The sequence below is a fragment of the Fibrobacter sp. UWCM genome (assembly GCF_900129735.1).
Classification (GTDB): Bacteria; Fibrobacterota; Fibrobacteria; order Fibrobacterales; family Fibrobacteraceae; genus Fibrobacter.
Genome location: NZ_FQWR01000001.1, coordinates 57672 through 115342, shown reverse-complemented (window position 1 = coordinate 115342; position 57671 = coordinate 57672). Strand labels below are relative to the sequence as shown.

Below are 57671 nucleotides of genomic sequence, written 5' to 3'. Positions count from 1 at the left end.
TTTGAAGGGGCATGATAAAGGAAATACCTGGAAAGTTATCCAAGATAAATTGGATAATCTTGGATACAATGTGACTGCAGAAATATTATCACCTCATCAGTTTGGCATACCACAGCATAGGAAACGTATATACATCGTTGGACAACGAAAAGATTTTGGTGATTTTGGTGAATTTTCTTTTCCCAAGCCAACAAATTTGGAATGCAACATTAAAAGTGTGATAGATGAAAGTGATTCTGATGTAACCCTATTGCGATACGACACAAAGAATCAATTAAATGTGTGGCAAGAGTTTCTTGATAAAGCTTCAAGTCGCGGTGGTAAAATACCTGGCTTTCCTATTTGGGCAATGGAGTTTGGAGCGGATTACGATTTTGAAGATATCGCCCCCGCTTATCAAGAATTAAAAAAACTTGTTGGGAAAAGAGGACGATTGGGGTGTCGGGTTTTTGGAAAAACTGTTGCGGACTGCTTGAAACTATTGCCGAATTATGCTCAAACAGCTAAGAATAAAACATTCCCATCATGGAAAATACGATACATAAACCAGAATCGCGAGTTTTACGAAAATAATAAGGAATGGTTAAGAGAGTGGATGGAAAAGATCCGATACTTTGATAATAGCCACTTGAAATTAGAGTGGAACTGTGGTAATGTTGCGCCGATAATTTCGGATAAGATTGTTCAATTTAGAGCGTCTGGCATCCGCATTAAAAATCCCACTTTTTCTCCGGCGTTAAATCTTGTTGGTACGCAAATACCGATTTTCCCTTGGGTTACAATTCCGGGTAAAGATGATTATGGTCGGTATATGTCTGTACAAGAAGCGGCCAAATTGCAAGGGATGCAAAAACTGAAATTTGGCAACAAAGAATTCGAATTGTCTAAAACTCGAATATACGAAGCTTTGGGCAATGCAGTCAATGTTCAGTTGGTAAAAAAGATTGCAAAGAGGTTGATAAGACTATGATAAAAGAAAAAGTATCCATCGCAACAAAGCCTCTTGTTTATCAAGTTTTCAGGCATATATCAAATAAAGCTCACAATGCTCTTGCGGAGTATGTTGATAATTCAATATCAAGTTTCGAAAGGCATGCTGATATTTTAAAGCCTTTAAATCCTAATGGAAAACTAAAAGTAGAAATTACAATAACGGATGATTATATACGCATAGAAGATAATGCTTTCGGAATAGAAGAAGAAAACTATCAAAGAGCTTTTGAACTTGCAAGAATTCCTTTGGATGCGACAGGGTTAAACGAATTCGGAATGGGAATGAAAGTATCTTCAATATGGTTGTCAAATCATTGGACTGTAGAATCAAAAGCGTGGGGTGAAGATTTAAAGAAGACTTTCGTGTTTGATTTAAAAGAGGTGTTGGATGAAGAAAAAACGGCAGTTGATGTAGAGGAAGTGCCTGCAAATGCTGATGAGCACTATACAATAATCACGCTGACAGATTTATCCCAATTTAAACCGACATCTAGACAAATTTCTGGTATAAAGAAGCATCTAAGCAGCATATATTCACATTTTATTAGGAGTAATGTTGTAGATATTTACGTCAATGGTGAATTGCTCGCTTATCATGAGCCTAAAATTCTTAATGCTCCTCATTATAAAAATGGGGGAGAAGCAATTGAATGGCGATTAGATATAGATTATTCATTTCAAGGCGGAAAACAGAAAGTAAAGGGTTTTATTGCGGTCTTGGATCAGATGAGTACATCTGAAAATAACGGATTTCTCCTATTCCGTCGTGGAAGAACCATTGGAACGAGTTCCGACGAAAAATATCGGCCCAAGGCTCTTTGCGGGGATATTGGCTCGCCGCAATATAAAAGAATTTTCGGCGAACTTGAAGTTGAAGGCTTTGATGTAAGTTTTACAAAAAATGCTTTTAATGAAGATGATCAGTTCCAGGCATTTATTGATGAGTTACGTAATGAAATAAAATCTGATAAAACTCTTGATATTTTTGGTCAGGCGCAAAATTATAGAAAAGTTGAAGATCCTAAAAAAGCCGAGAAAAAAGCAGTTTCTGCGATGGCTCAGGCTTTATCTAAGCCAGTTGTGGTTTCTGCCACGGTGCCGCCGACTCCATCGGAAGGGCTGATTGTTGACGAAACTAAAGAAGATGTGCCAAATGAAAACGTGGAATTGCTGATAGCACCTGTAAATAAGGTGATGAATATCGGAGAATCTACGTATAGTATTGAAATTCGATTCGAAAAAATTCCAGGGATATCCAAGTTTTTACTCAGTAGAAAAGTCCGCGGAGAATGATGAAAACTACGTCGTTCGTTTGTTTATGGATAATCCTTTTTTTGAAAGGTATAATGAAATATTAAAGGACGAAGAATGTACTGGTCCAATGCTTCATTTGGTTCAATCAATTGTTGGAGCAGAATTATTGATGAATGACAGCGGATACGCTACGTATGCAAAGGCTTTCAGGAATAAATTGAATAGCCTGATTGGGAGATTCTAAAAATGAGTGAAGAATACATTAAGGTCCTATTAGATGATGAAAAGATTTTTTTGACTAAACCCAAGGTTGGACCGAAAACTATAAGTTTAGTAAACTCTTTCGAGAATATTGACGATGATGGTAAGGCAATCCTTATTTCTGAGGCTCAGGACATTCTTAGCCACTGCATTTTTTCTGGGAAGAATGATTGCATTACAAATATCGCTGTTGGTTACGTTCAAAGCGGAAAAACAATGTCGTTTACGGTTTTGACCGCCCTTGCTGCCGATAACGGGTTTAAAATGGTTATTTATCTTACGGGAACTAAAACAAACCTGCAAGATCAGACCTACAAAAGATTGTGCTCTGATATCAGAATGATCGAAGATAGTAGTGACTATTTTAAAATTATTCCTGATGGTAAGTGTTCTGTTTCTGTAATCAAAGACTATGTCCAAGAAGAAGATTATACTCTTTTGTTGCCTATTTTAAAACATTACAAGCATATAAATGCGTTGTCTGATGTTTTAAGAAATGTAGAGGTTGAACATCTCTTGGATAAAAAAGCTGTGTTGATTATTGATGACGAGGCAGACCAATCAAGTTTTAATACATATGCAAGGCAGAATTCGACAAAAGAAGATTGGGAAGACGATGAATACAGTAAAACCTACACTAGTATAAACAATTTAAAAAATGCCCTACCTTGCCACTCTTATGTTCAGTATACAGCCACCCCTCAAGCAGCGTTTTTGATTGATAATAATGACATCCTTTCTCCACAATACCATACAGTTTTAACGGAAGGGAAAGGATATACTGGAGGAAAATATTTCTTTAAAAGTAATAATCGGCAGTATGTGATAGAAATCCCTGATGACGAAATCTATCATAGCAGAAGAAATCCATTGCCTGATAAGCCAGAATCATTTGATAAAGCGTTAATGCAATTTTTTGTGAGTGTTGCAATTGTTGTGAGAATTCAGAAAAGATTGGATTACTTGTCGATGATGGTTCACATAGATGGTAATACCAAATCAAATGAAAAATTTAAACAATGGACGGACGATACCATTAGTGAATGGATTCAAATGTTTCGCGATGGACCTTCTGATATTGCGTGGCCGGCATTTCAGTTGAAAATCCGTGCTGCATATGAAGAAATGTCAAAGTATGTCGAAAATAAGCCTTCTTTTGAAGATGTCTTAGATAAAATGCCCAAAGTATTGAAAAATAGGCAGACCTATTTGATACAGGGAAATTCTAACGAAGAAATTGATTGGAAATCTTCTTGCGCACATATTCTTGTCGGTGCAGATATGTTGAATCGTGGTTTTACGGTTGAGCATTTGTCAATGACTTATATGCCTAGATCTCCGGTTGGAAGGGCCACTGCCGACACTATTGAACAGCGTTGTCGATTCTTTGGGTATAAAGAGAAATATTCTGATATTATTCGCATATATCTTTCCCGAAAGAGCATTGGAGAGTTTAATGCATATGTTGACCATGAAGAGATGCTGAGAACAAATTTAAAGCAATGTAAGACGTTAAAAGAATTTGCAAAACAATACAAAACAATGGTCATGAGCCCCTTGTTGAAACCCACGAGAGCAAATATCCTGTCTTCTAGGTTGATACGAAGCAAGATGAATGGGTGGCGGCAACTTCGCTCTTTGTATAAATGTAATGAAAATAAGGAAAGGTTTGAAACCTTTAGAAATCGCATAGATAATTGGGTATTGGATTTTGACTATAAAAATCCTATGAGAAACCATAATGTTGCGAAAGTCCCTATTGAAAATTTTATTTCCTTCTTCAAAGGAATTGTTTATTCTGATTTGCCGAATATAGCTCGTAAAATAGCAACAATCCAATACTTAAACTATTTGGCGGAAAACGGAAAAATCTCATATGTGAATGTATATGACATTGCTTGCGGCAATACGCGCGAGCGTAAATTAGATGGTGACATCCCGAATAACTTGCAAGAAGGTCGTGCGGCAAATGGTAGCTACCCTGGCGACAAGGCTGTAAAAACCGATGATACGATTTGTGTTCAATTACATCATATTTTAATTAAGAATAAAGATATATCATCTGTAAAATACAGAGATGTGACTGACTTGTATAACATTGCAATATATTATCCAGAGAAAATTGGAGAAGATTATATATCGCTCGACGAAGAAGATGAGGATGCGTAATTTATGAAATTGGCTAACCTATTCCAAAAATTTGATGAACTAAGAAACTCTATAGTAGAAGTTGCAGATGCTTATAAGGTAGCGCCAGTTTCAAAAAATAATGGACATAAATTAGGGTGTTCTGAAAATGGCTCTCCCGTTTTTTTCATTGAATGCTCGGATGCTCCAAATGTAGCAAACATACATCTTCGAATTATTGACGTACTTTTTAACCAAAAATGCAATCTTTCTGTAAATAACAAGCTGATTGCAGATAAAAAATATTGTATGGTTATAATGAAGGATTCAGAAGATGATTTAATAAAATATTTTCTTGATGTGATTGCCCTCATTCTAGAACAACTTCCGAAACAACCGACAACGAGGCAGTTGGCAATAGAGCTCGCTAAAATAACACGTTTGTTTACAAATATCCCGACAATATCTGCCGAAACAATTCAAGGACTGTGGGCAGAAATGCTTCTAATTGAACAATCAAGTAATCCTGATTATTTGATAAAGTCTTGGCATATTAGCCCAATGGATAAATACGATTTTAATGATGGTTCCGATAAAATAGAGGTTAAGTCAACAACCAAACAGATTCGTTCGCATCTGTTCGCTATAGAGCAGTTGAATCCAAATACAAGGTCTCAGTTAATTATAGCCTCGATTCAGATGACAAAAACTGGAGCCGGATGTTCTTTGTTTGATTTAGAAGAAAAAATCATAAATAAAATAAAAGATAGAGATTCTGCAATCAGATTAAAAGAGGTAATCGTTTCTACGATTGGAACGCATTTAAGCGAAATTAGTTCCATATGCTATGATTATATGCAATCTGTAGATTCACTTAAATTTTATGATTACAAAGATATTCCTTCGATTTCGCTGGATTGCATTCCACAAGGTGTGTCAAATGTGCATTTTTCAGTAGATTTTTCAAATGTTATAGATGTTGAACGAAGTTCGATGAATGGCTTGCTACATGGGAGTTTGTGATTATGACTAAATATCCTAAAAGCAAAGAATTGATTGACATTTTTATATCTGCATTGAACGAAAGTTTTTCGTCTATAGAAAAATCAGAAGTTCTTCGTTTTGAGTTTAATGGTTTAAAATATGTAGCTTATTTCAAATGTGTGAGCTATGCTGGAGCGCCCTATCCTTTGAATACTACGCGAGCTCAACTTCCTCAGCGAGAAGAATTTGAAAAAATAGAAACCGATGAAAGATTTCTGTTTATAGGATATGATGTTGGCAACGATGTTTTTGTTTGTTGGGATCCAATAAAAGCGAAGTCAAGACTGAATAAAAAAACGTATGTATCGTTTTTCTGTCGACAAAATATTCAAGATTCTGTTACTGCAGGAAATGTCGTTGAGGCTCGCTTGACAAATGGTGATGTGTATGTACTTTTCAAAAGGTGCGATATTCCGCGATTCTTTGAAATGATTGAAATTCATTTCCCCAATTTACTCGAAGTTGAAAAAAATAAGGATGAAAGTGACGAAGATGTTTCCAATTCTGAAATTGAAGGCAGGTTAGGAAATGTTAATGATGATGAAATGGTAAAAGCTCTTGTTGATGAAATGCTAGTTGCACAAAAAAGTCATTTGACAATTGTGTCGGAATGTTCCAATGCTTTTGGATCAGCCTATCCTGGAATGTTGTTTAAGGAATGGAACGATATTGTTAAAAAATATTGTTTGTCAAAATAGCATTTTGAAACAAAAGCACACAAAATCCACTGCATTCTCCTCGACATGAAATCCGTCATGCGGAACTACGCAAACAACCCCACTGCGCAAAGTGAACTCGCAGGGGTAATCGGCGATTAAATTCCTCATCAGTGTGTTGAGATTTTCTCTAGGTCCTTGATGTTGTGGCTGTGGCTGTGCTTTGCATCGGAGAAGACATGGTTGTGCAAATGGGAATGCGTAACAACGTGTGTATGGGTTATGCCGCCATGCGTGTGCGTGAAAATATGTTGATGCATGTGCGAATGTGAGCGGACAAGCGTATCGCAGACCACAAAAATGGTACCGGCAATCATGACCAGAAACGCCACAATGTATTGTAGCGTGATTTTTTCGTTCAGGAGCACGACAGAAAACAGGACGCCGATAAAGGGCGCGAATGCGTAAAAGGCGCTGGTCTTTGCGGCTCCCAGGTATTTTTGCGCGCGGATGTAGGTGAAAATGCTCAGGCCGTAAGCCACAAAGCCGATCAGCAGGGCGAGCGGGATGTATTTTGTGGCGAAGTTCATTTCGCCTGTGGTAAGCGAAACAACGATGGAACCGATTCCAGAACAGAGGCCTTTTATGGTTACAATCTGGTATGTGCTTTTGTCCGAAATTTTGCGGGTGCAGTTGTTTTCTAGCCCCCAGCAGATGGTCGCACCGAGAACGAAGATGGAACCGATCGAGAAATTGAATCCATCGGCATTTTCGAACGAGAGAATGAAACTGGATAACGTTATAAATAAAATGGCAATCCACAAACGCTTAGACACCTTTTCTCTAAAAATGAATAGCGCAACCAGCGTTGTCGCGACGATTTCGAAGTTCCCGAGCAGCGATGCGTTGCTCGAGGTTCCGTACTTGACGCCGAACATGAGCAATATGGGCGCTGCGATGTCGAGCAGGACCATGCCCAGCGTGTAGGGGAAATCTTTTTTGCAGAGCCGTTCCGATTGGGGTTCGTGCTTGATATGGAACAGGTAGAGAATGCCGATACCGAGCCCTGCGCCAATATAGAGCAGTCCCGCCATGAATACAGGCGAAATGTGGGCCAGCAGCATTTTGGAGCAGGGAACATTCAGTGCATAAAATGCGGCCGCCGCTATCGCGTAAACAATCGCAATGACATTCTTGTCCATGATTTAAATGCAGAATTTTATGATGGGAGCGCGTCCAAACGAATAGCCTGCGAAAGGAACTCGCCGTCGGCCCCCATCATCACGCCGGGAGCGGCAATATTCATTACAGTTTCCAGCTGACGGCTTCGCGGCGGGAATCGATGAACCGGGCATAGATTCCGCCGTTCTTCACGAGTTCTTCGTGCTTGCCCTGTTCCACGATGCGGCCCTTGTCCAAGACGACAATCTGGTCGGCGTGGCGCACGGTCTTTAAGCGGTGCGCGATCATGATGACCGTCTTTTCGCGGGTCAGTTCCTGAATGGCAAGCATCAAGTCGCGTTCATTTTCCGGGTCCACGTTCGCGGTCGCTTCGTCCAAAATGATGACCGGAGAATCCTTCATGATGGCGCGTGCAATCGAGATGCGCTGGCGTTCACCGCCGCTGAGGCTTGCGCCGCCTTCGCCGATGACCGTATTGTAACCGTCGGGGAGTTTTTCGATGAAGTCGTGGCAGCAGGCTTTCTTGGCGGCTTCTACGACTTGCTCGTGCGTGGCGCTCGGATTCCCGAACTTGATGTTGTTTTCTATCGTATCGCGGAACAGATACACATTTTGGAACACGAAACTGAAATTCTTCATGAGGCTATCCATGCTGTAATCTTGCACGCGGCGGCCGCCCAATGTCACCGAGCCTGCGTTTACGTCCCAGAAGCGAGAAAGCAAATGGCAAAGCGTCGTCTTGCCCGAACCGCTCGGGCCCACGATGGCCGTAGTCGTCTTTTCGGGAATGGAAAGCGTCACGTTGTCAATGATTTTGCGTTTGTCGTAGGCGAAATCGATTGTGTCGGCCTTGATGTCGTGATTGGCGGGGGCAATATCTTCGCCATCGATGTCCATGGTGGGTTTGTTCAAGATATCGTTTGCGCGGTTGACCGAAATGTCGACGGCACGGAGGAGTGCCGCGTAGCTACCGCCCAGTTCCAGGGCCGCAAAGAGCATAAAGGAGCACACTAGCATGACGGCGCAGTTGGCAAGTTCCATGCTGCCGTTCAAGTAGAAATGAATCGAGAACATCATGATGGCAACGCCCGTGAGCTTGGCGACAAAAGTCTGCAAGTTTGAAAGCGGGACGCACTTGAGTTCCATGCCGATATTGGCGCTGGTGTTCCTGTCAATGATTTCGTTCAATTCCTTGGAGCGCTTGCCGGTCATGTTGTAGGCCTTGACTTCGGCGATTCCCTGGATGTATTCGAGAACCTTTTCGACCACCTTGCTGTCGGATTCCACTTTTTCGTGCGACACGGCGCGGACGTTCATGCGCATGAGCGTGTTGATGAACTGGAAAATCGCAAAGCCGATGGTTGCGACAATCGCAATTCGCCAATCGAAGAAGGCGATCATCACGATGATGAGGACGGTGTCGAGAATGCCCTGCGTGACCATCATGACAACGCGTGTTGCCACATCGCCAAGCTGTTCCATGGTGTTGGTGGTGACGGAGGTGATGTAACCGAGGCTGTTCTTGTTAAAGTAGCCCATGGGCAGGTAACGCAGGTGTTCGGCGATTTCGATGCGCTTGGAGGCGCAAGTGCGGTAGCCGCCTTCGGTTTGCCACATGCTCATGACGCGCTTGGTGACGGTTGCGCCGATAAGGCTTGCCACCATGATTCCAAGCGAAAGCCAGACTGTATCCATGGTAAACGGCGCTTCGCCTTGTACATGGCGAATGACGCCCTGCAACATGACGGCCATGGCACCGATGCGGAGTGCCATGAAGAAGGAATTGAAGATTCCCACGATGATAGAGCCGTAGAACTTGTGGCGATTTTCGGCATTGCAGAAATTGAAAAACTTGATGAGAGTATCGAACATTTATGCATCCTCCTCGGAATCCTTGGCACTGATGTGGGCTTGCCACATGGACTTGTAGAGACCGCCCTTTTCAAGCAGTTCCTGGTGCGTGCCGCTGCTGTCGATGTTGCCGTCCTTGATGACGTAGAGCTTGTCGGCGTCCTTGACGGTCGAAAGGCGGTGTGCGATGACGATGAGAGTCTTGCCTTGCACGAGCTTTGCCACGGATTTCTGGATGATGGCTTCGTTTTCGGGGTCGGTGTAGGCGGTTGCCTCGTCCAAAATGACGATGGGGGCGTTTTTCATCATCGCGCGGGCGATGGCGATGCGCTGGCGCTCGCCACCGGAGAGGTGGGCGCCCGAGCCTCCGACAATCGTTTCGAAGCCGTTTTCAAGACTCATGATAAATTTGTAGCAGCCGCTTTGGCGCGCCACCTCTTCGACTTCGGCATCCGATGCCGAAGGCCGCCCGAGCCGAATGTTTTCGCGAACAGACATATCAAAGAGGAAATTATCCTGCGAAACGTAGGCGACGCGGCGGTTGTATTCTTCGAGCGAAAGATCCCTGATGTTCACGCCGCCGATTTCGATATCGCCGCTGTCAACGTCCCAAAGCGAGGCGATAAGGCGAGCAATCGTCGATTTACCCGAACCGCTCGGGCCCACGAAAGCGGTAAAACTCCCTTCGGGGAGAGCCATATCGATGCCGTGAAGAATTTCCTTCTTTTCTTCGCCTTCGATACCCTTGTGGTAGCTGAACCGGACATTTTTCAACGTGATTGAATTGTCGTCCGGCTTGTGCAAGTCGACAATGGGGCGTTGCAGTTCGTTCATTTCGAGCACCGAGCCGACTTCGCCGAAAATGACGCCCGCCTTGCTGATGTCGTCGCTGTAACTCATGATGGTAAGGAGCGGCATCATGATACTTACCGAGATGATGATGACGGTGATAAAATCGACGGCCGTAATGGAGCCGTTGTAATAGAAGTAACCGCCAAACGGCAACACCGTCAATAGCGTGGCAGGAGCGACCGTAATGGCAAGGGAATGCGGCCAAATGCAACGGCGCATCCATTCGACAAAACAGTCGCTCCCTTCTTTTGCGGCTACTACAAACTTGTCGTAAGAAGACTTTGACTTGCCAAACGCCTTGATGACTTCGATGCCGTTGATGTATTCAACCGCGGTGTCGTTCAACGCCTTCGTTTTCTGGATAGAATTGTCGAACCACTTTTGTGCTCCGGCAAACATGACGGCCATGGCGACCATACCGATCGGGAGCGTTCCAAGCGAGGCTGGTCCCATGCGCCAATCGATATGGAAAAGGTAGACGAACATGAGCACAGGGAGAATCAGGTTCGAGGTGAATTCAGGAACCACGTGCGCAAGCGTCGTTTCCATGCTGTCGATGCGTTCTACCAGGATGTTCTTGAGCGCGCCCGAGGGCATGTCGAGAACAGAACCGAGCGGCACGCGCGAAAGCTTGTCGCAAAGGTCCTTGCGGATGTTGCCGAGAACGTTAAACGTCGCTACGTGCGAAAGCGTCGTCGAAATGCTGTGGAACAGGACATTCCCGAACCAGAATGCCGCAATAATCAGGCATTCTTTAAGGTAAACATCCCAGTCGCGCACGCCCGAAAGCAGTTCGCGCACGATGTTTGCGATAATGATGTAAGGAGCGATTCCGCAAGCGACGCGCAAGAGCGCAAAGAAAATGCTTGCGATGTAATATTTTTTCTTGTTTTTGGCAAACAGAAAAATCCAAGAGAGCAGAGATTTCTTTTTCATAGAGTTTCCTCCCAAAAGGGCTGAATCAAATTTTGGAAAAAAACGTTTTCTGTTCTACTCCAAACGGATTTTCGCCAAACCTTTTGGAGTAGAATTTTCTTGCGCTTGTTTCTCAATTTGGACGCGATGAAACACCTTTTTGCATACAAATTGACAACTCTCGTGTTGGTGATTCTTGCGATTGCCTCTGTGGCAGCGCGTGCGCAGGAAACGTTGAACGACGCAAACGCCGAATCTGCCGAAGAAATTACGAATTTTGACGATATTTTTGCCGAGGAAACATCTGAACAATCGATAAATGATGCTGCGAATGCGCCTGTAAATAAAAATGCGAATGATTCGCAAATTGGAGTGACAGTTCTCGACGAGATGGGCGTTGATGGTGAAGGAATCAACGAAGCCGCTCCTGTCGACAAGAAGACAAAGGCGGAATCGGTCAAGGTGATGGATGCTACGGAACTTCAGGGCTCCAGCGCCACCATCGCCGACGCCACGAACCGCTCTTCGGGCGTAAAAATTCGCCAGTCGGGCGGCATGGGCAGCGAAAGCAAAATCAACATCCGCGGCATGGAAGGCAAGAACGTGAAGGTGCTTGTCGATGGCGTTCCTGTCGATAACGGCAACGGGAATTTCTCGGTCAACGACATTCCCATCGATAAGATTGACCGTATCGAAGTCTACAAAAGTTACGTGCCCGAACGCTTCGCGACCGACGGCATGGGCGGTGTTATCAACATCGTGACGCATGACTTGCCCAAGAGTTCCATTACGGGTTCTTACAGCTTCGGGAGTTTCAACACGCATAAGGCCTCGCTCGACGCAAAATACGTGTGGGTAACTGATTCGGCCAAGAGCCGCGCTATCGCCACCGGAATTTCGGCCTATTACAACTACTCCGACAACGATTACGAATTCACCACGCCCTACATGGACACGGTTGTAACGCGAGATCACGACCGTTATTACAGTTACAACGTGTTGCCTTTTGTCTCCTTCGAGAAATACTTCTTTGACAAGGCGACTTTGGGCGTGATTTACAACGCGATGGATAAAGAAATCCAGTCGAATTCCCACCGCATCGAAGAGGCGAACGCCAATGCGCAATCGTACGGCGTGAACCTTTCCCTTGAAAAAGCAAATTTGTTTGTGAAGGGACTTTCAATGGGGCTTTCATTCAGCTACGCCTTCGGCAGAGAGGCTGTCATTGATACGAGCCATACTTATTACTACGGCTGGGACAAAGAGATTGTTCGCGAAGCGAATACCGCCTTTGGCGAAATTTCTATGGGTGGGGCATCGCACATTGAACGCGAAAACCAAACGATTGTAGCTCCCTAGAATTTTGACTACGCGTTCACGCAAAACCACATTCTCACCTGGAGCGGCCTTTACCGCTACGAATCGCAAGATCCGGAAGACAAGCGCGCCGCTAAAGGCCAGACGCTTAACAGTGCCGGATTCCCCGGGTACAGCCATTCCGTTGTAACGGGGCTTTCTCTCGAAAACAACTTCTGGAATGAACGTATTCAGAATGTAGCGGGTGTCAAGGGATATTACTACTCCATCAAGGCAGACGACGACGGTGAAAAGCGTATACAGCAGTTGACAGACGACTATGCCGAAAACAAGGATTTCGGTTACAGCGAAAATCTCCGCGTCAAATTGATTGACAATTTGTCTGCAGTCGAACAGTTTGCCGTCAAGGGAGGCTACCAGCATAGTTTGCGGTTTCCGACCCGCGAAGAAATTTTTGGCGACGGAATGTATGTGCAGTGCTCCCCGAACCTGAAGCCCGAAAAGTCTGACAACTTTACCGCAGGCGCAGAACTGGATGTGCGACAGATTCCGCTGCTACTCAAGTTGCATTTGGAATTCAACTGGTTCTACCTGCTCATGGAAGACCGCATTTATTGGAATAACTACGCTTCGGTCCCGCGCCCGTATTACAACAGTGTCGGCACCAAGGCGACCGGCTTTGAAATCGATGCAAGCATTGATGTGAACGAATACATTTCACTTTCGTACAACCTTACTAAGCAAAGCGTTGAAAGTCGCGAAGCGGATTTGGCCTACGGAATCGCCAAGGGTCTGACCGTACCGAACATTCCCACGCTCTACATGAATTTTGGTGCGGAATTCCATGTGGGCGACCTGATTTACCGAGATGTTTTTTTCAAGCTCTACTGGCTTGCCAACTACACCGATGAATATTACTACTCCTGGAAGGTCTCCAAAAGGCAAGACCGCACCATTCCCAGCTCGTTCACCCAAGATTTAGGCGTGGAATACTCCATTCTCGCCAACATGCTCTCCTGGAATTTCGAAGTCCGCAACTTCATGGATGTCCGGGTGTATGACAAGTATGGTGAATCCAAGCCCGGCCGCGCCTTTGCAACCAAAGTCAAGTTTACACTATAACAAAAAGGAAACCAAATGAACCTCTTTAAAAACAAAATAACGATTGCTGCAATCGCGTCCACAATGATGCTCGCGGCCTGCGGTGACGACTCCAGCTCCAGTTCCGCTGGCGACAACGGCTCTTCTTCGGGGGACAAGTACCTGCTCTCCTTTATGATGGACGCCTCTCAATTTGTCGGAACAGCCTCTCTTTCCGATAATCAGGCCAAGGTTGTCGAAGACTTTATCGAAGCCCCGAACGCAGGTGGCGTCGCTTACTTCAACGGCTCCGTTTACGTGCTCGCTACCGACGACGCCATGAACAGCACCCTTTCGCGCTACGAATTGGACAAAGACGGCAACATGCCCGAGAAGGCCTCTGCCACGGCCAAGTTCCAGGGCACCCGCGCCATCATGATGAAGTTCGTTGACGAAAACAAAATGTACGTGGAACAGTCCATGGGCGATGCCATTACCGCCCTTGACCCCACGACGCTCAAGACCACGGCAACCATCGATCTTTCCGAGTACATTGATGAAGAAAGCGGTGCTTTGACGTCAGTTCCGGGCTCCGCCGTAATTCGTGACGGCAAGATGTTCCTGACCTTGAGCCAGTTTGTCGACTTCAACAATTTCATCGCGGGCCCGCGCGCCTCCGTGGTGATTATCGACGTGAAAACGGACAAAGTCGAAAAGGCCATTTTTAGCGACAAGGTCGCGGCTGTTGGCGGCATGGACGACATGAACAACACCATGTCCTTTGTCGATGAAAAGGGCGATATCTACTTCTATTCCAATGCCTCTTACTGCTACGTTGAAGGTTACAAGGAAGGCTGGATCCGCATCAAGAAGGGCGAAACCGACTTTGACAAGGACTGGGTTTTCCGTATGCACGATGCTGAATACGATGGCAAGAAAACGAACGAAAACAACCTGATGGTGGGCGGCACCTACATGGGTAACGGCAAGTTCATGGGATTCTTCGGCAGCTTTGCCGACCCGAGCAACTTCAACAATTACGAATGGCAGTTTGTGGTTGTCGATGTTTACAAGAAGACTGTCGAAAAAGTGGACCTTTCTCCGACCATCCCGTGGTTTGCCCCGTCTATTCACCTGGATGCCGACGGCAAGAGCGTGCTCCTGGGCCATGCCGACAAGAAGGGCGGCGCTATCTACCGTTACGACATCGCTAGCGGCAAGGTCTCCAAGGAAATGGACGTGACCACCGGAACCGCCTACTACATCGTACCGATGGAAGACTAAGATTTAGTCCAATCACCATACAATAAGGCCACCCTGCTTAACCGCGGGGTGGCTTTTTGGCGTTCTTTTCGTAGATTAGCCTTTACTAATTAGCCGAGGCTTTCTAAATTTAGCGTTGACTAATATATAAGGTGTGTTTTTGTCTAATCGGAGCCGTCCTATGGAACAAGTAAAGTTAAGCCAGAGCCTTGAAGACTACTTGGAAATGGTGCACATGCTGCGCCTTGCAAACGGGATTGCACGTGTCCGCGACATTGCGGCGGCGCTCAAGGTCAAGATGCCGTCGGTGGCCAAGGCGGTAATCGAACTCAAGAAGCTGGGCCTTGTGACGCAGGAGCCTTACAGCGGCATCGAACTCACTTCGGAAGGTGCGCTTGTGGCGTCCCAGATTCTGAACCGTCACATTCTGCTGAAGCGTTTTTTGATCAAGCTCGGTATCTCCGAGGCGATTGCCGACAAGGACGCCTGCTGCATGGAGCACATTCTTTCGGCGGAGACTCTCGAGAAAATCGAGGAGTTCGTGAACTCCCCCAATACGGGTATGACGGCGAAAAAGTCGAACGCCGCTAAATCTAAGAAAAAGTAAATCGTTGGTGTATGAATAACGAACCGAAGTTTTCGGAACTTAAAAAAGGCGACAAGGCCGAAATTATTGGATACAACACGGGTGATTCTCAGTACAAGTCCAAACTTTTGTCAATGGGGCTTGTGCGCGGCGTGGTGCTGCAGGTTTTGCAGGTGGCCCCGCTCGGCGACCCGGTCGAGGTGAGCGTGCTTTCGTACAGGCTTTCGCTCCGCAAACAAGAAGCCAACGTGCTCAAGTTGAGGAGAGTCTGATGCCTATCGAAAAAGAGGTTTTCACGATTGCGATTGCGGGTAACCCGAACTGCGGAAAGACGGCGCTGTTCAACTCGCTCACCGGCTCGAACCAGATTGTGGGCAACTGGCCGGGCGTGACTGTCGAAAAGAAGGAAGGCCAGTTCAAGCTCGACAACCACACGATTCGCGTGGTGGACTTGCCAGGTATTTACGCGCTGTTTGCAAACTCCGAAGACGAACGCGCCGCTCTCGATTACTTGCTCAAGGGCGAGGCGGACCTGGTCGTGAACATCCTGGATGCGACGAACCTGGAACGCAACCTGTTCCTCACGAGCCAGCTGATGGAAAAGGGCGTGCCGATGGTCTTGGCGGTGAACATGATGGATATCGCGGCGAGTCGCGGCATCCATGTGGACCTGCACAAGCTCGAAGAAATTCTCGGCGTGACGGCGATTGGCCTCACGGCGGTTTCGCCCAAGAGCTGCGAAGGTTTTGTGAACGACTTGCACAAACTGCTGCACAATAGCCGCGAGCTTCCGCTCCCGAAGGCGGTCAAGCATTCCGAAGTCCTGGAAAAGCTGATTGAAGAAATTGCGGTGCCGCTCAAGCCCGTAGCCGACAAGCTTGGCGCAAGCCCGCGCTGGACGGCGGTGCAGTACCTGGAACATAGCGGGCGAGTGCTGGAACTTGCCGACGAGCTCGGTGTCGAAATCCCGCACGACAAGATTGAAGAAGACTTGGGCGAAGAGGTGGAATTTGCGCTGGCTGATTCCCGTTACTCCTATGCCCGCGACATCGCGAAGGCGGTCATCCGCGACAATACCAATACGAGCACGCGAACCGACAAACTCGATAAACTTTTCCTGAATCGCATTTTGGGAATTCCGCTTTTCCTTATTGCCATGTATCTGGTGTTCTGGTTTGCGGTGAAAGTCGGCAGCGCGTTTATTGATTTCTTCGACATTTTGTTCGGTGGCATTTTCGTGGAAGGCATGACGGAACTTTTGACGAAGATTGGCGCGCCGGGCGTTGTCGTGGCGCTCTTGGCGAACGGTATCGGAACTGGCGTCCAGACGGTGTCGACGTTCATTCCGGTCATCTTCTTCATGTTCCTTTGCCTTTCGTTCCTCGAGGATTCTGGCTACATGTCGCGTGCGGCGTTCGTGGCGGATCGCTTTATGCGGTTCCTCGGGCTTCCGGGCAAGGCATTCGTGCCGATGATTGTGGGCTTCGGCTGCTCGGTGCCGGCGCTCATGGGCACGCGTACGCTCGAAAACAAGCGCGAAAGGTTCCTTACTTTGTTCTTGGTGCCGTTCATGAGTTGTGGTGCGCGCCTCCCGGTGTATGCGCTGTTTGGCGCGGCATTCTTCGGCGAAAGCGCAGGGACGCTCGTGTTCGGAATTTACTTGACGGGCATCGTGATTGCGTTGATTTATGGCCTGCTCTTGCGCCATACGGTTTTCATGGGCAAGGAATCGACGTTCATCATGGAGCTGCCGCCTTACCATTTGCCCAAGGTGCGCAACCTTTTCCGCCACGCATGGCTCCGCCTCAAGGAATTCGTTTTCCGTGCGGGCAAGGTCGTGCTCATTATGGTGACGGTGCTCGGCTTTATGGGCTCTGTCGGCACAGATGGAAGTTTCGGTAACGACAATAACGAAAAGTCGGTGCTGAGTGCCGTGGGTACGGTGATTACGCCCGTGTTCGAGCCCTTCGGCGTTGAACGCGATAACTGGCCCGCTTCGGTGGCGCTTTTTACGGGGCTTTTTGCGAAGGAAGCGATTGTCGGGACGCTCAATTCGCTGTATGCCATCGAGGGCACGGACGGCGCAGCCGAAAATTCTGCGGCTGCCGGGGATGCCGACGCTGTTCCTGAAGAAATCGCGGATGAAGGCTTTAGCCTGAAATCGACGGTGAAAGAGGCTCTCGTGAGTGTCCCGGCGAACCTGGTAGAAGTGTTTACCTCGATTGCGAACCCGCTGGGCGTCAAAGACGCTATCGAAGAAAGCGAAGGTGCTGGAAATGAAGGTGCGTACAAGACGATGCAGGCGCATTTCAACCTCGGGCGTTTCCAAGTGCTGGCCTACCTGCTGTTCATCTTGCTCTATGTGCCGTGCCTTGCCGCCATGGGAACCGCCTTCCGCGAACTCGGACGTTTTTACGGAACGCTCATGATGGTATTCCAGACGGTTATTGGCTGGAGTCTCTCGGTGCTATTCTTCCAGGTGACCTGCGGACATTCTACTGCATGGATTTTCACCTCGGTGGCACTGCTTGCCTGCGTGGTCGTGAGCCTCGTGCTGATTGGTCGCGACCAGCGAAAGAAAAAAGTGTTCGACTAACGCTGTTCTCTAGAAGTTTATTGTAAAAGGAAAGACCGTGTGCCTTGTGGACGCACGGCCTTGTTTCTATTGAGCAATAAGGAGGAGTTTGCTTATGAAGGTCTAGTATATGAAAAGCATCTCTCTGTACTTCGGCAGGGGCCACTTCTCGTCGGGGATAACCTTTTCGAGCTTGTCCACCTGCACGCGGAGATCCGCCATCGCTTCGAGGATGTTCTCGTGCTTTTCGCCGAGAGCCTTTTCCATGCGCTCAATTGCAGAGGCGAGAGCCTTGTAGCCTTCACCGAGTTCCTGGGCGTAAGAATCCACCGCGGCAAAGCCCTGTTCCTTGGCCATGGCGTTGGCCTTGAGGGCCGCACTGTAGGCGCAAAGCACCTGCGGCAAGATAACGTTCTTCGCGATGTCGTCGGAAATCTTGCCTTCGATGTGGATCTTCTTATGGTATTCTTCCAGGTTCACTTCGTAGCGGGATTCCAGTTCGCGCTTGTTGAACACGCCGTACTTTTCGAAGAGGGCGACGTTTTCGGCCTTGTTGAGGGCCTGGAGCGCTTCCATGGTGGTGCGGGTGTTGGGGAGGCCGCGCTTGGCTGCTTCTTCCACCCATTCGTCGGTGTAGCCGTTGCCGTTGAAGATAACGCGCTTGTGTTCCTTCACGATCTTCTGCAGCAAGGACTGCAATTCTTCGTGGAACTTGTCGGCCGAAACCTTTTCGAGCTTGTCGGCGATGATGTCGAAAGCTTCGGCAACAACCGTGTTCAAGATGACGTTCGGTTCGGAGCAGCTCTGGCTGGAGCCCGGAGCGCGGAATTCGAACTTGTTGCCGGTGAAGGCGAACGGCGAAGTACGGTTACGGTCGGTGGCGTCGCGCGGGAGAGGCGGCAGCGTGTCGGAACCGAGCTTCATGACGCCAGCCTGCTTGCTGGACTTCGGGTCACCCTTTTCGAGCTGGTCGATGACGTCGGCAAGCTGGTCGCCGAGGTACATGGAGATGATTGCCGGAGGCGCTTCGTTGGCACCGAGACGGTGGTCGTTGCCTGCGCCCGAAACAGCCATGCGGAGCAGGTCGGCGTGAGTATCCACGGCGTAAATCACGGCGCAGAGCGTAGTGAGGAAGATGGCGTTCTGGTGCGGGTCCTTGCCCGGGTTCAACAGGTTCGTCTTGCCGTAGTTCACGGACCAGTTGTTATGCTTGCCGGAACCGTTGATGCCGGCAAACGGCTTTTCGTGCAGCAGGCACACGAGGCCATGACGGTCGGCGACCTGGCGGAGCACTTCCATAATCTGCATGTTGTGGTCGCAGGCGAGGTTCACTTCCTCGAACATCGGGGCAAGTTCGAACTGTGCCGGAGCGACTTCGTTGTGGCGGGTCTTGGCCGGAATGCCGAGCTTCCAGAGTTCCTTTTCCACATCGTTCATAAAGTTGAGGATGCGGGCCGGAATGCTACCGAAGTAGTGGTCTTCCATCTGCTGGTGCTTGGCAGGGGCTGCACCAAACAGAGTGCGACCGGCCTGGTACAGGTCGGGGCGCTGCAGGTAGAAACGCTTGTCGATGAGGAAGTATTCCTGTTCGGCACCGAGAGTGACGGTGACCTTCTGCGGAGCAACGCCGAAGAGGCCCATGAGGCGGTCGGCGGACTTCTGCAGGGCCTGAATGGAACGGAGCAACGGAGTCTTCTTGTCCAAGGCTTCGCCAGTGTAGCTACAGAAAGCAGTCGGGATGCAGAGCGTGGCACCGTTGCCGTGACGCTTGATGAATGCGGGGCTGGTCGGGTCCCAGGCAGTGTAGCCGCGGGCTTCGAATGTGGAACGCAGACCGCCGCTCGGGAAACTGGACGCGTCCGGTTCGCCGACGATCAGGTTCTTGCCGCTGAAGGCCATGATGGCCTTGCCGTTTTCGGGTTCCAGGAAGGAGTCGTGCTTTTCGGCGGTGGAGCCGGTGAGGGGCTGGAACCAGTGCGTAAAGTGGGTGGCGCCCCGGTCGATTGCCCACTTCTTCATGGCGTGTGCGACTTCGTTCGCGATGCTCGCGTCAAGCGGTGCGCCCTCGTCGATGGTGGCGAACAGCTTCTTACAAATGTCCTTGGGCAGGTAGGCGCGCATGGCCTCCGCGTTAAAGACGTCCTCGCCGTAAAAGTCGATGCTTGCGGGTGCGGCGGGCATGTTTGTGCCCGCGGCTTCGCTCGCGATTTCCTTGATGGCCTTCAGCCTGTATTCGTTGCTCATGGCAATCTCCTAGTGTTAGTTTTGTTTTCGGTGCCATGAGTGCAAAAAGTATGCCAAAAAACTTTTTTCTTATAAAATCGCAAAATTTGCTCGAAAAACGAAAAAAAAGATGTGCTCTGGTATGTGCGTTTCTTTAGTGTAAAGATTACGTTTTTTGAAAAGATGTCAAGTGATTTACAAATTATGTAAACAGATTGCTTGGGAAGATTTTGTCTTTTTGAGCGCTGAAATCTTTAGAACTTGTGTTCCTTGCAGTGCTGCATGGCTTCTTTGAGATTCTTGAACATCGGTTTTTCAAATTTTTCGTAGCCGACTTTCGTGAGGCCGTCGTAGAAGAACATACCGGGCGTTTTGCGGGCCGCTTCGTCGCCCATTCTGCCGATGTCTTTATTAGAAATCCCTTCGGGCAAAATTTCGCGATATTCTTGGCTAGGCGGGTCGAAATAGAATAGCTGGCTGATAAATTCGTCGATTCCTTCATTTTTCTGCCTAAAGAAGTAGTGCATGCCTTTGCGGTTCCAGCCTTCGAATTGCAGACTTTCCCCGATGATAAAATCAATGCCGTGCTCCATAGGCTCGCAGCCGCCTTCTTTCAGGTTGAATTTTTTGCATAAATAGAATGGTGTTGTGAGTTGCGGTGCGGTGGTATCGCTGTAATTGCAGTTGGTGCTATCTGTATAGCATTTTGCGAACGTTTTGTCGGGAAACTGTCTATAATATGTTTCGGCGGGTAAATCGGTGCCGAAATTAATGTAGGATTTCCCGTCAACGTGGTGGCATTCCAAGCTTTCGTCGATTCCAGAAGTTTTTCCGTGAACTGGCAGCGGTTTCATGCTGGCGTAGTTTTCGATTCTACAGCCGCCGTTGACGTAGTCTTTGGTGTAACACGGAATCCAGTCCGGGTTAGCGATAGACTCAGGTTTGCGGAATCTTTCAGGAACGGCGGTGTCTTTAGGAATTTCTTTGGGAGTGACTCTCAAATCCTTTTTGAAATCCGGTTTGCATTCCCCAACGATTTTGGCCTTGATTGTGGATGCGTGGTGGGCTATTTCAAAATGGGGACAGATGCAGGCGAGGTCAGCCATCCAGTATCCCGTGAATGTTTTTTTGTAAAATTTTTGGATAAACTTGCGTGCGTTTTTCTTGTGGTATATGCTGCCGTCAATGGTGCCGGTATTCCATTCGAGAGAAGGTACTGCTTTTGGTGTGCTTGCTGAAAGGCGTTTCTCGTCGCATTGCTTGTCTAGATTGTCGAGTTCTCCGCGGTCGTAATCACTGCGCCGGAAATTGCTCCGTTTATCGCCTTCGAAACTGGGCCAGAAGGTGTATGCCCAAAAGGGCGTGTCGCAAAATATGGAATCGGGTGCACTTTCAATTTTTTTTGAAGGCGTAAAATCCGTCGGGATTTCATCGAGAAGTAGCAACCTGTAGTGTTCTTCGTCTTCGAACGAGACGCAGAATTGGACGGGTGTTTTGGCGAATGCTTGGATGACCAAAAAACAGCAAAGGAGTAGGGCGAATTTTCTCATTCGAGGCCTCCCTTTATAGCGCAGTTTTTAGTCTCGTATTCTCCGTGAACTTGAACCATGTTCAAAGCCCAGAAATCATCGGATTTTAACTTGGTCTTCGGTGGTTTTATGAATCTCGGACATTTTCCTGTCAGTATAATCTCGTATTCAAAGGCTTGCTTTACTTTATCGAATCCGCATTCCATGGAGATGTTCCAAACGGCAGAAATGCTTTTGCCGTAGAAACCTTTTAGCTGTTTTGAGGTGGCCTTGAAATTGGTGTCTATGGACAAGTTGATGTATTCGGGGATTAGAGCGGACGATTTCCGTTCCCAGGAACTTTTCCCGTGGCAGGTGTCTTCTTCCGTATAGGGGCCCAGCCTAAATTTTCCAATTTCTGCAAAATCCCATTCGGTTGATGTTTCTTTTTGCGCCGTGCCGCTGCAAGTCAAGCTGTTTAGATCCGTTCCTGTTCCATCGAACAGGCTGATTTCCGGAACGTTCTCGAAAAGTTCGGTGCGGTAAAGTGCGGGATGTTTCCCTTCTATAAGGCAGTAATGGGCTACGGGCATGGATTTTACGCATGGGCCAACAAGTAATACGTTGTATTCCCGTTCTTTGCGTGTGATGTCGGAGAGACATTCCGATTTGCTTTCGCTTGCACGGAAGAGCTGTCCGTAGTAATGCGGAAGATTTTTTGGGGCATTTGTCAGATGGAATACGTTTTTTGGAGAATAACTGCTTATTAGGTTTCGTGGAAGATTGAGGAAGTAATCGTCGCTTTTAAAAGGTTTCTTTTTGGCGGGCAAAATTTCTTTGCGGAAAAGCCGAGCCGTGTAGGTGCTGTCGTTTTCGAACGTGACGCAGTAGGCGGCGACGCTGTCTTTTGCTGATGCGGAGCGGTCTTGGGCGAAAGCCGTTAAGCAGACTCCAGCAAAAAATACAGCAATAGCGATGATGCGGAGTGCAGAAAAAGAATTCATTTTCCACCTCCGTTCTGATTCGTTTTAAGGGGGATCCATTCTTTGCAAGTCTTGATGGCCTCTTGCATCGTGTTGAAATGCAGGTCCTTCCGTTCAGACTTTTTTATTCCTGAGAAGAACTGCATCCCACTCGCCTTGTGGATGGACTTTTCGATAATGTTTGTTGCGTCGTTATCGTAAAAATGCCATGGCGATATAAGCTTATAGCTTTGATAACGCTTGCCTTCTTGCTCTACGCGGTTCATGAATTTTGTAACGTTGTTTTCAGCCTTCATTTCGAGATAGAGCAATAGACCGTCCCGTTTCCAGTGCTTGAGCTTGCCCGTCTCGTCAAAGACAAGGGAAAGTCCCTTTTCTGCAATCGGGCAGCCTTCTGTTGTTGCGACCGCATTCTTGCAGGAGTAAAAATATTTATGAGAATACGGCTTTGGAAGCCCTTCGTGGGGTAATGTGTCACTTTTGACATTGCCGCAGTTCAGGCTGTCGCTATAGCATTTGGCTTGAACGGGAAAATGAAAAATCGAATCTTGAACCTGTTCTGGGATTGATGTAGGAATGACGATATAGGATTCGTTCTTGTAGCGGAAACATTCAATGTCTTGATTGAAAACTTCGGGTGAGCCGACCATCGGGAGTCTTGTTCTGCTTGCGTACCGTGCGATACGGCAGCCTCCGTTGGTGTCTGGCTCGTAACAGGGGAAAATGTCTTTTGGGCCTTCTTCGAGCAAAAGAGGGCAGCGTATTTTAGTGGCAATTCCGCCTCCTCCTCCGCCAAGTAGGCCCGCGAGATCGTAGCATCCAACCTCTTCAGGTTCTAGCCAATAGTCGTGTGCGAAAAGCGGTGTTGTAAGCATCGCGAGCGAGAGAATGACGTGCAAGGTTAGACAGCACGAACGCTTGCGTTCGTATTGGATAACCGCAGCGGTCAAGCCTCGAAGAGGAATAACGTTGTAAAAAATCCTCCTGAAATTTCGCATGATTAAAATATAAAAAAGGGATGTGGGTGGTGATTCTTAATAATACCCTTTTAGGGGTTGAGAGAGTCTTTTTGGGATTACAAATATTGTAATCCCTGCTAGTTATTTTACAAAATTTGAAATTAAAGATTTGGACTAATATTGTGATTCTGCTATTGTTTTACATATTCTTTCCGCTTTTTCAATAATTGGCGGGTTGTACCGAGATTTGGCACGGTTTTTGCAAAGTCCTTTCGCAAAAAAAGGATTAATGTGCGAATTTGAGAATGATTCGCAAATTTAGAAAAGGACGAGTATGAACGCTCAAGCTCTTTACGACCCGACGAACGAACACGACGCCTGCGGTGTCGGCCTGGTCGCCAATATTAATAATGTTGCCTCGCACCAGATTGTGCTGCAGGGCATTACTGTTTTGAAGAGGCTCATGCACCGCGGTGCAGCAGGAGGAGACCCGGAAACCGGCGACGGTGCGGGTCTTTTGCTTTCTATGCCCCACAAGTTTTTCCGCAAGGTGAACCCGGAATTGCCTGCACGATATGGTGTGGCGATGTTCTTTGTGGAGAATACGCTTGCGGCGGATGCCTTTGACGCGAAGATCAAGGAGATTGCCGCTGCCGAGAGCATGCCGGTGCTGAACTTCCGCGAGGTGCCGGTGAATCCCGAAAAGATTGGCCGCACTGCCCGCGAGACTTTGCCGCATATCCGCCAGGTGTTCTTCGACGGTTCCGCTTTCGAATCCGACAGCGCGTTCGATATTAAGTTGTATGTTGCCCGCCGCCTGATGGAAAAGGCATGCAAGGGCTTGTATGTTTGTAGCTGCAGCCGCCGTAGCATCGTGTACAAGGGCCTGCTTCTGGCCAGCCAGATTGAGGGCTTCTACAAGGACCTGAACGATCTCGATTTCGAGAGCCCGATTGCGCTTGTTCACCAGCGCTACTCCACGAACACGTTCCCCACATGGCCGCTGGCACACCCGTTCCGCTACCTCGCTCACAACGGCGAAATCAACACCCTGCGCGGAAACCTGAACAGTCTGCGTGCCCGCGAACCGCATCTGAAGAGCGAAATTATCGGCGATGACCTGCAGAAGCTCTTGCCGCTCGTTCCGGCGGGGCAGAGTGACTCGGCCAGCCTTGACAACATGTTTGAGCTTCTCGTCGCTGCGGGTCGTAGCCTTCCGCATGCGATGATGATGCTCATGCCTCAGGCCTGGGGCAAAAAACATTACCTCGGCCGCGATGTGCGTGGGTTCTTCGAATATGAATCCATGCTCATGGAGCCGTGGGATGGCCCTGCTGCCGTGGCGTTCAGCGATGGCGTGAATGCGGGTGCGATTCTTGACCGCAACGGCCTTCGTCCGGCACGTTACACTCTGTGTAAAGACGGTCTTTTTGTGATGGCGTCCGAGACGGGCGTGCTGGATTTGCGTGACGACGAGGTGGAAGAAAAGGGACGCCTCAAGCCCGGCGAAATCATTTATCTGGATTTGGAAAATCACCGTATTCTGAAGAATGCGGAGATGAAGGCGCAGGTGGCCCGTGCCAAGCCTTACCGTCGCTGGGTTGCCGAGAACAAGATGAGCGTCCGTGGGCTCTTCAGCGAAATCAACCCGTCCGACGTGCCCGACGACATTCTGGTGCAGCAGAAGCGCTTCGGCTATTCTGCCGAAGACCTCTCCATCATTTTGCAGCCCATGGCAAAGAATGGCGCAGAGCCGATTGGCTCCATGGGTAACGATGCCGCGCTGGCCGTGCTTTCGGACAAGCCGCAGCCGCTGTTCAACTACTTCAAGCAGCTGTTTGCGCAGGTGACGAACCCGCCTATTGACCCGATTCGCGAAGAGCTGGTGATGAGCCTTACGACATACATCGGGAACCATGGCAACATTCTGGAAGAGACTCCGGAACAGGCGCATCTTATCAAGATTCCGCGCCCGATTGTGACGGAAGACGAAATTCGCCGCTTTGAAAACATCGGCGACAAGGCGTTCAAGGCGAAGGTGCTCAAGATGCAGTTCCCGTTGGGCGGTGACGGCTCCGTGCTGGAGGCTGCCTTGCAGAATTTGGCCGGCGATGCCGTGCGCGCTGTGCAGGACAACTACGACATCATCGTACTTTCGGACAAGAACATTGACTGGGGTTACGTGCCTATGCCTTCGCTCCTGGCGACGGCTTGCGTGAACCGTGCCCTGGTGGAAGCGGGCGTTCGCCCCGAAATCGGCTTGATCGTGCAGAGCGGCGAAGTCCGCGAAGTGATGCACTTTGCCCTGCTCCTCGGTTACGGTGCCACGGTCATCAACCCGTATCTTGCGTTTGAAAGCATTACCAACATGTGCCACAACGGCGACCTGGATGTGGACCCGGTGACGGCTGCTGCAAATTATGTAAAGGCTGTCGATAAGGGCCTGCTCAAGATTATGAGCAAGATGGGTATTTCTACCCTCCGCAGCTATCGCAGCGCTCAGATTTTCGAAGCCGTGGGCCTGAACCACGAACTCATCGAGAAGTTCTTGCCGGGTACCGCAAGCCGTATCGAAGGTATCGGCCTCGAAGAAATTGCCCGCGAAGTGGGCGAGCGTCAGAAGATTGCCTTTGCCGATGCAAGTAAGGTTTTGCAGTCGGGCGGCCAGTATGCATTCCGCAAGGAAGGCGAGAAGCACCTGTGGACTCCGCAGTCTCTTGCCGCGTTCCGCCAGGCGGTGCAGGGTGGCGATTACGAGAAGTTCAAGGTCTACAGCAAGCTGATTAACGACCAGTCCGAACGTCAGGCGACTTTGCGCGGTCTCTTCAAGTTCAAGAAGGCGACCCCGATTGACATTAGCGAAGTCGAATCTCGCGAATCTATCGTGAAGCATTTTGTGGCGGGTGCCATGAGCCTTGGCTCCTTGAGCCCGGATGCCCACGAGACGATTGCCATCGCGATGAACCGCATCGGTGCCATGAGCAACTGCGGTGAAGGTGGCGAGGACCCCGACCGCGATACTCCGGCGGCTAACGGCGATGTCCGCAGTTCTGCGATTCGCCAGGTTGCCTCGGGCCGCTTTGGCGTGACCATTGACTACCTGCGCCATGCGAAGGATTTGCAAATCAAGATGGCCCAGGGCGCAAAGCCCGGTGAAGGTGGCCAGTTGCCGGCTCACAAGGTGAACGAGTTCGTGGCGCGTATCCGTCACAGCATCCCGAACGTGTCGCTGATTTCTCCGCCGCCGCATCACGACATTTACTCCATCGAAGACTTGGCGCAGTTGATTTACGACCTGCGCAATGCCAACCCGAAGGCCCGTGTCTCTGTGAAGCTCGTGTCTGAAGTGGGCGTGGGTACGATTGCCGCGGGTGTCGCGAAGGCTCACGCTGACGTGGTGCTGATTTCTGGTCACGATGGTGGTACGGGCGCATCTCCGCTTACCTCCATCAAGCATGCTGGTCTTCCGTGGGAACTCGGTATTGCCGAAGCGGAACAGACTCTCGTGCTGAACGATTTGCGCGGACGCATCAAGCTCCAGGTCGATGGCCAGCTCAAGACGGGCCGCGACGTTGTTGTTGCCGCCCTCCTCGGTGCTGAAGAATTCGGATTTGCAACAAACCTGCTGGTAAGTCTCGGTTGCGTGATGGACCGCAAGTGCCATACGAACCAGTGCCCCATGGGTATCGCTACGCAGGATGCGGATTACCGCAAGCGTTTTGCGGGTAAGCCCGAATACGTGGAAAACTTCCTCTTCTTCATTGCCGACGAAATCCGCGAGATTCTTGCTAGCCTTGGCCTGCGCTCGTTGGCGGAAGCCTGCGGCCGTAGCGACTTGCTGGAACGGGACGAAGCTATTGCCTTCTACAAGGCGCACAACCTCGACTTCAGCAAGATTTTCGAAACTGTGGGTAGTGGCGTCAAGTCCTTCGACAAGAACTTTGTGAAGGAACCGCTTGAAAACTTCGACCGCCGTGAACTCCTGCCGTTCGTAGCCGACACTCTCAAGAGTGGCGCTTCGGTGGAACTTTGCACGGTGGTGCACAACGTTGACCGTACGGTGGGTACGGAACTTTCCGGCGAGGTGGATGAACACTTCGGTGTGAAGGGCCTCCCCGAAGATACCATCAAGATTCACCTGCAGGGTGTCGCGGGCCAGAGCTTCGGTGCATTCCTCGCTCCGGGTATCACTCTCGATTTGCAGGGTGAAGCCAACGACTTTATGGGCAAGGGTCTTTCGGGCGGTAAGATTATCGTGCGCCCGCCGAGCAATGCAAGTTTCAAGGCCGAAGACAACGTGATTGCGGGTAACGTCATCGGTTACGGTGGAACTTCGGGCAAGATTTTTATCAACGGTCTCGCCGGTGAACGCTTCGGCATCCGCAACTCGGGCATGCTATTGGTCAGCGAAGGCGTGGGCGACCATGGTTGCGAATACATGACAGGCGGTCGCGTGGTTGTGCTTGGTCGCGTGGGCGTGAACTTCGCCGCAGGTATGACGGGTGGCTTTGCCTACGTGTACGACGAAACGGGCCACTTTGACCTGAGCTGCAACGTGGATTCCGCTGACCTGGAAAGCGTGCTTCCGGGTACCGAGAGCGAAAGCGAACTGCTCGACATCATCAAGCAGCACGTTGAAGCGACGGGCAGCGAGAAGGGCAAGCGCATTCTGGAAAACTGGAACAGCGAACGCCCGAAATTCGTGAAGATTTTCCCGGTGGATTACAGGAACGCATTGGCGAAGAAGGGGAGGGCATAATGCAGCAAGCTAACCGAATCGCAGATATTTACCGCCCTGTCGAAGAGCGTGTCAAGGACAACAACGAAGTCGAGCGTAAGCTCACCTCGATAGAAATCATCGGCCAGGCGGAACGCTGCCACACCTGTGGAATTCCGTTCTGCCATGGTGCGGGTTGCCCGCTCGGTAATCTCGTCCCCGAATTCAATGCGGCTGTTGCCGTGGGGAATGCGGAACGGGCCTACGATATCATCAGCAAGACGGCGTTCTTCCCGGAGTTTACGGGCCGCGTTTGTCCCGCGCTTTGCGAATCCGCTTGTACCGGCAACGTACATAACGATCCGGTGATGGTGCGCCAGATCGAGAAGTTCATCGTCGAGACTGCCTTCGAGGAAGGTCGCGTGGTGCTCCCGACTGCTGAACCCAACGGAAAGTCTGCCGCCGTCATCGGCTCCGGTCCTTCGGGCCTGTTTGCTGCTGAGGCGTTGCGCCGCAAGGGCTATGCCGTCACGGTTTTCGAGAAGCATGCGAAGGCGGGTGGCCTGCTGCGCTATGGCATCCCGAACTGGAAACTGGACAAGTCCATTATCGACCGCCGCATCGCCCTGCTGGAAGCCGCCGGAATCAAGTTTGTCTACAATACCGAAATCAGTAAGGACATCGCCGCAGAATATATTCACAAGAATTTTGACGAAGTATTCCTTGCGATTGGAACGCCGAATGCACGCGATTTGAAAATTCCGGGCCGCGAAGCCGAAGGTATTTTCCTCGCTCTCGATTTTTTGCACGGCGCCGAAATGCCGGGTGAAACCAATCCCGAAAAGTTCAGTGCCAAGGGCCACAAGGTGTTGGTGATTGGCGGTGGCGATACGGGTAACGACTGCGTGGGCAAGGCCATCCGTGAAGGCTGCGAAAGCGTGCTTCAGGTGGAATTCATGCCCAAACCGCCCGAGGAACGTTCCCCGTCTACGCCGTGGCCCGACTGGCCGTACATGCTGCGCACCAGCTACGCCCAGCACGAAGGCGGCGAGCGTCGCTGGAATGTTTCTTCCAAGCAGTTCATCGTGAAGGACGGTCGCGTGGCAGGCGTAGAAGCGGTTCGCGTAGAATGGGAAATGTCCCCGCAGGGTCGCCCCCTCAAGCCTGCTGAAGTCCCGAATTCTACCGAGGTCATCGGTACCGACCTGGTGGTGCTCGCGATGGGATTCACCGGAGTGCCTGCCGAGGGAATCGTGAATGACCTGGGCCTGCAACTTACCCCGCGAACAGCGATTATCCCGGATCCGGCCCGACACATCTATGCGGTGGGCGACTGCGCGAACGGCGCCTCTCTCGTGGTGCGTGCTATGGCTGACGCGAAGGTGAAAGTCGCGGCGCTCAAGTAAGATATAAACTGCGCGCGGAATTATGTTCGGATTTTACCGGTTCGCATGTGTTTCTCCGGTGTTGAAGGTGGCCGATACCGCCTACAATACCGAAGAAATTATCAGGAGCGCGAAAATTGCTGCCTCTAACGGGGCGGCTTTTGTCGTTTTCCCGGAACTTTGCATTACGGGCTATACTTGCAGCGACTTGTTCCACCAGGAACTGCTTTTGCAGAACAGCACCCGCGCGTTGGTGCGGATTGCGGACGCCTTAAAAGAAAGCGACACCGTGATAGCGGTGGGTCTGCCTTTGCGCATACTCGGCAGGCTATATAACTGCGCTGCCTTTGTGCAACACGGGCGCGTTGTGGCGATTACGCCCAAGATTCACATGCCGAACCAGCGTGAATTCTACGAGAAACGCCATTTTTCCAGCGGGCGGGATTTACTGTGTGGTGATGCGGGTAATGGCTGCGCGCCTCTCCGCTGTTTTATTGACAGTGCGGGCGAGGTGCCTATCACGAATTTTATTACTGTGAAGGGCGGCGCGTCTTGTAATTCGGGTTCCGAGGTCCGCATAGGCGTGGAACTTTGCGAAGACCTGTGGACGCCTGCGCCACCCAGCGGGGAACTTGCACTTGCGGGTGCGAACGTCATAGTGAATCTCTCGGCAAGCGATGCGCTGGTAGGCAAGCGCGATTACCGCAGGAACCTGGTGATGAACCAGTCGGCGCGTTGCATGGCGGCTTACGTGTATGCCTCTGCCGGAGTGCACGAATCTACGACGGACATGGTCTTCAGTGGCCATTTGATGATAGCAGAAAACGGGAGCATGCTCGCCGAAAGCAGGCCGTTCTCGCGGGAAACCGAAATCGTGTATGCCGATGTGGACGTGGAGCGCTTGAATATGCTGCGCCTGAGTGAAGGAAGCTTGCAGGATTTTGACAGCCGTGCCATTATTGCGCGTGCGGCGACTCTTGACTGCCTGCGTGCTTGCGATACGCTCCAGTACCGCTATGTTTCACCCACGCCCTTTGTGCCGGGAAACACGGAAACCCGCGATACATCTTGCACCGAAATTTTCAACATACAGTGCGCGGGGCTTGCCAAGCGCCTAGAGGCGACCCGAAGCAAGCGTGCTGTAATTGGCCTGAGCGGCGGGCTTGATTCTACGCTTGCGCTTCTTGTGGTTGCGGAAACGTTCAAGCTGCTGAACCGCCCTGCCTGCGAGATTCTTGCGCTCACGATGCCCGGATTCGGGACAACACATCGCACCAGAAACAATGCGGTTGAACTCGCAAAACTCCTGGGCGTGGAACTGCGCACCATTGATATCCAGAAGGCATGCCTCCAGCATTTTGCCGACATCGGGCACGACCCGCAAAAGCTCGATGTGACTTACGAGAACGTGCAGGCCCGCGAACGCACGCAGATTCTGATGGATATCGCGAACAGCGAAGGCGGAATCGTCATCGGCACGGGCGACCTCTCCGAAATTGCGCTCGGGTGGAGCACTTACAATGCCGATCACATGTCTATGTATGCGGTGAACTGCGATATTCCCAAGACGCTCGTGCGCCATATCGTAAGCTGGTATGCCGACCGCGCAGTTCACAATCCGAGCGAATTCGGTGCAGAACTTTCCCCCAGCGAAACCGGCGCACATCTTGAAACCCGCGAAAAAGGCACGGAACTTGCCGCAGTCCTCCGCGACATCCTCGATACGCCCGTTTCTCCGGAACTCTTGCCCGCCGATTCAAGCGGCCAGATTGCGCAAAAGACGGAGAGCATTCTCGGTGCGTACGAACTGCACGACTTTTTCCTTTACCACTTTGCGAAATACGGCGCTTCTCCCGAAAAACTCCGCTACCTTGCGAAATACGCGTTCGCAAACAGACATACTGACGAAGGAATTGACAAGGCGCTTGCCGTCTTTATCAGGCGCTTCTTTACGCAGCAGTTCAAGCGCAGTTGCATCCCGGATGGCCCGAAGGTCGGAACCATCTCGCTGTCGCCCCGCGCCGACTGGCGCATGCCCAGCGACGCAAGTTTCGGGGATTGGCTCAAGGAAATCTAATCAAAAAAAATGTATGTATTTATGCCTCCGTGCCGAGGCTTTATTATTTTATTCTAAACCTAGAAAACCCCGAGACATTTGTCCCGGGGCTTTTTAGTCAACAGAGAAATTCTTTCGTCTAATCTACATATTGCTGAAGATCTGGAATCCGCTGTAGGATTCTTGTCCGTGTTCGCTTTGGTCGAGGCCGCGGAGTTCTTGCCTTTCCGTGACGCGCAGGCCCATTGTCTTCTTGATGACGAAGAATATCAGGCTAGCGCCGGCGAAGCAGGGCAGGGCGTAGGCGGCAACACCGATGAGCTGCGTGAGCACGCTGTAATCGCCCGTCATGTCAAAGATACCCACGGCAATCGTACCCCACACGCCGTTCACCAGGTGAACAGAGAGGGCGCCGACCGGGTCGTCCAAGTGCAGGCGGTCGAACATGAATACTGCGCCGACTACGAGTACGCCAGCGATGGCGCCAATAATCCAGGAAGAGAGCGGGGTTACCACGTCTGCACCGGCAGTGATTGCCACGAGGCCGGCAAGGCATCCGTTGAGAGCCATGGTGGCGTCGGGCTTCTTCGAGACGATCCAGCTCGTGAGCGTTGCGGTAATGATACCTGCGACGGCGGCGAGGTTTGTGGTCACGAGAATCCAGCTAGTGGCCTTCGGGTCGCCACTGAGTGCGGAACCTGCGTTGAATCCCCACCAACCGAACCACAGCATGAATACACCGATGGTTGCAAGCGGAATGTTGTGTGCCGGGATGGCGTGCACCTTGCCGTTCACGTACTTGCCGATACGGGGTCCGAGAATCATTACGCCGGCAAGTGCTGCCCAGCCGCCCACGGAGTGCACAAGGGTAGAACCGGCGAGGTCGTGGAAACCTGCCTTGCCGATGGTCGAAAGCCAGCCGCCGCCCCATGTCCAGCTACCCACAATCGGGTAGACGAGAGCCACGTAGACAATGGTGAAGACCAGGAAGGAATTGAGTTTCACACGTTCGGCCACGGCGCCCGAGACAATCGTTGCTGCGGTCGCTGCAAACATTGCCTGGAAAAGCCAGTCTGCAAACAAAGTAAAGTGGCCGTTGTAGGCAGAGGTGAAACTGGCCGGATTCGCCCAGTCGCCAATGCCAAAGCCCGCGAAACCGAGAATCCCGTTGAAGGTTCCCGGATACATGAGGCCGAAGCCTAGCAGGGCGTACATCGTGATGCCTATGGCGGGGACCGCGATGTTCTTGAACGCGACGTTCGCAGCGCACTTGGCGCGCACGAGGCCCGCTTCAACGCAGGCAAAGCCAAGTCCCATGATGAACACCAGCATGGCGCTGATCATGATCCAGATGTTTTCTGTCATAAAGATTGCGTCGCTGACAGGTACGACTTGTGTAACTTCATTCATTCTTTAAATCCTTTTGATTGATCTTTCGTCTGTAGGCGCGAAACGCCTTTCTTTCGTCTAACCGATTGCCTCCGGGCCCGTTTCTCCGGTGCGGATGCGGATGCACTGTTCAAGGCTTGTGACGAAAATCTTTCCGTCACCGATTTCGCCGGAGCGCGCGCCCTTGATGATGGCGTCGATGCAGGGCTGCACGAATTCATCGTTCACCGCAATCTTGAGGCAAATCTTCTTGAGCAAATTCACCTCGGTCACCACGCCGCGGAAGCGCTGGTTATAGCCCTTCTGCTGGCCGCAGCCGAGCACGTTGGTAACTGACATCTTGAAAATGTTGTTTTCGTAAAGCGCTTGCTTCACGAGATTCAGTCGTTCGGGTTGGATGTAGGCCGTAACGAGTTTCATTTTTTTGTCCTTGTTTGATTCCAAGGAATTTTGGAATTCACCCCCCTCTATGCAAAGAGCGTGCCAAAAAAGAGAAATACGCGAAATTTCGCGAAAAACGGCAAAATCGCGGGGGAAATGAAAGAAAACCGCGCTGGCTTTACGGATAATGTTTTTCGTTTATTGAATAATATCCAAAAAACGTAAAATCCCTGCCGCGCAAGGACAGGGTGTGACGAATAAAGTAATCTTGTTTTTTGCGGAAGAGAATTACAGTTCGTGATAGTACGGGCAGATGTTTTCGTAATGTCCGTCCTTCATTCGGAAACCTTTCGGGATGGTTCCGAGCTGGACAAACCCGAGGCGTTCGTACAGGTGCCGCGCATGCGTGTTGCTTTCGACGACGGCATTGAACTGCAAAACTCCGAAGCCGTGCTTTTTAGCTTGTTCGAGACAGTCCTTTACGAGCATTTCGCCGATGTGTTTGCCTCTGGATTCCGAAGCGACCGCATAGCTCGCATTTGAAATGTGTCCGCAACGTCCCACGTTATTCGGGTGCAGTATGTACAGCCCGAAAATCTTGCAGCCCTCTTCGGCGACGGCGCAGTAAGTCTGTGCGGCAAAGAACTGCCTGCCGCTTTCGGGTGTGAGCAAGTCCTCTTGCGGGAAGGCGATGCCGTCTTCGACCACCTCGTTCCAGATGCGGATCATTGCCGCAAGGTCCATTTCGTTGTATTGCCTGATAAGCATATTGGAGAATATAGAATTTTTTGTGGACAGCGATGTCAACGGAAAAAAGTTTACATGCGAGCGGAACAATTTTTTTGAAAGTATTTTCTGGAATAGAAAATCAAAAAGGAGTGGTTTTATGAATCATGCTCTATGGACCGGTGTGTCCGTTGGCGTTATTATGGCGTTGTCTGTCGTGACGGCGAATGCGTTTACCCTGACAGGCAAGGTGAGCGACGATGGCGGCAAGGCTATCCGAGGCGCAGAAGTCTTGCTTGTTCAAAAAGGCCTCAATGCGAAAACGGATGCCTCGGGCGCATTCACGATTCACCAGGACGAAGAACCGTTGGCTCTGGCAGGCAGAAACTCGGTCGGATTTCTCTCCGTGAACAACGGCATCCTATCGTTTTCGCAGGGGCAAAATTCTCCGGTACAGGTGCAGATTTTCGACGTGTTCGGAAACCGCCTGCTGAATGAAACTCTTTACGGCTCGGGGACGGTTGACATGAAGTCTTCCGTGAAAGCGCAGGGCAAGTACTTCGCGCGCGTCCGCGTAGGTAGCGCTTCGCAAACGTTCCAGTTTGTCGCCGATGGAAGTTTCAATACGGCATTCGGCGCGAAGTCCGGAGCAAAGGCGCTTCTCAAGGTGGGCGATTCGGACAATCTGCGCGTTGTTGCCGACGGTTTCGACACCCTCAATGTAAAACTCAATAATCTCGACACGAATCTTGCGCTTACGCTCAAGAAAACTGCTCCGCCGCAACCGCAGTACGAATACGGATGGGGCCTGAAGAACAATCCGATTCCCACTCGTGGCTGCGGCAAGGACACTCGACTTGATTACAAGTATCGTGGCGACAAACCCTACATTGACTTTAGGTGGAGCAAGGGTGTGCGTACTGTGCGCATCGACATGCCGAAAAGTTACGACAAGAACAAACCGTACAAACTCATTTTCGGAATGCAGTGTATGGGCGGTTCAGGAAGCGCCGTGCAGGATGAGGGCTATCACGGCCTCAAATGGATTGACAAGAACGAAACCGCAATTTTCGTTGCGCCCGAAGGCAATGGAAGCCAGCTACCCTGGGGGCAAGATGATTACCTCCTGTTTGACGAACTCCTCGCATATCTCGAAGGCAACTTCTGTATCGATTCGAGTCGCGTTTTTTCCACGGGATTCAGCTACGGCGCCATGTTCAGCAATGGCCTTTCGTGGAACCACCAGGACGTGCTCCGCGCAGTGGCCGTTTACGAAACCGCGGAACGCAACATCTGGCTCCCGCAGCGCAAGAAAATGGGAATCGGCTGGATGGGCGTGCTTGGCCTCGATGACGGCATGTGCACCCCTGAAATGGGCCGGAACGCGCGCGACATCATCTTGACGCTTAATTCCGAAGGCGGCAAGGCGAAGAACGAACGCGCCGAAGAAGCCCAGCGCAACGCTCCGCACAAGTGCTACGACTACACGACCGTTGAGGAAAGATTCCCCGTTCGCTGGTGCACACAGAGCGGCGGCCACATCTGGGACCACAAGGACCCCGGCCAGCAGCAGTCCTGGGTGCCGCAAGCTACGTGGGAGTTCTTCGAGAAGTTCTAGCGGATAAATACATCATTCTGTTGTCAATTTATCAAAACGAATTCGAATAAAGCCTTATATTAAGCGAATTTTTCAACTTATTTTATAGTAAGTAAAGTTCGTATGGGAGGCTTTATGTCGTTTTCAATTAAGGGATTTCCCTTTTTTGCAGGTTTTGTCGCGTTTTTGGGCACCCTCGCCAGTGCGGCAACGATTAACGTAGATATCGGCAAGGAATACCAGCGCATCAGCGGCTTTGGGGCTGCCTCGGCATGGGCCGGTTCCATCACCGACAAGAATGCCGCCTTCCTTTGGGACTCCACCAGTGGCGCCGGGCTTACGCTGCACCGCATCCGTATCGCCCCGGACGGCACCACATCTGAAACGAGTATCGCAAAAAAGGCGAGTGAATACGGCGTCAAAGTCTGGGCAGCCCCGTGGACATCTAGATACACCATAAATTACGACGGTGACAAAAAGCACCTGGATTTCAATCACGCTCAGGACTGGGCCAACACCATCTTGAAGTTTACGCAAGACATGCGGAAGGCTGGCGTTAATCTATATGCAATTTCGTCGCAAAACGAGCCCGACGGCACCGGCGACAACCATTACGAACCCGATGAATTGGCGCGTTGGGTCGGCGACTACCTTGGCCCCACCCTCGATACCACGGGCATCAAAATCATTGGCACCGAAGCTATTAACTGGTACGGATTCCCCAATTACAAAAAAGCCTTCTTCAACAATCCCGCCGCCCTGAAATACACCGATATTTTTGGGACGCACGAATACGGCGGAGACCCGGCGGCTTATCCCGAAATCCACGAAGCCGGCAAGGAATTCTGGGAAACCGAAGTCTATGATCTTGGAAGTAACAAGGAAGACGTGGGCATGGGAAGTGCTCTCCGCGTTGCAGGCGTAATCCATGACGCCCTGACTATTGCGAACATGAACGCCTGGCATTTCTGGTGGATTTATTCCTGCAGCGAAGCCAGTTGCGGCAACGGAGCCCTCTGGCCGCAAGGACAAGGCAACCCCGACAATGTGGAGCCTACCAAGCGACTCTGGGTCATGGGGAACTTCAGCCGTTTCGCGCGACCCGGCTCCTGGAGAATCGACGCCACCAAGAATCCGGAAGCAAACGTAAAGGTAACCGCCTACCGCGATTCCCTCAAGACGAAAATCGCAGTCGTCATTCTCAATTCCAAGAATGAGGAGTTCAAGGCGGACTTTGACTTCGGAAACACGAGAATTGGAAACTTCAAGCCCTACGTCACCGACGACAATAACAACCTCAAAGAAGGAACCGAAGTCAAAGTCGACGATACAAAGTGCAGTTACAGCATCCCGGCCCGTAGCGCAACGACAGTCGAATTCATTCTGTGGCAAGAGCCAAAGGTTGAACCGCCTTCAGACTCTACCGATGCAATTGCCTTCGGGACGCATGCTGCGCCCCAAAGCCTTCAAAGTACATATAAAGTATTTAGCCCGCTCGGCGCGTTCATCGGTGAATTCCAAGCCGGACATATCGGTGAACTCCGCAACGCCATGACAAACGCTGGCTTAAGCCGCGGTGTGTACATGGTCAAACGCGGTAATGCCAAAACGCAACGTGTGGTTTTGAGATAAGTAAAAGGTCGCCCTGCAAGGGACGACTTTTTTAGATGCTTGATGTTCGAATGTACTCCGCTACTTGAGTATCGTCATCGCCCATTGAGGAATGTTGTCTGTGTAGCTTTTAACTAGTTCTCCATCCGACATTCTGAACAAAAGCGAAGCGTCCTGGTCTTCAACCGAATTGTCATAAACATAAAGACGATCCACCGATGGAATTATCTTCTTGCAGTTGAAAATGGACTTCTGGTATCTAGAAATAATCTTGGAAATCGGGACGTCATGACCGCCCTGTATCACTCGCTTTGCAATTCTAGCGGCATTGATAGATGGGTGTGAGGTCGCGATAAAAAACAAACGGATGAAATAACCTTGCTGTTTCGCACGGCAAACAAAGTCGACCTTTTCATCAGAAGAAAAAACTGACTCGAAAATAAGGCTTTTATGGTTCTTCAAAGATTCTTCACGCCAGGACTTGCAATTAACGGATGGTCGCGGCTGCCTTTTCAATTTCATCGAAAAAACGTTTGGTGGCGTCGGCATTGGCTTTGCGAGCGTCCTCGGCGGCTTCCCTCATAATTTGGGCAAGCATTTCATCGGTCGGCTTTTCCAAGTCCGTCAATCTGTAAGAATCAATGCTTTTTGTCGTTGTCATAGGGGCTCCTTGATGCCGTAATACCCCTAATATAGTTTTTTAGGGGCAAAAACGCAAGTTTTGAGCCTTTTCTGCTTAGAAAAGGCTATTATAACAGCTTCCAGGAGGGATTATATGGGCGTTCCCGCACAATATATGTGCGGTCGGGCTATATTGCAAGGCGCCCCGTGCGCACCTGCGGCACGCCCGCGTCGCTCTTGCAACGGCGCCACAGCGCCGCCCCAAGGGGTCACTATCCCTAACGCAAAATTATTTATGTAACTGTTTCACGCACGTATGCGATAAACTTATCCAAAGACCAAATATCATCACGACGTTCTTCTGGATATGTCTTTATATACGGTTTTGGAACAATCAGCCTAACTTTTTCGGCTTGCATTTCATCTAACTGAGCAATAGAAATACCTTGTTGCAAAGTACATAGATATTTATAATCGTCTTTCAACCTGTCCGCTTCATTGAGCACCTGACGCCAACGATCTTTGCAAGTTGTTTTAGCCGCAAGAGAAATCAGTTTTTTTGCTGGATATGTCAAATCGTGGTATGCCTTTTTTGATGGAAATATGAAATCAGGCCTTTTATTTCCTTCGGTCACTACCTGTGCCTCAAATGGCAAATGGTTTCCATCAAATATTGCGGCAAGATGATGCTCAAGACTTTTTCCTGCTCGGCTTTTTCTTCGATTCAAGACTTGGTTTGCCATGTCAACAAATTCATCAACCGATGGAAAACCTTGTGAAACAATATTTCCATAGCGAGAATACTCTACCGCTTTGAAAATATTGTATTCCATATCAGTCCAGTCTAAAATTTTTTTGTCTGGGTTTGTCAAAATCAATGCTTGAGGAGAAATTGTTTTATCACAAATATCCCTTGCGGCAGCAGACATTCTTTTTGAATCGGGAAAATCAATTCCCTTGTCATCTATATCTTGGATAAACGCCTTTATCAAATCGTTGTCGCTTGTTGGCTTACAACCATCTATCAAGCAATTTGTTTCATGCGGAGAGAGGCCGAATGCGTCCAAGAATTGATTTATTTCGTCATCTGTATTTAAAATAAAGGCTTGATAATTTTCTTCGTTACATTGGGTGAATACAAATAGAGCTCCTGTATATTCAGTTTTAAAAAACGGTGTATGCGTGATTCTGTACTCGTTTCTTGTATTCCGCCCATAATAGATGAAGCGCACTTCATCAGAGATGTATTCTTCTTCATAATGCCAATAAACAGAAACAAATCTATCCTTATTGTCTCCTTTTATTCCTGGAGAATCAAATAGAATAGAAAAACTGTTTTGCGGAATATAGATTCCCGCTTGATGGCTTTGTTTGGGGTCCGTATCATTTGCCGACAAGAACTTACAAAATGTTCTTTGTCCCAAAGTAACTACCTTAATAGCGTCAGAGGCGTTATTTTGCATTTGATTTCAATCTCCCCGCAATCAGTTTCGCGACACTGGCCATCAAAGGAACAACGACTGAGTTTCCAAACTGTTTATACGCCTGTCCATCGGAAACGGTTATTTTGAAAGTATCCGGAAAGCCCTGCAATCTTGCGCATTCGCGCGGTGTCAATCTTCTTGGATTTTTATTTCGTTGTGCAATGAGAATTTCCGAACCATCTTTATAGTATCTTGCACTAAGGGTTCGTGAAACACCGTTTAACGGAGCTATTCCATAACCGAAACCATTTCCGGCAGCTTTGTGTTTTGCTGCATACGCTTGTAAATAACTCCACAATTTGTCAGAAAGAGTGTATTTCGAATCAGGTTTCTTTTCAAGAATGTCTTTTATAGTTGGTTTCGGCTCTACTGGGGTTATATCAAATTTAAAATCTATTGGGGTATTAAACCTTTGTCTGTCAAAACCGACAATGAGAATACGTTCACGATGTTGTGGAACGAAGTTCTGGCCGTCTAAGACTTTATAAAAAATCTCGTAATCTAGTTCATCTAATGATTCTTGGATTATTTTGAACGTATTGCCTTTATCGTGGCTGCAAAGATTTTTGACATTTTCAAGCATAAACGCTTTCGGACGTTTCGCCTTAATAATACGGCAAACATCAAAGAACAAAGTTCCTTGAGTTTTATCCTCGAAGCCTGTTGCCCTTCCTAAACTATTTTTCTTAGAAACGCCAGCAATAGAAAATGGTTGACACGGAAAGCCTGCTACCAATACGTCATGATCGGGAATTGTTTGCGCGTCAACCTTAGTAATATCTCCGTCGGGCATGTCACCAAAATTGTCAAAGTATGTTTTTTGACTAAACTTATTCCATTCATTTGTGTAAACGCACTTTCCACCTGCAGATTCAAATGCTATACGCATTCCGCCAATTCCCGCAAACAAGTCAATAAAAGTGAACTTGCCGCTCTTGGAACTCTTTGTCATCTTTTTGCTCCGTGTTGAAAGTGAACGAGTTCACTCTCGTGGGAGCGGTTCTGGCCGATTCGTTTGGCTGGGGTGCGGACAAAAAGAACGGCGGGGAGCCGACTCACTCCTCGCCTAAAAGCGCGACATTTTCAAAAGAATACAATACACCCGCAAAAACCCGGGCGGATACAATACGCCCAGGGTACACTACGCCCATGCAATCCACGGGCGGTGGCGAGTTATTGTCTTATTCTTTCTGTTCGTGAAAGTGTCTAGTTTTCAAGAGAAGAACAAGAGCGATACTCAACGAGCGTTCACCCTCGTTCTTGCAGACTCTTCCAAGCATTTTCTGGATACAAAAAAGGCGTGGAGTTGAATGCACTTACCTCTTGAAGGCCTAGACTGCCCGAACAAAATAAGCGCAAACAACTCACGCCCCAAAAGGCCGCTTGCATACAGGCAAACTGCTATTTAAACAATAGACCATGTAGCAAAACGATGCGGCAGGCACAGGCCGGTCGCAGACGTGAGCGTTCGCCTTATTCTCCTTGTTCGTGAAAGTGTCTAGTTTTCAAGAGGAGAACAAGAGCAAAAACTCTATTTTCACCCAAAATATAAATAATTCCGGTGTCAAAAGGTGACGCCACGCCCGGAAGGTAAGAAAAATGCGTAAAAACGTAGAATTCAACCGCCTGCGGGGGTCGATTTTCGTCATAATTCCCAAAATTTCTGCGAAATTCACCAATTGTCATAATGTGACATACAAGGAATGTATATTTTAAGCGTGAATTCAAAAGACCCGCAATTTTAAGCTTGTTTGCGGGAAGGAGTAAAAGATGTATAGCGATGCAAAAATCGGTGGTGTCGGAATTTGGCTGGACGAGATTGTTCCTTGCCTCAAGGACAACGAAACCGGAGAAATCAAGGAAACCGTGGTGTTCAGGATTGAGAGTCGCTCGTTCCTGAAAAAGTTCAACGAAAAGAACGGCTGGGGAATTGACTGGATTGAGGTCCCTAACGATGTTGAAGTGTTCGCTCTCGCCTTGAAGGAAAATAACGAAATTCAGGGGCTGGTCGGGGTGAAAAATGATGAAGGGCCTAAGGCGGCGTACTTGCACTGGGCCTGCACTGCTCCGCACAACAATAAACGTGTATATGGCTCACAGCGCTATAGCGGCGTTGGTGGGCATCTTTTTGCCATTGCCGTTGATAAATCTGTACAATGGGGTTACGATGGCGTTATTTTCGGTTTTGCCCTTAACAAAGAACTGCTAAATCACTATATTGGCGTATTAGGGTGTGCGCATATCGGCGCGCTTCATCCGTATCATTTCATTTTGGGGCCGATTGCTGCAAAAAAATTGTTGGAGACGTACACTTATGAATGGAACTAAGAAGGTTGAGGACATTCTGTCCGATGTACGGATTCCGTTTTCGGCGGTTCCCGACCCGTACAGGAACGCACCTCCCTGCAAGTTGAACTTGCTGGAACTGGCTCGATATGCCGACAGGAACGGCAAAGACATCAGCAATCTTTCTCAAGAAGAAATAGCCCAATTCAAGATATAAGGTTAGTTAAAGCAAAAAACGCAGGCTCGGATGAGTCTGCGCTTAATGCTTTAGATCCTTCGACGGAGTTTATCCTGAGCTTGTCGAATGGGTGTCACTTCTTCACGTGCCTATGGTATTCCTGCAAGCTGCAGACTTCGAATCTTCCGAAGTCGTGCTTGTCCATGAGGCCTTCGACGGTAGAGGTGAGGGCGGCGATGGTCGTGGTGATAGGAATGCCGGAGACCACGGCCTTGGAGCGCATCTGGATTTCATCGACCATGGCTTCGGCGCCATTTTCGGTGGTGTTCACGATCCACTGGACTTCCTTGTCGTGAATGAGGTCCAGCAGGTTCGGGCGGCCACGGGAGATGCGGAATACGGCGCGGGTCTTGATGCCTTCGTTGTAGAGCATCGTAGAGGTGCCGCGGGTCGCGTACAGTTCGTATCCGAGGTTCACGAGCTGGCGAATGAGCGGAACTGCCTTCTGCTTGTCTTCGTCCTTGAGCGAGACGAAGATGTTGCCTTGGCTCGGGACCTTGTTGCCCGATGCCAGCTGGCTCTTGAGGTAGGCAAGGCCGCGGTCGCGATCGATGCTCATGACTTCGCCGGTGGATTTCATTTCTGGAGAAAGCGTGATATCGACACCCGGGAACTTGACGAACGGGAACACGGCTTCCTTGACGCTCACGTAAGGCACGTGGACTTCTTCGGTGAAGCCGATCTGTTCGAGAGTTTCGCCGAGCATGCAGCGGCTGGCGTAACTGGCCAGCGGGACGCCGATGGACTTGGAAACGAACGGCACTGTGCGCGATGCACGCGGGTTCACTTCGATCATGTAGAGTTCGCCATCCTTGACGGCGAGCTGCATGTTCATGAGGCCGACCACGTGGAGTTCCTTCGCGAATTCCTTGGCGTACTTGCGAACTTTGTCCTGAATTTCCTGCGAAAGCGTCATGGGCGGGATGACGCTCGCGGAGTCGCCGGAGTGGATGCCTGCGGGTTCCACGTGTTCCATGATGGCACCCACCACGGTGTGCTTGCCATCGCTGATGCAGTCCACGTCGAGTTCGGTGGCGTCTTCCAAGAAGCGGTCGATAAGAATTGGCTTGCCTTCGCCAATAGCGGCAGCTTCTTCCACGAACTTGCGCAGGTATTTTTCCTTGTAGACAATCACCATGCCGCGGCCGCCGAGAACGAAGCTCGGGCGCACCAGAACGGGGTAGCCGATTTTCTCGACGATGGCGAGGGCTTCTTCTACGTTGTGGGCGATGCCGCTTTCAGCCTGTTTGATGCCGACCTTGTCAACCAGCTGCTTGAAGAAGTCGCGGTCTTCGGCGAGGTCGATGTCTTCGGGGCTCGTGCCGACGACGTTCGCACCGGCCTTCTTGAGACGCATGGCGAGGTTCAGCGGAGTCTGGCCGCCGAATTGCACGATGACGCCCGCGCACTTTTCGCGTTCGTAAATGCCCATCACGTCTTCGAGCGTGAGCGGCTCAAAGTAGAGCTTGTCCGAAGTATCATAGTCGGTGGAAACCGTTTCGGGGTTCGAGTTCACCATGATGACTTCGTAGCCTTCGCGGCGGAGCGTAAAGGCGGCGTGGCAGCAGCAGTAGTCAAATTCGATGCCCTGACCGATTCTGTTCGGTCCGCCGCCCAGCACCATGATTCTCTTCTTGTGACCATGACCCGGAATTTCGCGGACCGGTTCGGAATTTTCGGCCCAGCAACTGTAATAATACGGCGTGATGGCTTCGAATTCGCCGGCGCATGTATCTACGGAGTAGTAGCTCGGAACAAGGCCGATTTGCTTGCGCACCGCCATGACTTCTTCGGGAGTCTTGTGGAACAGGTAACCGATCTGGATATCGCTGTAGCCGAGTTCCTTGGCCTGACGGAAGAGCGGCAGGTCCTTCGCGAGGTTTTCGAGAGAGCCTGCGGAAAGGATTTCGTCTTCGTAGAGGGCGAGTTCTTCCAGGTGGCGCAAGAAGTAGCGGTCGATTCGAGTGATTTCGTACAACTTTTCGACGCCCCACTTGCGGCGCAGTGCTTCGTGCAATACGAAGATGCGTTCGGCGCTTGGACGGGCGACTTCCTTGGTGAGCGTTTCGTCGTCGTATTCCTTGAACTTTTCGCACTTGGCGCAGGCTCCGAATCCGCCGAATCCCGTTTCGAGGGAACGGAGGGCCTTCTGCATGGCTTGCTTGAAGTTCGTGCCGATGGCCATCGCTTCACCTACGGACTTCATCTGGGTGCCGAGCGTAGAATCTGCCTTCGGGAACTTTTCGAAGGTGAAGCGCGGAACTTTCACGACCACATAGTCGAGCGCCGGTTCGAAGCAGCTCGGGGTCGTTTGCGTAATGTCATTGCGGAGTTCGTCGAGGGTGTAGCCCACAGCGAGGAGGGCTGCAATCTTTGCGATGGGGAAGCCCGTCGCTTTAGAGGCAAGAGCAGAAGAACGGCTCACGCGGGGGTTCATTTCGATGATGATGCGGCGGCCGGTCTTGGGTTCGATGGCCCACTGAACATTGGATCCGCCGGTTTCCACGCCGATAGCTTTCATGACTTTCAGGGAGTCGTCACGCATGGCCTGGTAGGCTCGGTCATCAAGGCTCTGTATCGGGGCAACCGTGATGGAGTCGCCGGTGTGCACGCCCATGGGGTCCAGGTTTTCGATGGAGCACACGATAACAGCATTGCCCTTCTTGTCGCGCATGACTTCCATTTCGAATTCTTTCCAGCCAAGCAGCGATTCTTCGATAAGCACTTCGTTGTTGAGCGAGGCGTCGAGACCGCGGTTCACGATGGTTTCGAATTCTTCGGGATTGTGGGCGATACCGCCGCCCGTGCCGCCAAGCGTAAAGCCCGGACGAATAATCAATGGCCAGCTTCCGATGGTGTGGGCGATAGCGGTCGCCTCGGACATGGAGTGTGCAGAACCGGAGCGGGGGAGGTCCAGCCCAATCTTGAGCATGGCTTCCTTGAACAGGTGACGGTCTTCGGCGCGCTGGATGGATTCTGCCTTTGCACCGATAAGTTCCACCTGGTAGCGGTCCAAAATGCCGCGCTCGTTCAGTTCCATGGCGAGGTTCAAAGCCGTCTGGCCACCGAGTGTGGGGAGCAAAGCGTCCGGGCGTTCGCGACGGATGATTTCGTGCAGGATATCGACGCTCAGCGGCTCGATGTAGGTGCGGTCGGCCATTTCGGGGTCGGTCATGATGGTAGCCGGGTTGGAGTTCACGAGCACCACTTCGTAGCCTTCGCGGCGCAGCACCTTGCAGGCCTGCACGCCGGAGTAGTCAAATTCGCAGCCCTGGCCAATCACAATCGGGCCAGAACCAATGAGCATAATCTTCTTGATGTCGGTACGTTTAGGCATTCTTGCCTCCATTCTTGTCATTCCCGCGACCTGTGCTGAGCTTTGTCGAAGCAAGGCGGGAATCTACTTTCTCTTTTGTCATTTTTTTTGATGCGTTTTTCTGTGCCAGTGCAGCCTTCACTAGCCCGCTGAACAGCGGGTGCGGCGCAGTGGGCCTGCTCTTGAATTCCGGGTGGAACTGGCAGGCTTCAAAGTAGGGGTGGTTCTTGATTTCCACCATTTCTACGAGCTTGCCGTCGGGCGATGTACCGGCGATTTTCAGGCCGGCCTTTTCCAAGGCGACGCGGAATTCGCTGTTGTAGTTGAATTCGTAGCGGTGACGGTGACGTTCGCTAATCTTTTCGCTCTTGTAAAGCTTTGCGGCGTTGGAATCCTTCATGAGCTTGCACGGGTAAGCGCCGAGGCGCATGGTGCCGCCCTTTTCGGTGACGTTCTTCTGTTCGTCCATCAGGTCGATGACCGGGTGGGCTGTCTTTTCGTCGAATTCCGTGGAGTTGGCGTCCTTCCAGCCGAGTACGTTGCGTGCAAATTCAATCACGCAGCATTGCATGCCGAGACAAATTCCCAGCAGCGGAACCTTGTGTTCGCGGGCATACTTGATGGCAACACACTTGCCGTTCACGCCGCGGCTACCGAATCCACCCGGAATCAGAATGCCGTCGGCGTTCTTGATGAGGTTCGGATTCTTTTCGAGTTCTTCGGCCTCGATGCATTCCACTTTCACCTTGGCATTGTGTTCCATGCCGGCGTGTTGCAGGGCTTCGTGTACGGACTTGTAGGCATCACGGATGGCGATATACTTGCCCACGAGCGCGATGGTGCATTCGTACTTGGGCTGGGTTGCCTTCTTTACGAGCTTGTCCCATTCGGAGTGGATGATGGGGTGTACGCTCAAGTGGAGCTGTTCAAGCACGCGGAGGTCGAGTTCTTGCTTCGAAAGTTCGCGGGGCACGGCGTACACAGAATCCGTCACGTCCTTTTCTTCAATGACGCATTCGGGCTTCACGTTGCAGAAGAGCGCGAGCTTGTCGAGGTGATCCTGCGGAATCGTCATTTCGGTGCGGCACACGAGAATGTCCGGGAAGATACCGATGTTGCGGAGTTCGGCAACCGAGTGCTGCGATGGCTTTGTCTTGAGTTCGCCTGCTGCCTTGAGGTAAGGCACCAAAACCAGGTGGACAAAGCAAGTGTTTTCGACGCCTACTTCAAAACGGAACTGTCTTGCGGCTTCGAGGAACGGAAGCGATTCGATGTCGCCAGCGACACCGCCGATTTCGCAGAGCACAATGTCGGCGCCGCTTTCGGCTGCAGAGCGGAAGGCGTCCTTGATTTCGTTGGTAATGTGCGGAATGACCTGCACCGTACCGCCGAGGTATTTGCCCGCGCGTTCTTTTGCGAGCACGGAAGAATAGATGCGGCCCGAAGTGTAGCTGGAGGCCTTGGAGCATTGCACGCCTGCGAAGCGTTCGTAGTGGCCCAAATCAAGGTCGGTTTCGTAGCCGTCGTCGGTCACGAAAACTTCACCGTGCTGGTAGGGGCTCATGGTGCCCGGGTCCACGTTCAGGTACGGGTCCAGCTTCTGCATGAACACCTTGTAACCGCGGCTCTTGAGCAGCAGCGCGAGCGATGCGGAGGTGATGCCTTTACCGAGGGAACTGACCACGCCGCCGGTAATGAAGATGTACTTGGTCTGTTTCTTTGCAGTTGCCTTAGCCATTTTTCACCTCCCCGGCGCATTCCTTGCCCGCGCCATTCATACAAGCGCAATCCTTGCCCGCGCGGGCCTTAAAGTCCAAAATCATTTGTCTGAATTCACCGAACAGGTAGTAGGAATCGTTCGGGCCCGGAGCGGATTCCGGGTGGTACTGCACGCTGAACGCGGGGAGTTCCTTGTGACGGATGCCTTCGACCGTATTGTCGTTCAGGTTGATGTGCGAGACTTCCACGTTCGCGGGGAGGGTCGATTCTTCGATGGCGTAGTTGTGGTTCTGGCTCGTGATTTCTACAGCGCCGGTCTTCAAGTTTTTCACCGGGTGGTTGCAACCGTGATGGCCAAACTTGAGTTTGGAAACTTTCGCGCCGAGCGCAAGACCCAAAAGCTGGTTACCGAGGCAGATGCCCATCAGCGGGACCTTGCCCAAAAGCTGCTTCACGACAGCCGCTACTTGCGGGAGGCTGTTCGGGTCGGCAGGTCCGTTGGAGAGGAAGACTCCGTCCGGATTCTTCGCCATAATTTGTTCGTAGGTGGCATTGATCGGAAGCACCGTCACCTTCATGTTCTGCGCGGCGAGGTTCCTCAGAATGTTCGTCTTGATACCGAAATCAAGTGCGACAACGTTCAGGTCGCCTTCGGTGCTGAATTCGTAGCCGTTCGGGTCGCTGACCTTGCTCGCGTAATCCTGGCCGTCGAGGCCTTCCCAGGCTTTTGCCTTTGCGATCGCGTCGGCTTCATTCATGTCGGAGCCGTCTACGTGCAGGTAGGCTTTCTGAGCCCCGTGTTCACGCAGGTGGAGCGTAAGGGCGCGGGTATCCACGCCCGCGATGCCCGGCTTCTTGTGGGCGAGCATGTAGTCGTGCAGGCTCTCTTCGCCGATTTCCTTGCTCACGTCATCCAGCGAGTTTACGACAATACCGTTCAGGAACACGTCGCGCGATTCGGACTTCTCGAGGTTTGCGGCGTACGCGCCCACTTCTGCCGTGGTGAATACCACGAACTGCCCCGCGTAGGAGGGGTCCGTCAAAATCTGCTTGTAGCCCGCCATGCCGGTGTTGAACACCGCTTCGCCGACGGTATCGGTAGTCTCTCCAAAGGCATACCCGTGGAACACGGCGCCATCCGCCAGTGCCAAGAACGCTTTCTTCTCGCGTTTCGCTTTCCAGTTGAATTTATTGTTCATAGTTTACTCGCATATGCAGTGTTAAACTTGTGTATTAAACTAGCCCTTTTTATTGTCATCCCCGCGTAGGCGGGCGGACAGCACTTAACAACTTGTTGTTTAGTGCGCATGGCCACCAAGGTGGGGATCTCCTTTGTATGAATAAAAAGAAGATGCCCGATCAAGTCGGGCATGACAAAACAGCAGAAACCAGTCCTGCGATACAGGGAATAAAAATAAAGGCAAAAGCCAGAAGCTTTTGCCAAACGATTGAAAACTTTAAAGACAGGAATGAAAATAAGATGCCCGGGGAGAGTCGCCTGGTTCCGTTGCGAGTGGCTTGCAACGGCGGTACTCATGTGTGCCTCGATGGATTCCGATTTTTTCATCGGAACCAAAAACTAGCATTCTGCCAAGGCGTTGGTAAGGCATAAAAAAAGAAAAATTTTTGCGAAATTCGCCCGAAATGGGCAATTCTTTTACAATTTTTGTAGTTTTACGATTTTGCATTACATAAAATGTAAAGTCGTTTCTCGGCCCAAAATCCATTCTTGCGCAACAACGCTATCTCGTGCGCCATTTACCCCTCGAACCATAAAATGGCACGATTTTTGCACACCTGGCGCGTCCGTTTCCCTGCTTGCACCCGAACGGGTGGGCTGTGACCTTCGAGGTAGGGGAAACATAAATTTCAGAGAGGCGTTATGCTCGACGAATTACACGAAGAATGCGGCGTCATCGGCATCTACAATGGCGATACCGTCGTGAGGAATATAACCATGGGGCTTTACGCCCTGCAGCACCGCGGTCAGGAAAGTGCCGGATTCGCGGTCACCGACGGAGACAAGGTGCGCGTCCGCAAGTCCATGGGGCTTGTATCCACCCTCCTCCGGGAACACAACATCGACGAATTTGACGGATTTGCCGGCATTGGCCACGTGCGTTACAGCACTACCGGGGCATCTACCCTCGCCAACGCCCAGCCGATTCTGGTGAGCTGCAAGTGGGGGCAGCTCGCGGTGGCCCACAACGGAAACATCACCAACGCCACCGAACTCCGCGCCGAAATGGAAAGCGAAGGGCACATTTTCCAGACCACCTCCGATTCCGAAATTCTCTTGCACGAAATCGCCCGCACCGAGGCGGACTCCCTGGGAGAGGCCATCAAGAAAGCCATCACGAAATTTACGGGCAGTTTCTGCCTCGTGTTTATCAGCAAGGACACCATGTTCGTGGCCCGCGACGGCTTCGGATTCCGCCCGCTTTCTATCGCGCGCATGGGCAAGGCCTGGTGTGTCGCCAGCGAAACCTGCGCATTTGACCTGCTGGGTGCAAACTACGTGCGCGATATCCAGCCCGGCGAGTTCCTGACCATCACCCAGAACGGGCTGCACTCCGAGCGCTTTACCCACAAGGAAAGGCTAGCCCATTGCATTTTCGAGTACATCTACTTCAGTCGCCCGGATTCCAAGATTTTCGAACAAAGTTGTGACAAGATTCGCCGCAAGATGGGAAAGCAACTTGCGAAGGAATGCCCTGTAGATGCAGATATCGTGATTTCTGTACCCGACAGCGCCACCACGGCTGCGTTAGGTTATTCGCAAGCCAGCGGCATCCGCTTTGAAATCGGGCTTCTCCGTAACCATTACGTGGGCCGCACCTTCATTGACCCCACGCAGAATGTGCGCGAACAGAAGGTCAAACTCAAGTTCAACCCCATAGAGGGTGTGCTCAAGAACAAGCGCGTGTGCGTGGTGGAAGATTCCATCGTTCGCGGCACGACGCTCAAGATTCTTTCCCGAATGTTGCGCGACGCGGGCGCTCTCGAAGTCCATATCCGCATAGCATCGCCTCCGGTGGCACACCCCTGTTTTTTCGGCATGGATTTCCCGAGCCAGGGCGAACTGGCCGCAAGCTCCATGACTCCCGACGAAATCGCCAAGATGCTGGGCGTCGAAAGCCTCGGCTACCTGAGCGTCGAGGGCATGAAGGAATGCACCGGCGAGGGCGAGCATTACTGCGCCGCCTGTTTCGACAACGACTATCCCGACTACATCGGAAGTGATTTGACGAAGACCCGGTGCGGGTAAGTGTGCGAGGCAAACTTCGTTTGCCGAAGGATTACCTGTATTCCGCGCCGAAGGTAAACGTGCGTTTTTCGCCGGGCGGGATTACGATGAGTCCGCGGTGGTGATTCAGTGCGTCGGGCTCCGATGTCATGGGCTCGATGGCGATGCTCTCGCGGGTCGGGGGCGTGTAAATCTGGATGGCGTTGTACTGCCCGAGGCGTGCATCCTGCCAGAGGGTAAGCTTGCCGTTCTTGCCTTCGAGCGTAACGATGCCTCTCCCTGCTTCTCCCGGATTGCTGTTGTCCATGAGGCAGAAGCAGTCGTTGATGAACTCGTCGTTAATCTTGCGGCCTGCAGTAAAGCGTGTGTCCGCATGGAAGTTGCCTGTCGGGAGGTCGGCGCTGTCAAGTTCCGCAAGGAGCGATTCGGGGAGTGTCATTACCAGGTCGTTGATTTTTTCACCCAGCATGTAGTAGGGGTGCCAGCCTTCGGAATAGGGCATGTCGGTTTCTCCCGTGTTCTCGACGGTCGATTCGACCATGTACGCGTTCCCGGAGAACGTTATTTTGTTTGTAGCGCGGAACGGGAAGGGAAATCCCGCGAAGGCACCCGGCCAGTCGCAGGTAAAAACGGCAGAGCAACTTTCGTTATCGCTTTCGAAACGCTCGAATTTCCATTCCTGGTTCTGCAAAAAACCGTGCAGGGCGTGCGGGGCCCAGCTTACGTTGTTGATGAGCTGGTAGGTCTTGCCGTTCCAGGTGAACTTCGCGTAGGCGGTGCGCCCGGGGTAGGGGGCTAGCCTGCAGCCCGCGTTGGTGTCGGGGCCCATCTTGAAGATGTCGTCGCCTTCGCGGTAGCCGTAGAGCAGGTCGAGCGTTTTTTTGCCGGCGCTAGCCTCGGGTGAGTTGCCCGCGGAGGCATAGTTTGCGACGGGGATGCGCCAGGCGTTGAGCCCGCCGCCGTAGCCCGAAAGGATTTCGAATTCAGCGCCGTCGTCGCGCTGGAGGACAAAACACTGCACTGTGCCGATAGGGCGGGAAATCAGTTTGAAGTTGCTCATATTTTTTAAGATAGAAAAAAGGTCACTAGTCATTGGTCAATAGTTGCTGGTTCTTATGGTCGCGCCGAAGGCGCCATTTTTTTTACTAATGACTAAGGACTAACTACTAATAACTATCTTTATGAGCATGGATTCCCAGACGATAGTCGCCCCGATGACACCTTCCGGCGTGAGTGCCGTGGCCGCGCTCCGCGTGAGCGGAGCCCACGTCCGTGACGTGGTCGCGCGCCTGTTCGGGAACGAGCGTCTAGAGAACTTGAAGGCGCGCGAGGCGTGCCTCGGGACTGCGCGTGACCCGCAGTCGGGCAAGCTTATCGATAGCCTATTGTATATCTTCTTCGAGGGTCCGAATTCCTATACCGGCGAAGACGTGCTGGAACTCTACCCGCACGGGAACCCGCTTATCGTACGCGACCTGCTGCAGGCAATCCGCGGGCTCGATGGCGTGCGTCTTGCCGAGCCCGGGGAATTCACACGACGCGCCTTCCTGAACGGCAAGATGGACTTGACGCAGGCCGAATCTGTGGCCGACGTGATTCACAGCGCGAATCGCGCAGAACTTGAGAACGCTCACCGCCTTCTGGGGGGCGCCCTCTCGAAAAAGATTGCGGCACTCGCTTCGCAGGTCAAGGACATCTCGGCGCGCCTTGAACTCGATGTGGATTTCGCGGAAGAGGAAGCCGATCCGGACTTTGCGGGCTGGGAGGCGCGGTTTGTCGCTGTCCGTAAATCCATCCAGCAAATTTTAAACAGTTTTCACGGGAAGGCTTCGCTCAGCAAGCTCCCGCTGGCCGTGCTCTACGGCGCGCCGAATGCGGGCAAGTCTAGCCTCGTGAATGCCCTCCTGGGCGAAGACCGCGTGCTCGTGAGCAACGTTCCGGGCACTACGCGCGACTTTGTGGAAGTGCGCCTGTTCTTGCCCGGTGGCGAAATCCGGCTGGTCGATACCGCGGGTATCGCGGCGCAGGCGACGGACGAGCTCGACGCGCTCAGCCAGAAAAAGAGCAGGGAAATTCTCGAAGAAGCCGACATGAAGATTCTCGTGCTGGACGGGGCTTCGCGGAAGTGTCGTTCTCGCGAAGGCGAATTAGCATCTCGTCATTCTCGCGAAGGCGAATTAGCATCTCGTCATTCTCGCGAAGGCGAATTAGCATCTCGTCATTCTCGCGAAGGCGAATTAGCTTCTCGTCATTCTCGCGACGGCAAAATTGCTTCTCGTCATTCTCGCGACGGCGAATTAGCATCTCGTCATTCTCGCGAAGGCGAGAATCTTAGAACGTCCACCTTCGCGGACATGACAAATAACGCGGACCTTGTCGTTTATTCCAAGAGCGACCTGCGCGCATCCCCCGACAGGAACGGCGCATTCCCGATTCCCGATGGCGGACTGAGTGTTTCTTCCAAGACGGGCGAGGGTCTCGACGCTCTCCGCCAGGCGATGAACGCTTCCCTGTTCAAGCAATCTGCGGACGCAGAAGACCTCTGGATTACGAGCGAGCGCGAGAAAGCCTGCCTCGAAGACGCCCTTGCGGGTATCGACCGCGCGCTCGACCTGCTCCGGAACAATCCGGCAGTCGAACTTTTGGCTTTTGAAATGCAGGTGGTGCGTCGTGCACTCCAGAGCATAACGGGCGAAATCTCATCCGAAGACATTCTACAATCTATTTTCGCGGGGTTCTGCATTGGCAAGTAGCACGCTCAGTTTAATCGGTGTCCTCATCGGGATTTTTGCTTTCGGGACCTACATGGTTCCCCTGAAAAAGTACCCGAACTATTCTTCGTGGGCGTTCCTCGCCGTGATGGCGGTGGGCGCGCTTTTCTGTTCCACCGTTATCGCGGGAGTAACCGGGCAATTCAACTTGGCACCGGTCGGTATTTTCTGCGGGCTTCTCTGGGTTATCGGCGGCGCGCTCTGCTTCTGGGCGGTGCAGGCCGAACAGGACCTCGCGGGTACGGGGCTTCGGTCCATGAGCGTGAGCATCTTGCTCTCGTTCTTCAGCGGTGTGGTCATATTCCAGGAACCGACCCTTCTGTACTTCTCCATTCCGGCGATTGCCTGCATGGTTATCGGCATCTGGATTCCTGCAAGCAAGACCAAGTCCGTGTGGAAAAACTGGCGCTCGCTCCTTTCGGGCGCGATTTTCGGTACGTCCCTGATTCCGTACAAGTTCAGTTCCCTCGGCGACATGGAATTCCTGTTCCCGTTCTCGGTGGGCGTGTGCGTAGGTAGCGTATTGCTTGTCGCCATCATGACGCTCAAGCGCAAGAAAAGTTTCGGTTATCCTAAAATTCCTACTTTGTTCGCGTTCGCGTCCGGCATCCTCTGGATGCTCGGTACCCTCGCCATCTTCTGGGCCATCGCCGACGACGGCATGTTCGGCTACGCAGTGGGCTACCCGCTTCTGCAGCTCAATCTCGTGGTGAACCAGATGTGGGGCGTGTTCGTGTTCGGTGAATACGCAAGCCGTCATGGCCGCATAAAGCTTACGCTCTCGACCATCGTCATATTGGTTGGAGCGGTGCTCCTTACACTTTCAAAGATGTAATTTCAGCCTCGAATGTTTCGGCGGCTTTTGCATCCTCGTTGTAGAGGGCGCAGATTTTTTTTGTGCTCAGTTCCAGCACCTTGCGGGCAAGTTCGTTGTTGCCCTCTTCGCGCAGCATGCGGAGCGATGCGTCGATGCGCTTCACGTCCAGCGGCTCGGGGTAGTCCTTCATGAACTTGTACAGCAGTTTCACCTGACGGTCGTAATCCTCGTCGGATTCGCAGGCGAGCAGGAAGGGAATCACCTTCACGTTCAAAAGGTTTCCGAGGTCGCCCACGAACGTGTTCAGCGATGCTCCTTCGGGGAACAGCTCCACCGTGTCGCTCATGATGTCTTCGTTGTCCAGGAACTGCCCGTTCTCGAACTGCGAGAGCATATCGTTCAGGAGCTCCATCTCGTGCTTCTTCGTCTGCTCGCGGTAACGCGCCTGGTAGTAGATGGGGAGCGTCGTGAGGCAGAAATGCGCCTGGTTCGCGCCGATGAATTCCCCGACAAAGTAAATGTCGGCTTCTTCCTTGAGAATGTCTTCTTCCTTGGTGAAGTTGCCGATGCGCGCCGGGATGGGGATGACTTCCATGTTCGAAAGTTCGTGCAGGCGGTCGCGCACCGTTTCCACGTCAAGGTTCTCGGGCAGTTCGACGCCGTTCTCCTCCATCGTTTCGAGGAGCTCGTTCAGGCGCTCGTCCATCACCTGGTTCCTGCGGCGGCGCGAGGGCACGGTCGGGTTGAACTTGCGGAAATCGCCTTCAAGCGTCAAGAGTCCGTTCTTGATCATGTCGTCGAACGGCGTGTTGCTTTCTTCGGCGTCTGGCGTGGGCAAAATCCTTGCGTAGGCAATCATCCTGCCGCAGAGCCTGTCGTCGTTTCCTTTTTTCTGTTCAATACCGAGCATGACTACAATATAGCAAATAGTCATTGGTCATTAGTCTTTGGTCATTAGTTGCTGGTTATTATTCATTCCACATTTCACATTCCACATTCCACATTATCTATCTTTTCCCTTATGGAACCGGCCCTCTGGCAAAAGATTCTCGACCTGTGCAACAGGCTCTCGAACGTCACGTACGAGAACCTCACGAAAATCATACGCCTCGAATCTACCGGCAGCGCTACGGCCGCGCGCAACCTCGACGACAGCGACCAGAACGATATAGACACCTGGATGGGCGGCGGCACCTGCTTCAGCATGACGTGGCACCTGTACCAAAGCCTGCGCGACATGGGATTAAACCCGCGGCTCGTGATGGGCCACAAACGCAAGGAACGGAACATCCACTGCGCACTTATTTTACCGGATGCGGATCCTAACGCGTCATCGCGAGCCGAAGGTGTGGCGATCCACTTAGAATTTTTATTCGATCCCGGCTACCTGATTTTTGACCCGTTGCCGATTCCGCTCCCGAAACCCTTCGGTGCAGGTGAGGCGCTCTTCCCGCTGGTGCCGAACAGCGTGCGCCTCGTGCGGCCCGACATGGATTCCATGGAACTCTGGACCGGCGGCGCCCTCCGTACCGACGGCTCGATTTCTTCGCCCATGAAGTTGCGGTTCGAATACCCGGTGGCGGGCGTGAGCGTCGAGGAATTTAAACAGCACTGGTCCGAAAGTTTCTACCGCGAGATGATGACCTACCCGGTGTTGAACCGCCTCGACCGCGAGCGTGGCGTGCAGTACTATTACCAGAAGGGCAACCTTGTGACCCGCGACGCAAACGGCAGCCGCATGGAACGCATCGCCGAACCCGAAAGGGTCGAGAAATTGAGCGAAATCTTCAGGCTTTCGCCCGAACTCGTGTCTAGGGCGCTTGGTATCCTCTCGAAATAAGTATATATTTGGAAACAAACAATAGGAGTCCTATATGAAAAAGATTCTGGCCGCTTTCGCCATCCTCGCTTCCGCAGCCCTCATCGCCTGCGGTCCCTCCAAGCTAGAAATTCAGGAAATGTCGTCTTCGTGCGACGTGTCCGTCGAAGTGGGCAAGGTGCTCGACGATACCATCAGCCTCTACGTGGGCAACATGTTCTTCCTGAACGCGAAGCAGACCGTGAACGAGGACCTGTTCCCGCTTTCGGCTAGCATCCGTGACCCGATGAACATCGAGGTGAAGGGCCGTACCGACGTGATTGCATCCGCCGCCGACTTCATCGCCTACCTCCGCCGTTCCGCCCCGAACGCCGTGAACTTCGGCATAGTCGTGAACGAAGCCGCGAAGAACGAAATCGGCTTTGACGAGACAAAGACCGTCAACCGCCTGGTCGAAGTCTTCAAGACCCTCGAGGGCGGCTCCGTCATCCTCTTCCACGAGAAGGACGGCCAGCTGACCGACGCGAAGAAACTGTTCTAGTCCGCAAAGAACAGTTGATAGAATTTATACTATATTTTTAGTGTAAATTAAATTCTTTGGATAGGAGGAAATATGAAATTTTTGAAAATTCTGTTGTCTGCGGTTGCGATTGCGGGCGTGCAGAATGCCCTTGCAAAATGCGAAGGCACGCTCTATCTGATGCCGCAGGAAGGCTGGACGGGTCGGTTCTACGTCATGACGGATTCCACGTCGACCGAGGCGAGCCCTCGCTACGATGCTGAAACGCGTTATTTTAAGGTTGACCTGGCCCAGGCGAAGAGCGGTGAAATGGATTCGACCTTTGCCTTGGTGAATCATCTGTATGCTCCAATGAAGTATATCGTCCAGGCAGAATGGAACAACGCTGTGAATGAGGATTTCCGTTACCTCAAAGGAAAAACAGACATCAAGTGCCCTGGGGCCGGAAACAGCGTATTTGTTCTCGAGGACCCGGAACAGCCGGGCAAGACCCTTGTTGCCTCGGAAAAACCGAAAATCAAGTATCTCTATTTCTTGCCTCCCGATAAGGAAGAATGGTGGGTGACCCCGCCCATGTGGTCGGGCGACGGAAAGTATGCGAGTGGCAAGCCGCTCAAACCTGCCGAAGACAGGTGTGGCTGGTTCTATGCGTCGTGGGTCTACGGAAACGTGCCGGGTGATTTCATTATCTTCAAGAAGGGCGATGAATCCCTGAAGGAAGCCATCGGCATAAAAGGGCTGGGGGCTGCCCTGGACCCGGTTGCGTTGGATATGGTATTCGAGGTCTACGAAAAGGATACTCTTTTCTTCTTTGCCGATCACGATATGGCCCCGGCAGGTGGCGACATAATTGCGGAATCCGATTATGATGCCAGTGGCAATTGTTCCTACTTCTTGCAGATGACGTTCTACGATACCGATGCAAGCCTGCACGGCGCGTTTACCTGCGATGATTATCCGAATATGGGTGCCAACGCGTGCTATTCTGCGAATGCCAAGTACAACTATCCTGGCGAGGGTGCGAAGAATACAGTCCCCTGCATTGGCGTGACTCCGGGAATCGTTGCCGATCTGCTTGACCCGCAGACGAAGAAGCCGACCTACAATGCTGCAAGCGGCTGCTTCGTGAGTGCGGAAGCATTCAACGCGATGTTCAAGGCGACTCCGGATGTGAACGTGGTCCACGAGTTCGGTTCGCGCGGGGTGTATTTTTACATGAACCAAAACGGCCTGTGGCAATACGACAGCTATTGGAGCACGAATCCTTCGCAGGCATTCACTCCCTTGAACGACCTTGCCGATTCCGTCAAGAACGATAAGTGCACGGGAACGTGCGCAACAG

General features: G+C 51.2%; 44 protein-coding genes (2 of these 44 cut by a window edge). 25 read left to right on the top strand and 19 right to left on the bottom strand.

All coding sequences use genetic code 11. From position 1 onward, the window contains the following. The 5 genes from BUB22_RS00415 to BUB22_RS00390 all read left to right on the top strand — a co-directional run. Positions 1 to 970 carry the 3' portion of a DNA cytosine methyltransferase gene (locus BUB22_RS00415; RefSeq protein ID WP_073113604.1) on the top strand. The gene continues 383 nt to the left of window position 1, outside the view, so only the last 970 of its 1353 coding nucleotides appear in the window; its start codon lies beyond the left edge, outside the window; it ends in the stop codon at positions 968 to 970. Continuing rightward, entirely contained in the window at positions 967 to 2286 is a 1320-nt protein-coding gene (locus tag BUB22_RS00410; RefSeq protein ID WP_073113451.1) for an ATP-binding protein, read from the top strand. Before BUB22_RS00415 ends, BUB22_RS00410 begins: the two co-directional genes overlap by 4 nt. Before the next feature lie 207 nt (positions 2287 to 2493). After that, positions 2494 to 4677: a Z1 domain-containing protein gene (locus tag BUB22_RS00400; RefSeq protein WP_073113449.1), complete on the top strand. Its 2184-nt coding sequence runs from the start codon at positions 2494 to 2496 to the stop codon at positions 4675 to 4677. Positions 4678 to 4680: 3 nt separating this feature from the next. Beyond that, positions 4681 to 5658, top strand: coding sequence for a PD-(D/E)XK motif protein (locus tag BUB22_RS00395; protein WP_073113448.1), 978 nt, complete (start codon positions 4681 to 4683; stop codon positions 5656 to 5658). Between the two features lie 2 nt (positions 5659 to 5660). Beyond that, a complete protein-coding gene (locus BUB22_RS00390) occupies positions 5661 to 6377 on the top strand; it encodes a hypothetical protein (RefSeq protein WP_073113447.1) in 717 nt (238 codons plus the stop codon). Positions 6378 to 6505: 128 nt separating this feature from the next. Here BUB22_RS00390 and BUB22_RS00385 read toward each other — a convergent pair whose 3' ends face one another. The 3 genes from BUB22_RS00385 to BUB22_RS00375 all read right to left on the bottom strand — a co-directional run bounded on the left by BUB22_RS00385 (position 6506) and on the right by BUB22_RS00375 (position 11156). Next, positions 6506 to 7537, bottom strand: coding sequence for a DMT family transporter (locus tag BUB22_RS00385; protein ID WP_073113446.1), 1032 nt, complete (start codon positions 7535 to 7537; stop codon positions 6506 to 6508). A 103-nt stretch (positions 7538 to 7640) separates the two neighbouring features. Then, the gene (locus BUB22_RS00380) at positions 7641 to 9389 is read right to left on the bottom strand and encodes an ABC transporter ATP-binding protein (RefSeq protein WP_073113445.1); all 1749 of its coding nucleotides are present in this window, start codon (positions 9387 to 9389) and stop codon (positions 7641 to 7643) included. Next, positions 9390 to 11156 carry an ABC transporter ATP-binding protein gene (locus BUB22_RS00375; RefSeq protein ID WP_073113444.1) on the bottom strand — a complete coding sequence of 589 codons (1767 nt, stop codon included), beginning with the start codon at positions 11154 to 11156 and terminating at the stop codon, positions 9390 to 9392. A gap of 126 nt (positions 11157 to 11282) precedes the next feature. Here BUB22_RS00375 and BUB22_RS00370 point away from each other — a divergent pair, with 126 nt between their 5' ends. The 6 genes from BUB22_RS00370 to feoB all read left to right on the top strand — a co-directional run bounded on the left by BUB22_RS00370 (position 11283) and on the right by feoB (position 17977). Further along, positions 11283 to 12494 carry a TonB-dependent receptor gene (locus tag BUB22_RS00370; RefSeq protein ID WP_139258639.1) on the top strand — a complete coding sequence of 404 codons (1212 nt, stop codon included), beginning with the start codon at positions 11283 to 11285 and terminating at the stop codon, positions 12492 to 12494. A gap of 30 nt (positions 12495 to 12524) precedes the next feature. Continuing rightward, positions 12525 to 13574 (top strand): TonB-dependent receptor domain-containing protein, encoded by a 1050-nt coding sequence (locus tag BUB22_RS00365; RefSeq protein WP_083535288.1) that lies wholly within the window; start codon positions 12525 to 12527, stop codon positions 13572 to 13574. A 15-nt stretch (positions 13575 to 13589) separates the two neighbouring features. Further along, entirely contained in the window at positions 13590 to 14816 is a 1227-nt protein-coding gene (locus tag BUB22_RS00360) for a hypothetical protein (RefSeq protein ID WP_073113441.1), read from the top strand. A gap of 160 nt (positions 14817 to 14976) precedes the next feature. After that, a complete protein-coding gene (locus BUB22_RS00355; protein ID WP_073113440.1) occupies positions 14977 to 15402 on the top strand; it encodes a metal-dependent transcriptional regulator in 426 nt (141 codons plus the stop codon). Between the two features lie 11 nt (positions 15403 to 15413). Continuing rightward, on the top strand, positions 15414 to 15653 hold the full coding sequence (locus BUB22_RS00350) for a FeoA family protein (protein WP_072799394.1): 240 nt from the start codon (positions 15414 to 15416) through the stop codon (positions 15651 to 15653). Next, positions 15653 to 17977, top strand: a complete 2325-nt coding sequence (feoB, locus tag BUB22_RS00345) for a Fe(2+) transporter permease subunit FeoB (protein WP_073113439.1) — start codon at positions 15653 to 15655, stop codon at positions 17975 to 17977. Before BUB22_RS00350 ends, feoB begins: the two co-directional genes overlap by 1 nt. A 102-nt stretch (positions 17978 to 18079) precedes the next feature. Here the strand turns inward: feoB and BUB22_RS00340 are convergent, their stop codons facing one another. The 4 genes from BUB22_RS00340 to BUB22_RS00325 all read right to left on the bottom strand — a co-directional run bounded on the left by BUB22_RS00340 (position 18080) and on the right by BUB22_RS00325 (position 23668). Next, the gene (locus BUB22_RS00340) at positions 18080 to 20200 is read right to left on the bottom strand and encodes a glutamine synthetase III family protein (protein ID WP_073113438.1); all 2121 of its coding nucleotides are present in this window, start codon (positions 20198 to 20200) and stop codon (positions 18080 to 18082) included. Positions 20201 to 20433: 233 nt separating this feature from the next. Continuing rightward, a complete protein-coding gene (locus BUB22_RS00335; protein ID WP_073113437.1) occupies positions 20434 to 21729 on the bottom strand; it encodes a hypothetical protein in 1296 nt (431 codons plus the stop codon). Beyond that, positions 21726 to 22691, bottom strand: a complete 966-nt coding sequence (locus BUB22_RS00330; protein WP_073113436.1) for a hypothetical protein — start codon at positions 22689 to 22691, stop codon at positions 21726 to 21728. Before BUB22_RS00330 ends, BUB22_RS00335 begins: the two co-directional genes overlap by 4 nt. Then, complete coding sequence (locus BUB22_RS00325) at positions 22688 to 23668, bottom strand: hypothetical protein (RefSeq protein ID WP_073113435.1); 981 nt, start codon at positions 23666 to 23668, stop codon at positions 22688 to 22690. Before BUB22_RS00325 ends, BUB22_RS00330 begins: the two co-directional genes overlap by 4 nt. 295 nt (positions 23669 to 23963) lie before the next feature. Here BUB22_RS00325 and gltB point away from each other — a divergent pair, with 295 nt between their 5' ends. Genes gltB through BUB22_RS00310 form a run of 3 tightly spaced genes read left to right on the top strand, consistent with a single transcriptional unit; the run spans position 23964 to position 31808 of the window. Then, a complete protein-coding gene (gene gltB / locus BUB22_RS00320; protein ID WP_073113434.1) occupies positions 23964 to 28388 on the top strand; it encodes a glutamate synthase large subunit in 4425 nt (1474 codons plus the stop codon). Then, positions 28388 to 29752 (top strand): glutamate synthase subunit beta, encoded by a 1365-nt coding sequence (locus BUB22_RS00315; protein WP_073113433.1) that lies wholly within the window; start codon positions 28388 to 28390, stop codon positions 29750 to 29752. Before gltB ends, BUB22_RS00315 begins: the two co-directional genes overlap by 1 nt. A gap of 22 nt (positions 29753 to 29774) precedes the next feature. Further along, complete coding sequence (locus tag BUB22_RS00310; protein WP_073113432.1) at positions 29775 to 31808, top strand: NAD(+) synthase; 2034 nt, start codon at positions 29775 to 29777, stop codon at positions 31806 to 31808. 123 nt (positions 31809 to 31931) lie between these two features. Here BUB22_RS00310 and BUB22_RS00305 read toward each other — a convergent pair whose 3' ends face one another. The 3 genes from BUB22_RS00305 to BUB22_RS00295 form a co-directional block, all read right to left on the bottom strand. Next, a complete protein-coding gene (locus BUB22_RS00305) occupies positions 31932 to 33197 on the bottom strand; it encodes an ammonium transporter (protein WP_072808933.1) in 1266 nt (421 codons plus the stop codon). A gap of 57 nt (positions 33198 to 33254) precedes the next feature. Continuing rightward, complete coding sequence (locus tag BUB22_RS00300; RefSeq protein ID WP_073113603.1) at positions 33255 to 33596, bottom strand: P-II family nitrogen regulator; 342 nt, start codon at positions 33594 to 33596, stop codon at positions 33255 to 33257. Between the two features lie 249 nt (positions 33597 to 33845). After that, positions 33846 to 34325, bottom strand: a complete 480-nt coding sequence (locus BUB22_RS00295) for a GNAT family N-acetyltransferase (RefSeq protein WP_073113431.1) — start codon at positions 34323 to 34325, stop codon at positions 33846 to 33848. Positions 34326 to 34443: 118 nt separating this feature from the next. On the opposite strand from BUB22_RS00295, the gene BUB22_RS00290 reads away from it, so the two are divergent. Both BUB22_RS00290 and BUB22_RS00285 read left to right on the top strand, forming a co-directional pair. Then, positions 34444 to 35901: an esterase gene (locus BUB22_RS00290; protein WP_073113430.1), complete on the top strand. Its 1458-nt coding sequence runs from the start codon at positions 34444 to 34446 to the stop codon at positions 35899 to 35901. A gap of 114 nt (positions 35902 to 36015) precedes the next feature. Next, positions 36016 to 37512, top strand: coding sequence for a glycoside hydrolase (locus BUB22_RS00285; RefSeq protein ID WP_073113429.1), 1497 nt, complete (start codon positions 36016 to 36018; stop codon positions 37510 to 37512). A 60-nt stretch (positions 37513 to 37572) separates the two neighbouring features. On the opposite strand, the gene BUB22_RS00280 is transcribed toward BUB22_RS00285, so the two are convergent. The 4 genes from BUB22_RS00280 to dcm form a co-directional block, all read right to left on the bottom strand. Beyond that, complete coding sequence (locus BUB22_RS00280) at positions 37573 to 37953, bottom strand: zeta toxin family protein (protein ID WP_073113428.1); 381 nt, start codon at positions 37951 to 37953, stop codon at positions 37573 to 37575. A 25-nt stretch (positions 37954 to 37978) separates the two neighbouring features. After that, a complete protein-coding gene (locus tag BUB22_RS16535; RefSeq protein WP_175547198.1) occupies positions 37979 to 38152 on the bottom strand; it encodes a hypothetical protein in 174 nt (57 codons plus the stop codon). Between the two features lie 253 nt (positions 38153 to 38405). Further along, on the bottom strand, positions 38406 to 39575 hold the full coding sequence (locus tag BUB22_RS00275; protein ID WP_073113427.1) for a type II restriction endonuclease: 1170 nt from the start codon (positions 39573 to 39575) through the stop codon (positions 38406 to 38408). Beyond that, on the bottom strand, positions 39565 to 40548 hold the full coding sequence (gene dcm / locus BUB22_RS00270) for a DNA (cytosine-5-)-methyltransferase (protein ID WP_083535286.1): 984 nt from the start codon (positions 40546 to 40548) through the stop codon (positions 39565 to 39567). Before dcm ends, BUB22_RS00275 begins: the two co-directional genes overlap by 11 nt. A gap of 818 nt (positions 40549 to 41366) precedes the next feature. Here dcm and BUB22_RS00265 point away from each other — a divergent pair. Together BUB22_RS00265 and BUB22_RS00260 are read left to right on the top strand one after the other, a co-directional pair. Next, on the top strand, positions 41367 to 41924 hold the full coding sequence (locus BUB22_RS00265; protein WP_073113426.1) for a hypothetical protein: 558 nt from the start codon (positions 41367 to 41369) through the stop codon (positions 41922 to 41924). Further along, on the top strand, positions 41911 to 42099 hold the full coding sequence (locus BUB22_RS00260; protein ID WP_073113425.1) for a hypothetical protein: 189 nt from the start codon (positions 41911 to 41913) through the stop codon (positions 42097 to 42099). Before BUB22_RS00265 ends, BUB22_RS00260 begins: the two co-directional genes overlap by 14 nt. 94 nt (positions 42100 to 42193) lie before the next feature. Here BUB22_RS00260 and carB read toward each other — a convergent pair whose 3' ends face one another. From carB to carA, 3 genes are read right to left on the bottom strand one after another with little or no spacing between them, the layout of a single operon-like run. Then, positions 42194 to 45457: a carbamoyl-phosphate synthase large subunit gene (gene carB / locus BUB22_RS00255; protein WP_073113424.1), complete on the bottom strand. Its 3264-nt coding sequence runs from the start codon at positions 45455 to 45457 to the stop codon at positions 42194 to 42196. Then, positions 45450 to 47174 carry a CTP synthase gene (locus tag BUB22_RS00250; protein WP_175547197.1) on the bottom strand — a complete coding sequence of 575 codons (1725 nt, stop codon included), beginning with the start codon at positions 47172 to 47174 and terminating at the stop codon, positions 45450 to 45452. Before BUB22_RS00250 ends, carB begins: the two co-directional genes overlap by 8 nt. After that, positions 47167 to 48354, bottom strand: coding sequence for a glutamine-hydrolyzing carbamoyl-phosphate synthase small subunit (carA, locus tag BUB22_RS00245; RefSeq protein WP_073113423.1), 1188 nt, complete (start codon positions 48352 to 48354; stop codon positions 47167 to 47169). The genes BUB22_RS00250 and carA overlap by 8 nt, the downstream gene beginning before the upstream one ends. Before the next feature lie 137 nt (positions 48355 to 48491). On the opposite strand from carA, the gene BUB22_RS16190 reads away from it, so the two are divergent. Beyond that, entirely contained in the window at positions 48492 to 48767 is a 276-nt protein-coding gene (locus tag BUB22_RS16190; RefSeq protein WP_139258637.1) for a hypothetical protein, read from the top strand. 270 nt (positions 48768 to 49037) lie between these two features. Then, complete coding sequence (purF, locus tag BUB22_RS00235; RefSeq protein WP_073113421.1) at positions 49038 to 50423, top strand: amidophosphoribosyltransferase; 1386 nt, start codon at positions 49038 to 49040, stop codon at positions 50421 to 50423. 31 nt (positions 50424 to 50454) lie between these two features. Here the strand turns inward: purF and BUB22_RS00230 are convergent, their stop codons facing one another. Further along, positions 50455 to 51462, bottom strand: coding sequence for an aldose 1-epimerase (locus BUB22_RS00230; protein ID WP_073113420.1), 1008 nt, complete (start codon positions 51460 to 51462; stop codon positions 50455 to 50457). 127 nt (positions 51463 to 51589) lie between these two features. On the opposite strand from BUB22_RS00230, the gene BUB22_RS00225 reads away from it, so the two are divergent. Further along, positions 51590 to 53155: a tRNA modification GTPase gene (locus BUB22_RS00225; RefSeq protein WP_073113602.1), complete on the top strand. Its 1566-nt coding sequence runs from the start codon at positions 51590 to 51592 to the stop codon at positions 53153 to 53155. Continuing rightward, a complete protein-coding gene (locus tag BUB22_RS00220) occupies positions 53145 to 54008 on the top strand; it encodes a GRP family sugar transporter (RefSeq protein WP_254794571.1) in 864 nt (287 codons plus the stop codon). Before BUB22_RS00225 ends, BUB22_RS00220 begins: the two co-directional genes overlap by 11 nt. Here the strand turns inward: BUB22_RS00220 and BUB22_RS00215 are convergent. Next, positions 53989 to 54900: a hypothetical protein gene (locus tag BUB22_RS00215; protein ID WP_073113419.1), complete on the bottom strand. Its 912-nt coding sequence runs from the start codon at positions 54898 to 54900 to the stop codon at positions 53989 to 53991. The genes BUB22_RS00220 and BUB22_RS00215 overlap by 20 nt on opposite strands. 111 nt (positions 54901 to 55011) lie before the next feature. Here BUB22_RS00215 and BUB22_RS00210 point away from each other — a divergent pair, with 111 nt between their 5' ends. The 3 genes from BUB22_RS00210 to BUB22_RS00200 form a co-directional block, all read left to right on the top strand. Then, complete coding sequence (locus tag BUB22_RS00210) at positions 55012 to 55830, top strand: hypothetical protein (RefSeq protein WP_073113418.1); 819 nt, start codon at positions 55012 to 55014, stop codon at positions 55828 to 55830. Between the two features lie 34 nt (positions 55831 to 55864). Continuing rightward, positions 55865 to 56350, top strand: coding sequence for a hypothetical protein (locus BUB22_RS00205; RefSeq protein ID WP_073113417.1), 486 nt, complete (start codon positions 55865 to 55867; stop codon positions 56348 to 56350). A 72-nt stretch (positions 56351 to 56422) separates the two neighbouring features. Continuing rightward, positions 56423 to 57671: the 5' portion of a fibro-slime domain-containing protein gene (locus BUB22_RS00200; protein WP_073113416.1), read on the top strand. Its footprint extends 806 nt past the window's final position; 1249 of the gene's 2055 nt are visible here — the first part of the coding sequence; it begins with the start codon at positions 56423 to 56425; its stop codon lies off the right edge, out of view.

What these genes read in the sequence shown, in the direction of transcription:
- BUB22_RS00410 (WP_073113451.1), top strand. Translation starts at nt 967, where the DNA reads ATGATAAAAGAAAAAGTATCCATCGCAACAAAGCCTCTTGTTTATCAA.
- BUB22_RS00400 (WP_073113449.1), top strand. Translation starts at nt 2,494, where the DNA reads ATGAGTGAAGAATACATTAAGGTCCTATTAGATGATGAAAAGATTTTT.
- BUB22_RS00395 (WP_073113448.1), top strand. Translation starts at nt 4,681, where the DNA reads ATGAAATTGGCTAACCTATTCCAAAAATTTGATGAACTAAGAAACTCT.
- BUB22_RS00390 (WP_073113447.1), top strand. Translation starts at nt 5,661, where the DNA reads ATGACTAAATATCCTAAAAGCAAAGAATTGATTGACATTTTTATATCT.
- BUB22_RS00385 (WP_073113446.1), bottom strand. Translation starts at nt 7,537, where the DNA reads ATGGACAAGAATGTCATTGCGATTGTTTACGCGATAGCGGCGGCCGCA.
- BUB22_RS00380 (WP_073113445.1), bottom strand. Translation starts at nt 9,389, where the DNA reads ATGTTCGATACTCTCATCAAGTTTTTCAATTTCTGCAATGCCGAAAAT.
- BUB22_RS00375 (WP_073113444.1), bottom strand. Translation starts at nt 11,156, where the DNA reads ATGAAAAAGAAATCTCTGCTCTCTTGGATTTTTCTGTTTGCCAAAAAC.
- BUB22_RS00370 (WP_139258639.1), top strand. Translation starts at nt 11,283, where the DNA reads ATGAAACACCTTTTTGCATACAAATTGACAACTCTCGTGTTGGTGATT.
- BUB22_RS00360 (WP_073113441.1), top strand. Translation starts at nt 13,590, where the DNA reads ATGAACCTCTTTAAAAACAAAATAACGATTGCTGCAATCGCGTCCACA.
- BUB22_RS00355 (WP_073113440.1), top strand. Translation starts at nt 14,977, where the DNA reads ATGGAACAAGTAAAGTTAAGCCAGAGCCTTGAAGACTACTTGGAAATG.
- BUB22_RS00350 (WP_072799394.1), top strand. Translation starts at nt 15,414, where the DNA reads ATGAATAACGAACCGAAGTTTTCGGAACTTAAAAAAGGCGACAAGGCC.
- feoB (WP_073113439.1), top strand. Translation starts at nt 15,653, where the DNA reads ATGCCTATCGAAAAAGAGGTTTTCACGATTGCGATTGCGGGTAACCCG.
- BUB22_RS00340 (WP_073113438.1), bottom strand. Translation starts at nt 20,200, where the DNA reads ATGAGCAACGAATACAGGCTGAAGGCCATCAAGGAAATCGCGAGCGAA.
- BUB22_RS00335 (WP_073113437.1), bottom strand. Translation starts at nt 21,729, where the DNA reads ATGAGAAAATTCGCCCTACTCCTTTGCTGTTTTTTGGTCATCCAAGCA.
- BUB22_RS00330 (WP_073113436.1), bottom strand. Translation starts at nt 22,691, where the DNA reads ATGAATTCTTTTTCTGCACTCCGCATCATCGCTATTGCTGTATTTTTT.
- BUB22_RS00325 (WP_073113435.1), bottom strand. Translation starts at nt 23,668, where the DNA reads ATGCGAAATTTCAGGAGGATTTTTTACAACGTTATTCCTCTTCGAGGC.
- gltB (WP_073113434.1), top strand. Translation starts at nt 23,964, where the DNA reads ATGAACGCTCAAGCTCTTTACGACCCGACGAACGAACACGACGCCTGC.
- BUB22_RS00315 (WP_073113433.1), top strand. Translation starts at nt 28,388, where the DNA reads ATGCAGCAAGCTAACCGAATCGCAGATATTTACCGCCCTGTCGAAGAG.
- BUB22_RS00310 (WP_073113432.1), top strand. Translation starts at nt 29,775, where the DNA reads ATGTTCGGATTTTACCGGTTCGCATGTGTTTCTCCGGTGTTGAAGGTG.
- BUB22_RS00305 (WP_072808933.1), bottom strand. Translation starts at nt 33,197, where the DNA reads ATGAATGAAGTTACACAAGTCGTACCTGTCAGCGACGCAATCTTTATG.
- BUB22_RS00300 (WP_073113603.1), bottom strand. Translation starts at nt 33,596, where the DNA reads ATGAAACTCGTTACGGCCTACATCCAACCCGAACGACTGAATCTCGTG.
- BUB22_RS00295 (WP_073113431.1), bottom strand. Translation starts at nt 34,325, where the DNA reads ATGCTTATCAGGCAATACAACGAAATGGACCTTGCGGCAATGATCCGC.
- BUB22_RS00290 (WP_073113430.1), top strand. Translation starts at nt 34,444, where the DNA reads ATGAATCATGCTCTATGGACCGGTGTGTCCGTTGGCGTTATTATGGCG.
- BUB22_RS00285 (WP_073113429.1), top strand. Translation starts at nt 36,016, where the DNA reads ATGTCGTTTTCAATTAAGGGATTTCCCTTTTTTGCAGGTTTTGTCGCG.
- BUB22_RS16535 (WP_175547198.1), bottom strand. Translation starts at nt 38,152, where the DNA reads ATGACAACGACAAAAAGCATTGATTCTTACAGATTGACGGACTTGGAA.
- BUB22_RS00275 (WP_073113427.1), bottom strand. Translation starts at nt 39,575, where the DNA reads ATGCAAAATAACGCCTCTGACGCTATTAAGGTAGTTACTTTGGGACAA.
- dcm (WP_083535286.1), bottom strand. Translation starts at nt 40,548, where the DNA reads ATGACAAAGAGTTCCAAGAGCGGCAAGTTCACTTTTATTGACTTGTTT.
- BUB22_RS00265 (WP_073113426.1), top strand. Translation starts at nt 41,367, where the DNA reads ATGTATAGCGATGCAAAAATCGGTGGTGTCGGAATTTGGCTGGACGAG.
- BUB22_RS00260 (WP_073113425.1), top strand. Translation starts at nt 41,911, where the DNA reads ATGAATGGAACTAAGAAGGTTGAGGACATTCTGTCCGATGTACGGATT.
- carB (WP_073113424.1), bottom strand. Translation starts at nt 45,457, where the DNA reads ATGCCTAAACGTACCGACATCAAGAAGATTATGCTCATTGGTTCTGGC.
- BUB22_RS00250 (WP_175547197.1), bottom strand. Translation starts at nt 47,174, where the DNA reads ATGGCTAAGGCAACTGCAAAGAAACAGACCAAGTACATCTTCATTACC.
- carA (WP_073113423.1), bottom strand. Translation starts at nt 48,354, where the DNA reads ATGAACAATAAATTCAACTGGAAAGCGAAACGCGAGAAGAAAGCGTTC.
- BUB22_RS16190 (WP_139258637.1), top strand. Translation starts at nt 48,492, where the DNA reads ATGAATAAAAAGAAGATGCCCGATCAAGTCGGGCATGACAAAACAGCA.
- purF (WP_073113421.1), top strand. Translation starts at nt 49,038, where the DNA reads ATGCTCGACGAATTACACGAAGAATGCGGCGTCATCGGCATCTACAAT.
- BUB22_RS00230 (WP_073113420.1), bottom strand. Translation starts at nt 51,462, where the DNA reads ATGAGCAACTTCAAACTGATTTCCCGCCCTATCGGCACAGTGCAGTGT.
- BUB22_RS00225 (WP_073113602.1), top strand. Translation starts at nt 51,590, where the DNA reads ATGGATTCCCAGACGATAGTCGCCCCGATGACACCTTCCGGCGTGAGT.
- BUB22_RS00215 (WP_073113419.1), bottom strand. Translation starts at nt 54,900, where the DNA reads ATGCTCGGTATTGAACAGAAAAAAGGAAACGACGACAGGCTCTGCGGC.
- BUB22_RS00210 (WP_073113418.1), top strand. Translation starts at nt 55,012, where the DNA reads ATGGAACCGGCCCTCTGGCAAAAGATTCTCGACCTGTGCAACAGGCTC.
- BUB22_RS00205 (WP_073113417.1), top strand. Translation starts at nt 55,865, where the DNA reads ATGAAAAAGATTCTGGCCGCTTTCGCCATCCTCGCTTCCGCAGCCCTC.